General features: G+C 72.0%; 46 protein-coding genes and 1 pseudogene (2 of these 47 cut by a window edge). 12 read left to right on the top strand and 35 right to left on the bottom strand.

All coding sequences use genetic code 11. The features are described from left to right. Positions 1 to 309 (top strand): annotated as a pseudogene (locus AC3IYI_RS28415) (IS630 family transposase) (it extends 825 nt beyond the left edge of the window). A 46-nt stretch (positions 310 to 355) separates the two neighbouring features. Here AC3IYI_RS28415 and AC3IYI_RS28410 read toward each other — a convergent pair. Beyond that, complete coding sequence (locus AC3IYI_RS28410) at positions 356 to 925, bottom strand: histidine phosphatase family protein (RefSeq protein ID WP_489406380.1); 570 nt, start codon at positions 923 to 925, stop codon at positions 356 to 358. A 261-nt stretch (positions 926 to 1186) separates the two neighbouring features. Here AC3IYI_RS28410 and AC3IYI_RS28405 point away from each other — a divergent pair, with 261 nt between their 5' ends. Next, positions 1187 to 1888: a nitroreductase family protein gene (locus tag AC3IYI_RS28405; protein ID WP_489406379.1), complete on the top strand. Its 702-nt coding sequence runs from the start codon at positions 1187 to 1189 to the stop codon at positions 1886 to 1888. A gap of 87 nt (positions 1889 to 1975) precedes the next feature. Here AC3IYI_RS28405 and pruA read toward each other — a convergent pair whose 3' ends face one another. Next, positions 1976 to 3607: an L-glutamate gamma-semialdehyde dehydrogenase gene (gene pruA / locus AC3IYI_RS28400; RefSeq protein ID WP_489406378.1), complete on the bottom strand. Its 1632-nt coding sequence runs from the start codon at positions 3605 to 3607 to the stop codon at positions 1976 to 1978. Positions 3608 to 3640: 33 nt separating this feature from the next. Beyond that, positions 3641 to 4621 carry a proline dehydrogenase family protein gene (locus AC3IYI_RS28395; protein WP_489406377.1) on the bottom strand — a complete coding sequence of 327 codons (981 nt, stop codon included), beginning with the start codon at positions 4619 to 4621 and terminating at the stop codon, positions 3641 to 3643. Between the two features lie 201 nt (positions 4622 to 4822). Here AC3IYI_RS28395 and AC3IYI_RS28390 point away from each other — a divergent pair, with 201 nt between their 5' ends. Further along, positions 4823 to 6091, top strand: coding sequence for a PucR family transcriptional regulator (locus AC3IYI_RS28390; RefSeq protein ID WP_489406376.1), 1269 nt, complete (start codon positions 4823 to 4825; stop codon positions 6089 to 6091). Positions 6092 to 6309: 218 nt separating this feature from the next. On the opposite strand, the gene AC3IYI_RS28385 is transcribed toward AC3IYI_RS28390, so the two are convergent. Further along, on the bottom strand, positions 6310 to 6921 hold the full coding sequence (locus tag AC3IYI_RS28385) for a TetR/AcrR family transcriptional regulator (protein WP_489406375.1): 612 nt from the start codon (positions 6919 to 6921) through the stop codon (positions 6310 to 6312). A 103-nt stretch (positions 6922 to 7024) separates the two neighbouring features. Between AC3IYI_RS28385 and AC3IYI_RS28380 the strand changes: the two genes are divergently transcribed. Continuing rightward, the gene (locus AC3IYI_RS28380; RefSeq protein ID WP_489406374.1) at positions 7025 to 8584 is read left to right on the top strand and encodes an MFS transporter; all 1560 of its coding nucleotides are present in this window, start codon (positions 7025 to 7027) and stop codon (positions 8582 to 8584) included. 81 nt (positions 8585 to 8665) lie between these two features. Here AC3IYI_RS28380 and serA read toward each other — a convergent pair whose 3' ends face one another. The 6 genes from serA to AC3IYI_RS28350 form a co-directional block, all read right to left on the bottom strand. Then, the gene (serA, locus tag AC3IYI_RS28375) at positions 8666 to 10255 is read right to left on the bottom strand and encodes a phosphoglycerate dehydrogenase (RefSeq protein ID WP_489406373.1); all 1590 of its coding nucleotides are present in this window, start codon (positions 10253 to 10255) and stop codon (positions 8666 to 8668) included. A gap of 286 nt (positions 10256 to 10541) precedes the next feature. After that, on the bottom strand, positions 10542 to 11543 hold the full coding sequence (gene ilvC / locus AC3IYI_RS28370) for a ketol-acid reductoisomerase (protein ID WP_243337812.1): 1002 nt from the start codon (positions 11541 to 11543) through the stop codon (positions 10542 to 10544). 141 nt (positions 11544 to 11684) lie between these two features. After that, a complete protein-coding gene (ilvN, locus tag AC3IYI_RS28365; protein ID WP_053677671.1) occupies positions 11685 to 12209 on the bottom strand; it encodes an acetolactate synthase small subunit in 525 nt (174 codons plus the stop codon). 32 nt (positions 12210 to 12241) lie between these two features. Continuing rightward, a complete protein-coding gene (locus tag AC3IYI_RS28360) occupies positions 12242 to 14131 on the bottom strand; it encodes an acetolactate synthase large subunit (protein ID WP_489406372.1) in 1890 nt (629 codons plus the stop codon). A 215-nt stretch (positions 14132 to 14346) separates the two neighbouring features. Continuing rightward, on the bottom strand, positions 14347 to 17256 hold the full coding sequence (locus AC3IYI_RS28355) for a putative bifunctional diguanylate cyclase/phosphodiesterase (RefSeq protein WP_489406371.1): 2910 nt from the start codon (positions 17254 to 17256) through the stop codon (positions 14347 to 14349). 282 nt (positions 17257 to 17538) lie between these two features. Beyond that, positions 17539 to 18495, bottom strand: a complete 957-nt coding sequence (locus tag AC3IYI_RS28350) for a 2-hydroxyacid dehydrogenase (protein ID WP_489406370.1) — start codon at positions 18493 to 18495, stop codon at positions 17539 to 17541. Positions 18496 to 18574: 79 nt separating this feature from the next. On the opposite strand from AC3IYI_RS28350, the gene AC3IYI_RS28345 reads away from it, so the two are divergent. The 3 genes from AC3IYI_RS28345 to AC3IYI_RS28335 all read left to right on the top strand — a co-directional run bounded on the left by AC3IYI_RS28345 (position 18575) and on the right by AC3IYI_RS28335 (position 21225). Further along, positions 18575 to 19576, top strand: a complete 1002-nt coding sequence (locus AC3IYI_RS28345) for an aldo/keto reductase (protein WP_489406369.1) — start codon at positions 18575 to 18577, stop codon at positions 19574 to 19576. 221 nt (positions 19577 to 19797) lie between these two features. Further along, positions 19798 to 21009, top strand: coding sequence for a PQQ-dependent sugar dehydrogenase (locus AC3IYI_RS28340; protein ID WP_489411707.1), 1212 nt, complete (start codon positions 19798 to 19800; stop codon positions 21007 to 21009). Positions 21010 to 21051: 42 nt separating this feature from the next. Further along, on the top strand, positions 21052 to 21225 hold the full coding sequence (locus AC3IYI_RS28335) for a DUF6191 domain-containing protein (RefSeq protein WP_243337857.1): 174 nt from the start codon (positions 21052 to 21054) through the stop codon (positions 21223 to 21225). A 31-nt stretch (positions 21226 to 21256) separates the two neighbouring features. Here the strand turns inward: AC3IYI_RS28335 and AC3IYI_RS28330 are convergent, their stop codons facing one another. The 7 genes from AC3IYI_RS28330 to AC3IYI_RS28300 all read right to left on the bottom strand — a co-directional run bounded on the left by AC3IYI_RS28330 (position 21257) and on the right by AC3IYI_RS28300 (position 30474). Further along, positions 21257 to 22555: a sulfite oxidase gene (locus tag AC3IYI_RS28330; protein WP_489406368.1), complete on the bottom strand. Its 1299-nt coding sequence runs from the start codon at positions 22553 to 22555 to the stop codon at positions 21257 to 21259. Positions 22556 to 22738: 183 nt separating this feature from the next. Further along, positions 22739 to 25789: a helix-turn-helix transcriptional regulator gene (locus AC3IYI_RS28325; protein ID WP_489411706.1), complete on the bottom strand. Its 3051-nt coding sequence runs from the start codon at positions 25787 to 25789 to the stop codon at positions 22739 to 22741. A gap of 81 nt (positions 25790 to 25870) precedes the next feature. Next, positions 25871 to 26038 carry a hypothetical protein gene (locus AC3IYI_RS28320; protein ID WP_489406367.1) on the bottom strand — a complete coding sequence of 56 codons (168 nt, stop codon included), beginning with the start codon at positions 26036 to 26038 and terminating at the stop codon, positions 25871 to 25873. Between the two features lie 212 nt (positions 26039 to 26250). Further along, positions 26251 to 26841, bottom strand: a complete 591-nt coding sequence (locus tag AC3IYI_RS28315; RefSeq protein WP_489406366.1) for a hypothetical protein — start codon at positions 26839 to 26841, stop codon at positions 26251 to 26253. Between the two features lie 124 nt (positions 26842 to 26965). Further along, a complete protein-coding gene (locus tag AC3IYI_RS28310; protein WP_489406365.1) occupies positions 26966 to 27520 on the bottom strand; it encodes a GNAT family N-acetyltransferase in 555 nt (184 codons plus the stop codon). Between the two features lie 39 nt (positions 27521 to 27559). Next, positions 27560 to 29809, bottom strand: coding sequence for an MMPL family transporter (locus tag AC3IYI_RS28305; RefSeq protein WP_489406364.1), 2250 nt, complete (start codon positions 29807 to 29809; stop codon positions 27560 to 27562). 230 nt (positions 29810 to 30039) lie between these two features. Beyond that, entirely contained in the window at positions 30040 to 30474 is a 435-nt protein-coding gene (locus AC3IYI_RS28300; protein ID WP_489411705.1) for a cupin domain-containing protein, read from the bottom strand. A 113-nt stretch (positions 30475 to 30587) separates the two neighbouring features. Here AC3IYI_RS28300 and AC3IYI_RS28295 point away from each other — a divergent pair, with 113 nt between their 5' ends. Continuing rightward, positions 30588 to 31397: a GNAT family N-acetyltransferase gene (locus AC3IYI_RS28295; RefSeq protein ID WP_489411704.1), complete on the top strand. Its 810-nt coding sequence runs from the start codon at positions 30588 to 30590 to the stop codon at positions 31395 to 31397. A 574-nt stretch (positions 31398 to 31971) separates the two neighbouring features. On the opposite strand, the gene AC3IYI_RS28290 is transcribed toward AC3IYI_RS28295, so the two are convergent. Beyond that, complete coding sequence (locus AC3IYI_RS28290) at positions 31972 to 32400, bottom strand: hypothetical protein (protein ID WP_489406363.1); 429 nt, start codon at positions 32398 to 32400, stop codon at positions 31972 to 31974. 980 nt (positions 32401 to 33380) lie between these two features. Between AC3IYI_RS28290 and AC3IYI_RS28285 the strand changes: the two genes are divergently transcribed. Then, entirely contained in the window at positions 33381 to 33899 is a 519-nt protein-coding gene (locus AC3IYI_RS28285) for a DinB family protein (RefSeq protein WP_489406362.1), read from the top strand. Positions 33900 to 33951: 52 nt separating this feature from the next. On the opposite strand, the gene AC3IYI_RS28280 is transcribed toward AC3IYI_RS28285, so the two are convergent. After that, positions 33952 to 34758 carry an alpha/beta fold hydrolase gene (locus AC3IYI_RS28280; protein ID WP_489406361.1) on the bottom strand — a complete coding sequence of 269 codons (807 nt, stop codon included), beginning with the start codon at positions 34756 to 34758 and terminating at the stop codon, positions 33952 to 33954. Between the two features lie 159 nt (positions 34759 to 34917). On the opposite strand from AC3IYI_RS28280, the gene AC3IYI_RS28275 reads away from it, so the two are divergent. Further along, positions 34918 to 36870 carry a protein kinase domain-containing protein gene (locus AC3IYI_RS28275; protein WP_489406360.1) on the top strand — a complete coding sequence of 651 codons (1953 nt, stop codon included), beginning with the start codon at positions 34918 to 34920 and terminating at the stop codon, positions 36868 to 36870. An 81-nt stretch (positions 36871 to 36951) separates the two neighbouring features. On the opposite strand, the gene gatB is transcribed toward AC3IYI_RS28275, so the two are convergent. The 11 genes from gatB to AC3IYI_RS28220 all read right to left on the bottom strand — a co-directional run bounded on the left by gatB (position 36952) and on the right by AC3IYI_RS28220 (position 49716). Further along, complete coding sequence (gene gatB, locus AC3IYI_RS28270) at positions 36952 to 38403, bottom strand: Asp-tRNA(Asn)/Glu-tRNA(Gln) amidotransferase subunit GatB (protein ID WP_489411703.1); 1452 nt, start codon at positions 38401 to 38403, stop codon at positions 36952 to 36954. Between the two features lie 72 nt (positions 38404 to 38475). Continuing rightward, on the bottom strand, positions 38476 to 38727 hold the full coding sequence (locus AC3IYI_RS28265; RefSeq protein ID WP_243336352.1) for a hypothetical protein: 252 nt from the start codon (positions 38725 to 38727) through the stop codon (positions 38476 to 38478). Then, positions 38724 to 40223, bottom strand: coding sequence for an Asp-tRNA(Asn)/Glu-tRNA(Gln) amidotransferase subunit GatA (gene gatA / locus AC3IYI_RS28260; RefSeq protein WP_489406359.1), 1500 nt, complete (start codon positions 40221 to 40223; stop codon positions 38724 to 38726). The genes AC3IYI_RS28265 and gatA overlap by 4 nt, the downstream gene beginning before the upstream one ends. Positions 40224 to 40228: 5 nt before the next feature. Then, entirely contained in the window at positions 40229 to 40525 is a 297-nt protein-coding gene (gene gatC, locus AC3IYI_RS28255; protein ID WP_007266718.1) for an Asp-tRNA(Asn)/Glu-tRNA(Gln) amidotransferase subunit GatC, read from the bottom strand. Between the two features lie 390 nt (positions 40526 to 40915). Beyond that, positions 40916 to 41386: a nucleoside 2-deoxyribosyltransferase domain-containing protein gene (locus AC3IYI_RS28250; RefSeq protein WP_489406358.1), complete on the bottom strand. Its 471-nt coding sequence runs from the start codon at positions 41384 to 41386 to the stop codon at positions 40916 to 40918. After that, complete coding sequence (locus tag AC3IYI_RS28245) at positions 41383 to 43584, bottom strand: putative bifunctional diguanylate cyclase/phosphodiesterase (protein ID WP_489406357.1); 2202 nt, start codon at positions 43582 to 43584, stop codon at positions 41383 to 41385. Before AC3IYI_RS28245 ends, AC3IYI_RS28250 begins: the two co-directional genes overlap by 4 nt. Positions 43585 to 43971: 387 nt before the next feature. Further along, the gene (gene ligA, locus AC3IYI_RS28240) at positions 43972 to 46182 is read right to left on the bottom strand and encodes an NAD-dependent DNA ligase LigA (RefSeq protein WP_489406356.1); all 2211 of its coding nucleotides are present in this window, start codon (positions 46180 to 46182) and stop codon (positions 43972 to 43974) included. Positions 46183 to 46213: 31 nt separating this feature from the next. After that, positions 46214 to 47209 (bottom strand): methionine synthase, encoded by a 996-nt coding sequence (locus tag AC3IYI_RS28235; protein WP_489406355.1) that lies wholly within the window; start codon positions 47207 to 47209, stop codon positions 46214 to 46216. After that, positions 47206 to 47895: an SDR family oxidoreductase gene (locus tag AC3IYI_RS28230; protein WP_489406354.1), complete on the bottom strand. Its 690-nt coding sequence runs from the start codon at positions 47893 to 47895 to the stop codon at positions 47206 to 47208. The genes AC3IYI_RS28235 and AC3IYI_RS28230 overlap by 4 nt, the downstream gene beginning before the upstream one ends. Positions 47896 to 47973: 78 nt before the next feature. Beyond that, positions 47974 to 48675, bottom strand: a complete 702-nt coding sequence (locus tag AC3IYI_RS28225; RefSeq protein ID WP_489406353.1) for a DUF1330 domain-containing protein — start codon at positions 48673 to 48675, stop codon at positions 47974 to 47976. 60 nt (positions 48676 to 48735) lie between these two features. After that, positions 48736 to 49716, bottom strand: coding sequence for a GlxA family transcriptional regulator (locus tag AC3IYI_RS28220; protein WP_489406352.1), 981 nt, complete (start codon positions 49714 to 49716; stop codon positions 48736 to 48738). A gap of 132 nt (positions 49717 to 49848) precedes the next feature. Between AC3IYI_RS28220 and AC3IYI_RS28215 the strand changes: the two genes are divergently transcribed. Next, a complete protein-coding gene (locus AC3IYI_RS28215) occupies positions 49849 to 50772 on the top strand; it encodes an NADP-dependent oxidoreductase (protein ID WP_489406351.1) in 924 nt (307 codons plus the stop codon). Positions 50773 to 50793: 21 nt separating this feature from the next. Here AC3IYI_RS28215 and mnmA read toward each other — a convergent pair whose 3' ends face one another. After that, positions 50794 to 51933: a tRNA 2-thiouridine(34) synthase MnmA gene (mnmA, locus tag AC3IYI_RS28210; protein ID WP_489406350.1), complete on the bottom strand. Its 1140-nt coding sequence runs from the start codon at positions 51931 to 51933 to the stop codon at positions 50794 to 50796. Between the two features lie 70 nt (positions 51934 to 52003). Here mnmA and AC3IYI_RS28205 point away from each other — a divergent pair, with 70 nt between their 5' ends. After that, positions 52004 to 52714, top strand: a complete 711-nt coding sequence (locus AC3IYI_RS28205) for an N-acetylmuramoyl-L-alanine amidase (RefSeq protein WP_489406349.1) — start codon at positions 52004 to 52006, stop codon at positions 52712 to 52714. Between the two features lie 29 nt (positions 52715 to 52743). Here the strand turns inward: AC3IYI_RS28205 and AC3IYI_RS28200 are convergent, their stop codons facing one another. The 4 genes from AC3IYI_RS28200 to AC3IYI_RS28185 all read right to left on the bottom strand — a co-directional run. Further along, on the bottom strand, positions 52744 to 53907 hold the full coding sequence (locus AC3IYI_RS28200; protein ID WP_489406348.1) for a cysteine desulfurase family protein: 1164 nt from the start codon (positions 53905 to 53907) through the stop codon (positions 52744 to 52746). A 706-nt stretch (positions 53908 to 54613) separates the two neighbouring features. Further along, positions 54614 to 55474: a thioesterase family protein gene (locus tag AC3IYI_RS28195; RefSeq protein ID WP_489406347.1), complete on the bottom strand. Its 861-nt coding sequence runs from the start codon at positions 55472 to 55474 to the stop codon at positions 54614 to 54616. A gap of 96 nt (positions 55475 to 55570) precedes the next feature. Then, complete coding sequence (locus AC3IYI_RS28190; RefSeq protein ID WP_489411702.1) at positions 55571 to 56179, bottom strand: trimeric intracellular cation channel family protein; 609 nt, start codon at positions 56177 to 56179, stop codon at positions 55571 to 55573. A 429-nt stretch (positions 56180 to 56608) separates the two neighbouring features. Then, positions 56609 to 57671, bottom strand: the 3' portion of a protein-coding gene (locus AC3IYI_RS28185; protein ID WP_489411701.1) for an ABC transporter ATP-binding protein. It continues 32 nt past the right edge of the window; the window shows 1063 of its 1095 coding nt (coding positions 33–1095); the start codon falls outside the window, past its right edge — the gene reads right to left on this strand; it ends in the stop codon at positions 56609 to 56611.

The following is a 57671-nucleotide window of genomic DNA, read 5'->3' as shown; positions in this document are numbered from 1 at the left end:
CCGCCCGAGGTCCGTATCGCGATCGTCTGTGACACCTTCTCCCCGCACCTGACCACGAAGAGGTGCCAGCGGGTCGGCACCTGGGCCGCGGCGAACAACGTCGAGATCGCCTACACCCCTACAAACAGCTCCTGACTCAACCGCATAGAAGCCCAGTTCACCGCCCTGCGCTACTTCACCCTCGATGGCACCGACCACGCCTGCCACAAGGAGCAGGGCAGCATGATCCGCCGCTACATCATCTGGCGAAATCGCCACGCCGACGACCGGCGCCTACGCTCCGTCGTCGACAGCGCCAACGTCGCCTAATGGCACGGCAGTAGCTACACCTTGGACGGGATATGGACAGCCGCCATTACGGCACGTTCCACCCGAGCACGACGGGCAGCTTGTGCTCGTAACCCAGCGTGTTGATCGTCCCCGGATGCGGGTGCCCGAACTGCCGCGCGGCCGACGCGTCGAGCCCGAGCCAGCGCGCGGTGAGTATGCGTGACAGGTGGCCGTGCGCAACGACGGCCACGTCGCCCTTGTCCAGCAGCGGCCGGACCCGGCCGAGGAAAGCGTCGACCCGCACCGTCACGTGCCCGAGGTCTTCGCCGGCGTCGACGCCGTCGCGCCACAGCTCCCAGCCGGGCTTGAGTTCCTGGATTTGCTCGGCGGTCAGCCCCTCGTAGCGGCCGTAGTCCCACTCGATCAGGTCGGTGTCGGGCTCCGCGCCGCTCAGCCCGGCCAGTTCGGCGGTCCGCACGGCGCGAGTCAGCAGGCTGCTGTAGACGGCGGCGAACTCCCGTTCGGCCAGCCGAGGTGCGAGCGCACGCGCCGCGTCCTCCCCGGCCTCGGTCAGCGGCAGGTCGGTGCGGCCAGCATGCTGGCCGGTCCGGCTCCATGCGGTCTCGCCGTGCCTGATCAACACCAATTCGCCCATGGCTGAGGACCATATCTCACCTCGAACACAGGGCGAACGTTGCCTGATACGGCACTAGAGACCGTCGCCGTCGCGCCGGTCGAAGTACAGCGGCCCGGCGGTGGGATCCAGCACCACCCCCACCGCCGGGCGGCGCCCCCACGTACGCGCGGGCTCCCCCACCGCCCGTATCCGCTATGCGGACGTAAAATATCGCCCACCGGCCGGATGGGGCCGACGCGGCTCTGGCGGTCTGGACCATTGGCTCGGCAGACTCGCCCCATGTCTCCCGATACCCAGCAGTGGACCCCGATCCACGGCCAGCCGTACCGCTGCGCCCCCTACCGCCCCGAGCGGATGCCGAGCGGGGAATCCCTCGCACGCGCCGCCGAGTTGCGCGAGCGGATGGACGAGCGCAGGACCGTACGCCACTTCTCCCCCGACCCGGTGCCCCAGCAGGTGGTCCGGGACGCCATCGCGTGCGCCGCGACCGCGCCCTCCGGTGCGCACCAGCAGCCGTGGACCTTCGTCCTCGTCAAGGACCCGGCCGTACGGGAGCAGATCCGCGCGGCCGCCGAGCAGGAGGAGCAGCTCTCCTACGACGGCCGCCTCGGCGACGAGTGGCTCGCGGCGCTGCGCCCCATCGGCACGGACGCCGTGAAGACCCACCTCACGGACGCCCCGGCCCTGATCGTGGTCTTCCAGCAGCGCTACTGGCTCGGCGAGGACGGCACGAAGCACAAGCACTACTACGTCGACGAGTCGGTCGGCATCGCGGTCGGCATGCTCCTGTCCGCCCTCCACCTCTCCGGCCTGGCCGCCCTGATCCACACGCCGAGCCCGATGCGCTTCCTCTCCCACGTCCTGAACCGCCCGGAGAACGAAAAGGCCTTCGCCGTCATCCCGGTCGGCTACCCGGCGGACGACTGCGAGGTCCCGGACCTGATCCGCAAGTCCCTGGACCAGGTCATCGTCGAAGTCTAGGCGGACCGCGGACCGCCGGACATGGAAACCGCCCCCGCTCCGGACTTGGGGGTACCGGAGCGGGGGCGGGGTTCACTGGGGCCGGGGTCAGCCCATGTGGGGGTAGCCGTAGTCGGTCGGGGCCACCAGGGTCTCCTTGATGGAGCGGGTCGAGGTCCAGCGCATCAGGTTCGAAGCCGCGCCGGCCTTGTCGTTGGTGCCCGAGGCGCGGCCGCCGCCGAAGGGCTGCTGGCCGACGACGGCGCCGGTCGACTTGTCGTTGATGTAGAAGTTGCCCGCCGCGAAGCGGAGCTTCTCCATCGCGTCGGCCGCCGCGTAGCGGTCCTGCGCGATGACGGCGCCGGTCAGGGCGTACGCCGAGACGGACTCCATCTGCGCGAGCATCGCGTCGAACTCGGCGTCCTCGTAGACGTGGATCGCCAGGATCGGGCCGAAGTACTCGGTCGTGAAGACCTCGTTCGACGGGTCGGTGCACGCGATGACGGTCGGGCGGACGAAGTAGCCCTCCGCGTCGTCGTACGTGCCGCCGGCGACGATCTCGCAGGTCGGGTCGGCCTTCGCGCGCTCGATCGCGGCCTTGTTCTTCGCGAAGGAACGCTCGTCGATGACGGCGCCGATGAAGTTCGTCAGGTCGCGGACGTCACCCATGGTGATGCCGTCGACCTCGGCCGCGAAGGCCTCCTTGAAGCCGTCGTTCCAGATCGAGGCCGGGACGTAGGCGCGCGAGGACGCCGAGCACTTCTGGCCCTGGTACTCGAAGGAGCCGCGGGTCAGGGCGGTCTTCAGGATCGCGCGGTCCGCGGACGGGTGCGCCACGACGAAGTCCTTGCCGCCGGTCTCGCCGACCAGGCGCGGGTAGGACTTGTACGTCTCGATGTTGGTGCCGACCGTCTTCCACAGGTACTGGAAGGTCTTGGTCGAACCGGTGAAGTGGATGCCCGCGAGCTCCGGGTGGGTCAGCGCCACGTCGGAGACGGCGACGCCGTCGCCCGTCACGAGGTTGATGACGCCCTTCGGAAGGCCGGCCTCCTCCAGGAGCTCCATCAGGAGGACCGCGGAGTGCGTCTGCGTCGGGGACGGCTTCCACACGACCACGTTGCCCATCAGGGCCGGGGCGGTCGGCAGGTTGCCCGCGATGGCCGTGAAGTTGAAGGGGGTGATCGCGTAGACGAAGCCCTCGAGCGGGCGGTGGTCGCTGCGGTTCCACACGCCGGCGGAGTTCGCGACCGGCTGCTCGGCCAGGATCTGGCGGGCGAAGTGGACGTTGAAGCGCCAGAAGTCGACGAGCTCGCAGGGGCAGTCGATCTCGGCCTGCTGCGCGGTCTTCGACTGGCCCAGCATGGTGGAAGCGGCCAGCTTCTCGCGCCACGGGCCGGACAGCAGCTCGGCGGCGCGCAGGATGATCGCGGCGCGGTCGTCGAAGGACATCGCACGCCACGCCGGGGCGACGTCGAGGGCGGCGTCGACGGCCTCCTGGGCGTCGGCCTGCGTGGCGTTCGCGTACGTACCGATGACCGACTTGTGGTCGTGCGGCTGCACGACGTCGAAGCGCTCGCCGCCGCCCATCCGCTTGACGCCGTTGATCGTCATCGGGAGGTCGACCGGGTTCTCGGACAGCTGCTTCAGCTGCGTTTCGAGACGCGCACGCTCCGGGGTGCCGGGGGCGTACGAGTGGACCGGCTCGTTGACCGGCACGGGGACCTGGGTTACAGCGTCCATGATGCGGGGTGCTCCTTGAGCTAGTGGGAGGGCCTAGTTCTTGGTGATCATCGAGCGGAGGAAGAAGAGCAGGTTGGCCGGCTTCTCCGCGAGGCGGCGCATGAAGTAGCCGTACCAGTCGGTCCCGTACGCCGTGTAGACGCGCATGCGGTGGCCCTCGGCGGCCAGCCGCAGGTGCTCCTCGCTGCGGATGCCGTACAGCATCTGGAACTCGTACTCGTCCAGCTTGCGGCCGGCCTTGCGGGCGAGCTCCTGGCCGATGGCGATCAGGCGCGGGTCGTGGGACCCGATCATCGGGTAGCCCTCGCCCTCCATCAGGATCTTCAGGATGCGGACGTACGCCTTGTCGATCTCGGCCTTGTCCAGGTACGCGACCTCGGCGGGCTCCTTGTAGGCGCCCTTCACGATGCGCACGCGGCTGCCGGCCGCGGCCAGGCGGTGGGCGTCGGCCTCGGTGCGGAACAGGTACGCCTGGATCACGCAGCCGGTCTGCGGGTGCGTGCGGCGCAGCTCCTCGTGGATGGCGAACATCGAGTCGAGGGTGGTGTGGTCCTCGGCGTCCAGGGTCACGGTGGTGCCGATGGCGGCGGCTGCCTCGACGACCGGGCGGACGTTGGCGAGGGCCAGCTCGTGGCCGCCCGGGAATGTAAGGGCGGGCCCGGAGGGCCCTCCACCAAGGGTGGTGGTGGGCGACGGGAGGGACTGGCCGAACATGGACAGCTTCACCGACATCTCGACGGTCTCGCCGAGGCCCAGGTGCGCGAGCTGCTCGATGAGCTCGAGGTACGCGTCGCGCGCGGCGTGCGACTGCTCCACGGTGGTGATGTCCTCGCCGACGACGTCGAGGGTCACCTCCAGGCCCTTGCCCGTCAGGTCTTCGACGATCGGGATGACCTGGTCGACCGTCTCACCGGGGATGAACCGGTTCACCACGGGCTTGGTCACCGGGGCGGCAGAGACGATTCGGCGCATCTTGTCGCTGCGCGAGGCGGCGAGGATCGCGGGACCCAGCACGGGGCACCTCCAACGGGGGCGGGCAGAAGCAGACATTCAGCCCGCGCCGGGACGACGGAGGCCATAAGGAAAACGCAAGTAAAACCACCGTGAAACCTAGGGATCTCCCCGATCCTCTGCCATCGACAGCTGTCACGCATCCGTGGCCCGGATCTCATACATCTGTCTGAAGAGCGGCTGCGGGGGTGGGAGAATGTGCGGGTGAAAGGCGATTACCAGGACCTGGTGGACGAGATTTCGGCGCTGCTCGGCGCTCCGGCGACGCTGGAGAACCGGGACTTCCGCCTCATCGCCTTCGGCGCGCACGACAGCGATGACGATCTGGCCATGGACCCGGTACGGACCCGCTCGATCCTGACCCGCCAGTCGACGGCGGCCGTCCGGTCCTGGTTCGAGGGCTTCGGCATCGCGCGCGCCACCGTACCGGTCAGGATCCCGGCGGCCCCGGACGCCGGCGTCTTCCGGGGGCGGATCTGCCTGCCGGTGCGCTACCGCGGCATCGTCCAGGGCTACGTGTGGCTCCTCGACCGGGAGCCCGGCCCCGGCCCGGAGTCCCTGGCCGCCGCCATGGAGGTGGCCCAGCGGATCGGGCTGCTGCTCGCGGAGGAGGCCCGGGCGGGGGCCGACCTGTCCCGGGAGTTCCTCGCCGTACTCACCGCCGGGCGCGGCTGGCACCAGGACATGGCGGTGGCCGCGCTACGGGTGGCACTCGGTCCGGGCGCCGAAGGACCGCACGCCGCGGTCTGCGTGAGCCCGTGGTCCGGCGAAGCCCCGGCTTCGGTACCGGGAGCGGCGGCCGTCTGCGTGGTGCCCTGGCGGGGGGCCGGCGAACAGGAGCCCCGCCCGGGCGGCGGGCCCGCGGGGCAGTCCCTCGCGGTCCTGATCCGGCTGCGCGGCGCGGACCCGCTGGCTCCGGCCCTCACGGCGATCTCCCGCCTGATGCCCGGCGCGGGCGGCGGGACGGGCGGCGCGGCAGGCGGCCCCGGTTCCGCCACCGGCCCCGGCCCCGCCTCGGCGAAGGCCGGCGGCAAGGCCGTCACCCCCGGGGCGGCCACCGGAGTGACCGCCGGGGTGTCCGACCCCGTGCGGGCGCTCACCGAACTGCCCGCCGCCTGGCAGCAGGCCACCGCCGCCGCCCGGGCCGCAGCCGCCGGGCCGCGGCTCGGCCCGGTCGCGCAGTGGTCCGCGATCGGGCCCTACCGCATGCTGGCGTCCGTCGCCGAGGAGGCCCTGGACGACCCGGTGGCCCGCGCCCTGCGCGGCCCGGCCAATCCCGAACTGGCCCGGACCGCCGAGGTGTTCCTGGACTGCGCCGGCCAGGCGGGCCGCGCGGCGGCGGCCCTGGGGATCCACCGCCAGACCCTGTACTACCGGCTGTCCCGGGTGGAGCAGCTGACCGGCCTAGACCTGGACGAGGGCGAGGACCGCCTGCTCCTCCACATGGCCCTCAAGGCCGCCCGCCTGGCTTAGGACGGGCCGCGTACAGGCTCAACGTCGCGGAATTGCCCGGCGCACAGTCCCAGTCCCAGGCATGGGCGGCGTGCCGCCACACGCTCAGCAACTCCCGCCCCGGCGCGCTGCCCTCTGGCGCCCCGGACGCCGCCGGGCGGGGGGCCGCACGCAGCCGGCCGGCATCGACGTAGGGAAGGAACTCCCACGAGAGGAACCGCTCGTCGAGCACCCCGCGATTACCCGGCGGAATCCGGACCGGGTCCTTCCACCGACACCTTCGCCATCGCCATCGCCGCCACCGCTCGCCGCATTCCCTCCGTCAGTTCCGCCGGGGTCGCGGCCGACGCGGGGTCGAAGAGCCACTGGAGCATGAAGCCGTTCAGCAGGGCCTGGTAGAAGGCGCCGGAGGTCCGCAGGTCCTCCTCCGTCAGGTCCTCCTCGGGCACGCCGGTGAACATCGAGACCAGCCCCTTGCGCCCCTCGCCCTGCGAGGCGGCGAGCATCGACCGCAGTTCCGGCATCCGGCCCCCGGCCAGGGCGATCTCCATGCTGGCCGACCAGATCGGGCCGGATGCCTCGTGGCCGGCGTGCACTCCCTCCCATACCGAGCGGAAGCGTTCCAGCGAGCCGCCCTCGCCCTCCACCCCGGCCGTGAACCGGTCACCCCACTCCTGGACGACCGCGACGTAAGCCTCCGTCATCAGGGCGTCCTTCGAGCCGTAGTGGTAGCCGATCGAGGCCAGGTTCGCACCCGAGGCCTTGACGATGTCGCGGGCGGTCGTGCCCACGAACCCCTTCTCGACCAGGCACTTCTTGGCGCCTTCCAGCAAGTCTTCGCGATGTCCCATGCCTTCACGGTAACCAAGACACCCGTCCAAGACAAACGTCCTACACAATCGTTCTATACGGCCGTACTAGACAACCGTTTATGACGCTTGTACATTACTGCTCATGACGAACCCCGCAGCACGTCTCGCCGGTCGCCGGGAATGGACCGCCTTCACCGTCCTCCTGCTCCCCCTGCTCCTGGTCTCGATGGACGTCTCCGTCCTCTACTTCGCCATCCCGGCCATCACCCGGGAGCTGGACCCCAGCGCCACCCAGCAGCTCTGGATCTTCGACAGCTACGCCTTCGCCCTCTCGGGCCTGCTCATCACGATGGGTTCACTCGGCGACCGGATCGGCCGCCGCAAGCTGCTGCTCGCCGGCGCGGCCGCCTTCGGACTCGCCTCCGTCGCCGCCGCCTACGCCTCCAGCGCCGAGATGCTCATCGCGGCCCGGGTGCTGCTCGGCATCGGCGGCGCGACCCTGATGCCGTCCACGCTCGCCCTCGTGCGCAACCTCTTCCAGGACGAGCGGCAGCGCGGCAAGGCCATCGCGATCTGGTCCGGCGCCATGACCGGCGGCGTCGCCCTCGGCTCGGTGCTGAGCGGGGTGATGCTGAACCACTTCTGGTGGGGCTCCGTCTTCCTGATCAACGTGCCCGCGATGCTGCTCCTGCTGGTCCTGGTCCCCGTGCTGGTCCCCGAGTTCAAGGACCCGGCGCCCGGCCGCTTCGACCTGCTGAGCGTGCCGCTGTCGATGGCCGCCGTGCTGCCGGTGGTCTACGGACTCAAGGAGATCGCCGCCGAGGGCTTCAGCCCGCTCTACGCCGGCTGCCTCGCCGCCGGCCTGGCCTTCGGGTGGCTCTTCGTCCGCCGCCAGCGCACCCGTGACGACGCCATGGTCTCCCGGGACCTCTTCCGGGGGCGCGGCTTCGGCGCCGGCATCGGCCTGAACACCATCGCCGCCTTCGCCATGATGGGCTCCGCCTACTTCACCACCCAGTACCTGCAGTCGGTGCTCGGCATGGGCACCCTGGAAGCCGCCCTCTGGAGCCTCGCCCCCTCGGTCCTCATCGGCGCCGCCGCCCCCGTCAGCGCGGCCCTGGCCCAGAAGACCGACCGGGCCTACGTCATCTCGGGCGGCTTCGTCCTCGCAGCCGCCGGGTTCGCCCTGATCAGCCTGGTGGACACCGACTCGCTGTGGCTGCTGCTGACCGGAGCCGGGGTCCTCGCCAGCGGCATCGTCACCGTGATGTCCCTGGTCTCCGACATGGCGCTCGGCTCCGCCCCCGCCGAGAAGGCCGGCTCGGCCGCCTCCCTGCTGGAGACCGGCCAGGAGTTCGGCGGGGCGCTCGGGATGGCCGTCCTGGGCAGCCTGGGCACGGCCGTCTACCGCTCCGACCTGGCCGGCTCCGAGCCCGCCGTAAACGCAGTGATGCCGCCGGGCACACGGGAGACCCTCGGCGGGGCCGTGGCCACCGCCCGGGGGCTCGGCGGGGCGGCCGGCGACCAGGTCCTGGCCGCGGCCCGGGAGGCCTTCGTCCACGGAATGCAGTACGCGGCCTGGGGCGGTACGGTCCTGCTCCTCGCGGCGGCGCTGCTCGCCGCGGCCCTGCTCCGGGGCCGCGGAGCCCAGGCCCCGGCTCCCGCCGAGCCGGCCGCGGCCGGCGAAGCGCTCGCCCACTGAGCGGCGTAGAGGAAGAGGAACAGACACACGAAAGGGCCCGGGATCTCCCCCGGGCCCTTCGCTCTGTCTGCTGCCGGAACGTCAGCGGAGGCTGACCGTACGGGCCGAGACGGCACCGATCTCGGTGGCGATGTCCGCGAGGACGTTCACCGGAGCCTCGGCGTCGACCGTGAGGACCGCGAGGGCCTCGCCGCCCTCTTCGGCGCGGGCGACCTGCATGCCCGCGATGTTGAGGCCGGCCTCACCGAGGATGCGGCCGACGGTGCCGACCACGCCCGGGCGGTCGGCGTAGCGCAGGACGATCATGTGGTCGGCGAGCGCCAGGTCCACGTCGTAGTCACCGATGCCGACGATCTTCAGCAGGTGCTTCGGGCCCACGAGCGTGCCGGAGACCGACACCTCCTGGCCGTCCGACAGGGTGCCGCGGACGGTCACCACGTTGCGGTGGTCCGGGGACTCCGAGGAGGTGGTCAGGCGGACCTCGACCCCGCGCTCCTGCGCGAAGAGCGGGGCGTTGACGTAGGAGACCGTCTCGTCGACGACGTCCTCGAAGACACCCTTGAGCGCGGAGAGTTCGAGCACCTTGACGTCGTGCTGGGTGATCTCGCCGCAGACCTCGACGTCGAGGCGGACCGCGACCTCGCCCGCCAGCGCGGTGAAGATGCGGCCGAGCTTCTCGGCGAGCGGCAGGCCGGGACGGACGTCCTCGGCGATGACGCCGCCCTGGACGTTGACCGCGTCGGGCACCAGCTCGCCGGCGAGCGCGAGGCGCACCGACTTGGCGACCGAGACACCGGCCTTCTCCTGGGCCTCGTCCGTGGACGCGCCGAGGTGCGGGGTGCAGACGACCTGGTCGAGCTCGAACAGCGGGGAGTCCGTGCAGGGCTCCTTCGCGTACACGTCGAGGCCGGCGCCGGCGACGCGGCCCTCCTTGATGGCCGAGTACAGCGCGGCCTCGTCCACGATCCCGCCGCGGGCGGCATTGACGATGCGGACGGACGGCTTGACCTTGTGCAGGGCCTCGTCCCCGATGAGACCGAGGGTCTCGGGGGTCTTGGGCAGGTGCACGGTGATGAAGTCGGCGACCTCGAGCAGCTCGTCGAGCGTCAGCATCTTGACGCCCATCTGGGCGGCGCGCGCGGGCTGCACGTAGGGGTCGTACGCGACGATCTTCATGCCGAAGGCCGACATGCGCTGGGCGACCAGGACGCCGATGCGGCCGAGGCCGACGACACCGAGGGTCTTCTCGCTGAGCTCGACACCCGTGTACTTGTTCCGCTTCCACTCGCCGTTCTTCAGGGCGGTGTTGGCCTGCGGAATGTTGCGGGCCGTCGCGACGAGCAGGCCACAGGCCAGCTCGGCGGCGGTGACGATGTTGGAGGTCGGAGCGTTCACGACCATCACGCCGGCCTTGGTGGCGGACGAGACGTCGACGTTGTCGAGACCGACGCCCGCACGGGCGACGACCTTCAGCTTCTTGGCTGCGGCGATGGCCTCGGCGTCGACCTTGGTCGCGGAGCGGACCAGGATCGCGTCGACGTCCACGATCGCGGGGAGCAGCTCCGCACGGTCGGCGCCGTTGCAGTGGCGGATCTCGAAGTCCGGGCCGAGCGCCTCGACAGTGGCGGGCGACAGCTCTTCGGCAATGAGTACGACAGGTTTCGAGCTCACGTGGGTCCTCACAAGTCCAGTGCGGACGGCCGTCCCGACGGCCGCAGGCGGTGGAGGGGGGTAGCCGCGTGGAAGACGCACGACACTGTGGGCCTGACGCGTTGTGTTGTGCAGTGTAGTGGCGGATCCGGGAGCGAATTCCGCCTGTACGGAAGGATCACCCGCACGAGGTTGGCCAGGGTGGACAAGCGGTCCCCCAGGAGGCCCGTCGGGGCCCTTCGCGCGGGTGTCTGCCCGGTGTGCCGCGGGGCCGGGACGCACCGTCCCGGCCCCGCGACGAGCCGGATCAGCTCTCGTCGTTGTCGACCCAGCTCATCAGCTTGCGGAGCTTCTTGCCGGTGGTCTCCAGCAGGTGCGCCTCGTCGGCGCTCTTGTACTCGTTGTACTTCGGCAGACCGGCCTTGTACTCGGCCATCCAGGTGTTGGCGAACTCGCCGCTCTGGATCTCCGCGAGGACCTTCTTCATCTCGGCCTTGGTGGCGTCCGTGATGATGCGGGGACCGGTGATGTAGTCGCCCCACTCGGCGGTCTCGGAGACCGACCAGCGCATCTTCTCCAGGCCGCCCTCGTACATGAGGTCGACGATGAGCTTCAGCTCGTGCAGGCACTCGAAGTACGCGATCTCCGGCTGGTAGCCGGCCTCGGTCAGCGTCTCGAAACCGGCCTTCACCAGCGCGGAGGCACCACCACAGAGAACGGCCTGCTCACCGAACAGGTCGGTCTCGGTCTCCTCGGTGAACGTGGTCTTGATGACGCCGGCGCGCGTGCCGCCGATGCCGGCCGCGTACGACAGCGCGAGCTGGAAGGCGGAGCCGGTGAAGTCCTGCTCGACGGCGGCGATGCAGGGCACGCCGCGGCCTTCCTCGTACTGACGGCGGACCAGGTGACCCGGACCCTTCGGCGCGACCAGGGCGACGTCCACGTTGGTCGGGGGCTTGATGAAGCCGTACCGGACGTTGAAGCCGTGGCCGAAGAAGAGCGCGTCGCCCTCTTCCAGGTGCGACTCGATCGAGGCGGCGTAGATCTCGGCCTGGAGCGGGTCCGGGGTCAGGATCATGATGACGTTCGCCCAGGCCGCGGCCTCGGCGACGGGCAGGACCTTCAGGCCCTGCTCCTCGGCCTTGGCCTTGGACTTCGAGCCCTCGTGCAGGCCGACGACGACGTCGACGCCGGAGTCACGGAGCGACAGCGCGTGGGCGTGGCCCTGGCTGCCGTAACCGATGACCGCGACCTTGCGGCCCTGGATGATGGACAGGTCGGCGTCGTTCTCGTAGAACAGCTCGGCCACTGGGATATCTCCTTGGTGCGCTGGTGTTGCTCCCACCGTACGGCGGGGAACGGAATACGTGGTTCTCGGTCTCGCCATGCGAGCGAGCGAGAAACGAACGGGCGGGGCACGACCGGGCCGGAGTCACCGGCCCGGCCGGGCTCAGGCGCTGCGGTCGAGCGCGCGCAGGCTGCGGTCCGTGATGGACCGGCCGCCGCGCCCTATGGCGATCGTCCCGGACTGGACGAGCTCCTTGATGCCGAAGGGCTCCAGCATCTTGAGCATCGCGCCCAGCTTGTCGGTGCCGCCGGTGGCCTCGATGGTGACGGCCTCCGGGGAGACGTCGACGGTCTTGGCGCGGAACAGCTGGACGATCTCGACGATCTGCGAGCGCGTTTCGTTGTCGGCGCGGACCTTCACCAGAACGAGTTCGCGCTCGATGGCGTTGTGCTGCTCCAGCTCGACGATCTTGAGCACGTTGACCAGCTTGTTGAGCTGCTTGGTCACCTGCTCCAGCGGGAGGTCCTCGACGTTCACGACGATGGTGATGCGCGAGATGTCGGGGTGCTCGGTGACACCGACCGCGAGGGAGTCGATGTTGAACCCGCGGCGGGAGAACAGCGCGGCGATCCGGGCGAGGATGCCGGGCGTGTTCTCGACCAGGACGGAGAGCGTGTGCTTGGACATGTGAGTCGTTCTCTCTCTCAGGCTCTCTCGGCTCAGTCGTCTTCGTTGTCGCCGAAGTCGGGGCGGACGCCCCGTGCGGCCATGACCTCGTCGTTCGAGGTGCCGGCGGCGACCATCGGCCACACCATGGCGTCCTCGTGGACGATGAAGTCGACGACGACCGGGCGGTCGTTGATCGCGTTGGCCTCGGCGATGACCCTGTCCAGGTCGGCCGGGTCCTCGCAGCGCAGCGCCACGCAGCCCATGGCCTCGGACAGTTTGACGAAGTCCGGGACGCGGGTGCCCATGCGGGGGGCGGCCGACTCGCCGAGCTGGGAGCCGACGGCCGTGTCGGTGCCCGTCTCGCCCGCGTGCAGAACGGTGTTCGAGTACCGCTGGTTGTAGAACAGGGTCTGCCACTGGCGGACCATGCCCAGCGCACCGTTGTTGATGATCGCGACCTTGATCGGGATGTTGTTCAGGGCGCAGGTGGCCAGTTCCTGATTGGTCATCTGGAAGCAGCCGTCGCCGTCGATCGCCCAGACCGTGCGCGCCGGCATGCCGACCTTGGCGCCCATCGCGGCGGGGACCGCGTAGCCCATGGTTCCGGCGCCGCCGGAGTTCAGCCAGGTGCGGGGCTCCTCGTAGTTCACGAAGTGCGAGGCCCACATCTGGTGCTGGCCGACGCCGGCCGTGTAGATGGTGCCCTTCGGTGCCAGCTGGCCGATCCGCTCGATGACCTGCTGGGGGGAGAGCGTGCCGTCCTCGGGCAGGTCGTAGCCCAGCGGGTAGGTGTCGCGCCAGCGGTTGAGGTCCTTCCACCAGGCGGTGTAGTCGCCGGCGTTGCCGTCGTTGGCCTCGGCCTGGACGGCCTGGATCAGGTCGGCGATGACCTCGCGGGCGTCACCGACGATCGGGACGTCCACGGCGCGGTTCTTGCCGATCTCGGCCGGGTCGATGTCCGCGTGGATGACCTTGGCGAAGGGGGCGAAGCTGTCCAGCTTGCCGGTGACGCGGTCGTCGAAGCGGGTGCCGAGCGCGATCAGCAGGTCCGACTTCTGGAGCGCGGTCACGGCGGTGACGGCACCGTGCATGCCGGGCATGCCGACGTTCTGCGGGTGGCTGTCCGGGATGGAGCCCAGGGCCATCAGGGTGGTGACGACCGGGACGCCGGTGAGCTCGGCGAGGACCTTCAGCTCGGCGGTCGCCCCCGCCTTCATGACGCCGCCGCCCACGTAGAGGACCGGCCGCTTGGCGGCGGCGATCATCTTGGCGGCCTCGCGGATCTGCTTGGCGTGCGGCTTGGTGACCGGACGGTAGCCCGGCAGGTCCTGGGTCGGCGGCCACGAGAAGGTGGTCTTCGCCTGCAGGGCGTCCTTGGCGATGTCGACCAGCACCGGACCGGGGCGGCCGGTCGAGGCGATGTGGAAGGCCTCGGCGATGGTCCTCGCGATGTCCTCGGCCTTGGTGACCAGGAAGTTGTGCTTGGTGATCGGCATGGTGATGCCGACGATGTCCGCCTCCTGGAAGGCGTCGGTACCGATCGCCTTGGAGGAGACCTGGCCGGTGATCGCGACCAGCGGCACGGAGTCCATGTGCGCGTCGGCGATCGGGGTGACCAGGTTGGTGGCGCCCGGGCCGGAGGTGGCCATACAGACGCCGACCTTGCCCGTGGCCTGCGCGTAGCCGGTGGCGGCGTGGCCGGCCCCCTGCTCGTGGCGGACCAGGATGTGGCGGACCTTCTTGCTGTCCATCATCGGGTCGTAGGCCGGGAGGATGCAGCCGCCCGGAATGCCGAAGACGGTGTCGCACCCCACCTCTTCGAGAGAGCGGATGAGGGACTGCGCACCCGTGACGTGCTCAACTGCGGCGGTCTGGTGTCCGCCGGTACGGGCCCGCGGCTGCGGATGGTGGGCCCCGGTGGCCTGATCGGTCATCGGCATTCTCTTCTCGAAGCTGAGGGTTTTACGAGGAGGGTTTTACGAGATTCGACGTTGCCAGTGCAACAAAAAACCCCTCGTGCCGGGAGGCAAGCGAGGGGAGCGCGTCGGGTGCGTTGAGCGGGGACATGCTGGTCCCAGCTTCAGCCGACGCGCTTTCCAAGTACGAGAATTCGGGTGCGCATGGCATTGACCCTCCCTCCGGCGGGAGGGTGATGTCAAGCGGGTGGGACGGGCGTCTCATTATGTGAGCCTCTGTGGATAGCCATCGAGCCCCCCGGCGAACCACCGGCCAACGCGGGTTGGGCCGCGCCGCCCGGTACTGGGAACGTACCGCGCACGAGCGCTCGCCGCAGCCTGTACTCGTCCAGAGGGCCGGAGAAGGCCATTCCCTGCCCATGACTGCAGCCCATCGCGCGCAGTGCCATGACCTGCTCCGGGAGGTCCACGCCCTCCGCCACCGACTGCATGCCGAGGTCGTTTGCGATCCGCAACAGACCTGCGGTGATCTTGTGGAGGCGGGGGGATTCCACGACCCCCTCGACGAGGCCCCGGTCGAGTTTGAGCATGTCCACGGGGAGCCGGCGCAGCGCGCTGATGGCCGCGTAACCGCTGCCGAAGCCGTCCAGGGCGATCAGGACCCCGAGCCGGCGCAGCGCCGCCAGGCGGCGCTCCAGGTCGTCGAAGGGCACCCTGGGGTCGGAGACGGCGAGCTCCAGGACGAGCGCGCCCGACGGCAGCCCGTTGCGGGTCAGCAGGGCTTCCACGGAGCCCAGCGGCATCGACCGGTCCAGCAGCCGCTGCGCGGTCATCCGTACGGCCACGGGGACGTCGTGCCCGGCCCGGTGCCGCTCGGCGGCCTGCCCGACGGCCTCCTCCAGCAGCCAGCGCCCCAGCTCGGCGGTGCGCGAGGCGTCCGGTACGGCTGTCCGGGCGGTGGACCCGCCGTCGCCGGCCCCTCCCTCGCTATACGTGGCGACCCGCAGGAACTCGGCGGGGGTGAACAGGATCCCCTGGGCGGAACGCCACCGGGCCTGCGCCACCACGGCCGAGATCTCCCCCGAGGCCAGGCAGACCACGGGCTGGTGCAGCAGGGCGAACTCTCCGTCGTGCAGCGCGGTGCGCAGCCGCCCCGCGAGCTCGGCCTTGCGGACGACGTCGGCCTGCATCTGGGGCGCGTACATCTCGACCCGGTCCTTGCCGCCGGCCTTGGCCCGGTACATCGCGAGATCCGCGTTGCGCATGAGGTCCGAAGGGGTGATGCCGGGGTCCGCGAAGGCCACGCCGATGCTGGCGGCGACCCGGACCTCGCTCCCGGCGATCCGGTAGGGCTGGGCCAGGGTGGTGCGCAGCCGGTCGGCGATCTCGTGGACCTGGTACTCGCGGGCGCTGCGGTCGCGGTTGCCGTCGCCCAGGATCAGCGCGGCGAACTCGTCGCCGCCGAGGCGGGCCGCGGTGTCCCCGGCCCGGACGGAGTCCTGGAGCCGGCGGGCGGCTTCGATGAGCAGCTCGTCACCGGCCTGGTGGCCGATGGTGTCGTTGACCGCCTTGAAGCCGTCGAGGTCGATGAAGAGCACGGCGGTGCTGTGGTCCCCGGCCCGCCGGCCGGTGAGGGCCTGGCGGACCCGCCGGGTGAACAGGGCCCGGTTGGGGAGGTCGGTGAGCGGGTCGTGCTCGGCGCTGTGCTGGAGCTGCGCCTGGAGCCGGACCCGCTCGGTGACGTCCCGGCTGTTCAGGATGAGGCCGCCCTGGTGGCGGTTGACGGTGGACTCCACATTGAGCCACTCGCCGGCGCCCGATCTGAACCGGCACTCGATGCGGGTGGTCGGCTCCTCGGCGGGCGGCGCGGCCAGGAAGCGGCGCACCTCGTGGACGACGCGGCCCAGGTCCTCCGGGTGGATCAGGGTGGCCAGCTCGGTGCCGACCAGCTCTTCCGCCTCGCGGCCGTAGACCCCGGCGGCGGCGGGGCTGACGTAGCGCAGGGTTCCGGTGGGCGCGGCGATCATGATGACGTCGCTGGAGCCCTGGACCAGGGAGCGGAAGTGGTTCTCCTTCTGGGCCAGTTCCTGGGTCAGCGCGATGTTGTCGAGCAGCATGATGCCCTGGCGGATGACCAGGGCGAGCACGACCGTACAGCCCGTGAAGACGACGACCCGGTCGACCTTCCTGCCGTCCACCACGTTGTAGAGGATGCCCAGCGTGCAGACGGCCGCCGCGAGGTACGGGGTGAGGGCGGGCAGGGAGCCGGTGATGGGGCGGCTGTGCGGCCGCTCGGCGCGCGCGTGGGCGAGCGGGTCGGGGCCGGGGTGCAGGCGGCGGGCTCCCCAGGGCGCGTACGCGAGGAGGAGCGAGCCGGCGAACCAGCCGGCGTCGAGGAGCTGGCCGGACTGGTACTCGGCGCTGAGCAGCGGCGAGGTGAACAGCGCGTCGCTCAGCACGGTCAGGGCGAGTGCCGCGATGGCGGTGTTCACGGCGGAGCGGTTGGTCTCGGAGCGGCGGAAGTGCAGCACCAGCACCATCGAGACGAGCGCGATGTCCAGGAGCGGGTAGGCCAGCGAGAGGGCCGCGCGCGGGACGCTGCCGGGGGCGCCGGACTGGGCGGTGCGCGCGGCGTGCGCCAGGGCCAGGCTCCAGGAGAGGGTGAGCAGGGAGCCGCCGATGAGCCAGGAGTCGAGGCCGAGGCAGACCCAGCCGGCCCTGGTGACCGGGCGCTTCGCGAGGACGAGCAGGCCCACGATGGCGGGCGGCGCGAAGCAGAGGAAGGCGAAGTCGGCCAGGGAGGGCTTCGGCACGGCCTCGCCGAGGACCACCTCGTACCAGCCCCAGACGGCGTTGCCGCAGCAGCCCATGAGCGAGGAGAACGCGAACAGCAGCCAGGCCGGGCGCTCCCGGCTGTCAATGGCCCGGGCGTACGTGAAACAGGAGACGGCGGCCAGCAGGCCGGCGGCGCTGAGCCCGAAGTCGCCCATGATCTCGGCGAGTTCCTCGGAACCCCAGCCGAGGGCCGCACCCACGGCGTACCCGCTGCTGACCACCGCGAGGAGGAGCTGCATCGCCAGCGCCTTGGCACCGCTGCCGCCGTCGGCGAGGGGCCTGCGGGTCAGGAGCGCCGCCCCCGGGGTGCTCACCGGTCCCCCTCGCTGGCTGGTTCCGGCGCGGTCCAGTCCCGGCACCGTCGCCTCCGGCGGCTTCGCCGCATCGGATCCTTCGTCCATTGGCCGTGCATCGCCCGTCGCCCCCCAAGGTGTCCGATCACTCCCCGGCGCCAGACATTCGTGGCGCAGCCCCTTGGTCCGGACGATACACCACTTTCGTCACTCAGGGACATAGTTTCCCTACGCTCCGTCACCAACACGGGAGTTGTGTCCACCGAGCGCGTTCGGGCGAACGCGGAGCGTGCGCACCGCACGTCATTCCGTGATCAACACCGTGTTCTCCACGGGCTCTCCGGCGGCGAACCGGCGGAGCTGGCGGGCCACCAGGCGCTTGGCCCGCGGCTCGAACGCGGAGCTGCTGCCGCCCACATGGGGCGTGATCAGGACACCCGGAGCATGCCAGAGCGGATGGCCTGAAGGCAGTGGTTCCGGATCGGTGACGTCCAGCGCGGCGCGCAGCCGGCCCGACTCCACCTCCGCCAGAAGGGACTTGGTGTCGACGACGGGTCCGCGGGCCACGTTCACGAGCAGCGCGCCGTCCTTCATGCGGCCGAGGAACGCGGCGCCCGCGAGCCCCCTCGTCTCCTCGGTGAGCGGTGTGGAAAGAATCACCACGTCGGCCCCGGGCAGGAGTTGGGGCAGCTCGGCGAGGGCGTGCACCGGCCCGCGCGCCGTGGTGCGCGCCGTCCGCGCGACCCGGACGATCCGCTCGCACTCGAAGGGCGCGAGCCGGTCCTCGATGGCGGCGCCGACCGCTCCGTAGCCGATGATCAGTACGGACTTGTCCGCGAGGGCCTCGTAGAACCCGAAGCGCCACTCCTCGCGGTCCTGGCCGCGCACCATGCCGGGGATCCCGCGCAGGGAGGCCAGGATCAGGGTGAGCGTGAGCTCGGCGGTGCTCGCGTCGTGGACGCCCTTGGCGTTGCACAGACGGACACCGGGGGCCAGGTCGCCGAGGCCGCCCAGGACGTGATCGACCCCGGCGGTCAGGGTCTGGACGATCCGCAGGCGGGGCATGGCGGCCAGCGGGCGCAGGGTGACGGCGGGGGACTTCATGTACGGGGTGACGTAGAAGACGCAGGCGGCCGGATCGGCGGGGAAGGTCTCCTCGCGGTCCCAGTGGCGGTAGCGGAAGGAATCGGGCAGGCCCTCGATCTCCTCGGCGGGGAAGGGGAGCCATACGTCGAGGGTCTCGCGAATCTCTGCAGTCATGATCAGGAGGCTATGCCAGGGGATCCGGATCGAGCCGTTAGTTTGTGTGCCGGACCGGGAGGACCAGGGGGGACGCACGGTGGAGCGCAGGTCGATCGGGGCGGGGGCGCTGGCGGTGGGTGCCGTCGGCCTCGGCTGCATGCCGATGAACGGGGCGTACGCGCCTTCGCGCAGGCGGCGCGAGGACTCGCTGCTCACCCTGCACACGGCCCTCGACCTGGGGGCGAACCTGCTCGACACCGCCGATCTGTACGGCCCGTACACCAATGAGCTGCTGCTCGGCCGGGTGCTGCGCGAGCGCCGGGCCGACGCCTTCGTGTCCGCGAAGGCGGGGCTGCGGGCCGACGGCGTGCACGTGGTGGCCGACGGGCGCCCCGGGTACCTGCGGCGGGCCTGCGACGCCTCGCTGCGGCGGCTGCGCACCGACGTCATAGACCTGTACCAGCTGCACAAGGTGGATCCGGACGTGCCGGTCGAGGAGTCCTGGGGCGCGATGGCGGAGCTGGTGGGCGCGGGGAAGGTGCGGGCGCTGGGCTTCTGCGCGCTGGGGGCGGGCACCGGGCCGGGCGCGGGGCGGCGCGGGGACCCGGCGTACGAGACGACCGTGCGGCACCTGGAGCGGGCACAGCAGGTGTTCCCGGTGAGCGCGGTGCAGGCGGAGCTGTCGGTGTGGTCGCCGCAGGCGGCGTGGCGGCTGCTGCCGTGGTGCGCGGCGCGGGGGGTGGGGTTCCTGGCGGCGATGCCGCTGGGGAGCGGGTTCCTGACCGGGACGCTGGTCCCGGGCGAGGGGTTCGAGCCCGAGGACGTACGGGCCAGGCATCCGCGGTTCACGGCGTACGCGATGGCGGAGAACCAGGTGCTGGTGGCGGGGCTGCGGCGGGTCGCCCGGCGGCACGGGGCGGAGGTCACGGCGGCGCAGGTGGCGCTGGCGTGGGTGCTGGCGCAGGGGCCGCAGGTGGTTCCGGTACCCGGGACCGGGCAGGCGCACCGGGCGGCGGAGAACGCGCGGGCGGCGGAGGTGCGGCTGAGCGCCGAGGACTTGGTGGAGCTCGCGGAGCTGCCGGTGCCGATGGGCGCCTGAACCACTCGATCGAGTGTACGAGTGGCGGAACTTGGGGCATGGTCGGCGCTGTTGAGTCGTGTGAGGGCACGATCGGAGGACCGGAGGGGAGTACGGCGATGCGATACGGACACGAGCGGGGACAAGGGCCGGGGCCGGAGCGGGGGCAGGCGCAGGGGCTGGGCCAGGGGCCGGCGCAGGCGCCGGACCAGGACCGGGTGCAGGGTCGGGCGAGGCTGCCGATGCGGTCGTACGGCGGCCCGCGCGGCCGGGCCCGTGGGGTACTGGCGGCGTTCGCCCTCGCGGGATGCGGGGCGCTGCTGGCGGCGGGGTGCTCCCCGCCGGACGGAGCCGGAGCCCGGCCGAGCGAGGCGCCACCGGGCACGACGGCAGGCTCCGCGCCGCCGGGGGCCTCGGGCGGGCCCTCCGCGTCGGCCTCAGGGCCGCCGGCGCCGCCTGCAAAGGGCCAGGTGACGGTGACCGGCGTGGCCGCCCAGGGCCTGGAGTCCCCGTGGGGGGTGGCTCCGCTGCCCGACGGGAACCTGCTGGTCGCCTCGCGGGACAAGGGCACGATCAGCCGGGTCGACGTGGGCACGGGGGCCGTGACCCCCGTCGGCAAGGTGCCCGGGGTTGCCCCGGGCGGCGAAGGCGGGCTGATGGGCCTGGCCCTGTCCCCTTCCTTCGCCTCGGACCTCATGGTGTACGCCTACTTCACCACCGAGTCCGACAACCGCATCGCGCGGCTGCGCTATGACGAGAAGAGACCGGCCGGCGATCAACTGGGCGCACCGGACACGGTGTTCAGAGGGATCCCCAAGGGGCTCATCCACAACGGCGGGCGGATCGCCTTCGGCCCGGACAAGATGCTCTACGCCGGGACGGGCGAGACCGGGGACACCGGGCTGGCCCAGGACAAGAAGTCCCTCGGCGGGAAGATCCTGCGGATGACCCCGGACGGGGAGCCGGTGCACGGCAACCCGGAGGCCGACTCGGTCGTCTACTCCTACGGGCACCGCAATGTGCAGGGGCTCGCCTGGGACAAGGACAAGCGGCTCTGGGCGGCCGAGTTCGGGCAGAACACCTGGGACGAGCTGAATCTGATCGAGCCCGGCGCGAACTACGGCTGGCCGGAGGCCGAGGGCAAGGCCGGCAAGCCAGGGATGCGCGATCCGGTGGCGGTGTGGAAGACCGACGAGGCCTCGCCGAGCGGGATCGCCTGGGCGCAGGGCTCCGTCTGGATGGCCGGGCTGAGGGGGCAGCGGCTCTGGCGGATTCCGCTGGCCGGGGCGGCCCTGGTGGCGGAGCCCGAGCCGTTCCTGGCGGGCGAGTACGGCCGGCTGCGCACCGTGGTGCCCCTCGGTGGGGACAGATTGCTGCTGGTCACGAGCGAGACGGACGGGCGCGGGTCGCCGGAAGCCGGCGACGACAGGATCCTGACACTGACGGTGCGATGACCGGCGGGCCCCGACGGGGGGACGAAAGGTGTGGTGCACGCGATGTTCAACATGATCGAGGAGCTGTTCAGTCCGGGCCGTAAGCACACGGACGAGGAGAAGAAGCGGCTGGAGCTTTCCCGGATCGACGTCAATGACGGCGACCCGGGGAAGGGCCCGATAGACCTGGACTCCGGCAAGGTGCTCATACGCGCGAAGGAGGACCCGGCGGTGTAGGGCGGCCGGGATCCGGGGTGCCGCGGAAGGCTCAGACCACTGTGACCGGGTGGCGGACGACCGCGTCGAAGAGGTAGCCCTGGGTGTTGTGGGTGGCCGTCTCGGGCTGCGTCCGCCCGGTCGCGTCCGTGGCCCGTGCCAGCAGGGCCGTCTCCCCCGGGGTCCGCGGGGTCCACGGCACCGACCAGCGCACCCAGCCGCCGCGGCGCGGTACGTCGTGGAGGCGGGCCCGCCGCCAGCGGGCGCCCCCGTCGGTGCTGACCTCCACCTGGTGCACGGGGGCCGCTCCGGACCAGGAGCGTCCGGTCAGCAGCTTCGTGCGGTGCACGGGCACGGTCGCGCCCAGCTCCAGCTCGAAGGCGCTCTTGAGGGTCTGCCGGGTCAGCTCGCTGCCCTGCGGCGGCTGTTCGGGCCCGAACAGCCGGTAGAGGTCGGTGTTCCACGGCGAATACAGCGGCTGCCCGCTCACCTCGATGTCCCCGACCCACTTGATGGAGGAGATCCCGACCCAGTCCGGAACGACCACCCGGACCGGCCCGCCGTGGTCGGCCGGCAGCAGCTCGCCGTTCATCTCGTACGCGAGGATCACGTCGTCCAGCGCCTTCGACACCGGCAGCGGACGCCGCACCCGGCCCAGGTTCACGCCGTTGGCGAACACCTCGTCGTCCAGGCCCCGGGGCAGTACGTCCACGGCTCCGGGGGTCACCCCGGCCTGCCGCAGCACGTCCGAGAGCCGGGCCCCGCGCCAGTGGGCCACACCGATCGCGCCGAGGGTCCACGCCGTCCCGGCCACCGTCTGGCCCTGCTGGGTGGTGTAGAAGCTCCGGCCGTTGCCCGCGCACTCGATGAACAGCGTCCGCTCGACGGCGGGCAGCGCGCGCAGCCGGTCGTACGAGAACTCCACCGGCCCGCCGGACAGCGCGTCGCCCCACACCTTCAGCCGCCAGCCGTCCTTGTCCAGGCGTGGCGTGGCGGTGTGGTTGCGCACGTAGAACCGGTCGATGGGAGTCAGCAGGCCCGTGCCGCGCAGGGCGGCGAACTTCGTCTCCGCGTTGGTCCCCCGGATCGTGAACAGCTCTGGCGGCAGCGGCTTCACGACCCCGGGCAGGGAGGCGGTCCCGGTGGAGCCGGTGGCCGCCGCGGCTTCGGCGGTTCCGGCGGCCTCGGCCGTCCCGGCGGCGCCCAGGCCGAGGGTGCCGGCCGCGGCGCCCGCCGCGAAGAGCCTGAGCAGGTCGCGGCGGTCCACTCCGGCCGAGCGGGCGTGGCCGCGCGCCCACTGGCGCAGGCGCGCACGGTCGTACTGGCTCTCGTCGGACAGGTCGAGGGGCATGGCGGGACACTCCCTTGATCGCGATTTCCGACGGACCCTAGGAGTCGGGCCCCGCGCGGGGAACCTTCTCGTCGCGATGGCCACGAACCTGCAACACTGCCGCAATGTCCGGCCCGGGCGGCGCGGGTCGGGGAAGATCCATAAGAGACGGCCCAGGGGGACGTCCCCTTCACCGCTTCCCGTTCACCGCTTCCCGGTCGGCTGCTGGGCGACGGGGCCGAAGAGCCGTAGCCGGTGGGCCAGGGCGGCCGCCTCGCCGCGGCCGGCGACGCCGAGCTTCGCCAGGATGTTCGAGACGTGCACGCTGGCCGTCTTCGGGGAGATGAAGAGCTCCTCGGCGATCTGGCGGTTGGTGTGGCCCGCCGCGACCAGGCGCAGCACGTCCCGTTCGCGGCTGGTCAGGCCCAGCGCCTCGACCGGGTCGGTCTGCGGAGCGAGCAGGGCCTTGGCGGCGGCGTCCACGGGGATGAGCGGGAGCCTGGCGCGCTGCGCGAGCAGGGCCAGGTCCTCGCGGAGCCTTCGGGCGCCGAGCTGCTCGGCGGTGGCGTAGGCCTCGCGGAGCAGCTCGCCCGCGGCCTCCCGGTCGCCGCCGCAGGTGAGCTGGGCCTCCACGAGCCGGTGGCGGGCCCTGGCCAGCAGGTACGGACGCTCCAGGGGGCTGACCGCCTCCTCGACGGCCGTCCAGTCGGCGACGGTGTCCTTGTCCTCGGCGCGCAGCAGCTCGGCCCTCAGGTACTCGGCGTGGGCGACCCACACCGGGACCGGGGTCGCCAGGGTCCGGGCCGCGGTGCGCAGGGCCGTCAGCGCCTCGTCCCGGCCGGCTTCCGCGGCCGGGAGGCCCCGGGCGTCGGCCTCGGCCGTGGCGGCTGCCAGCAGCAGCGGCCAGGCGTAGCGATGGTGGCCGAGCGGGAAACCGTAGGCGATGGCCTCGGCGACCTGCGTGCGGACGTCGGCAATCCGCCCCTCCCCCGCGGCCAGGCCGATCCCGAGTCGGAAGATCGGGATCCGGTGCTGGGGCTGGCCGTCGTGGGCCCCGAAGTTGGCGCGGGCGGCAGCGAGCCGGCCGGCGGCCTCGGTGAATTCGCCGCGGGCCAGGGCCAGGTAGGAGAGGCGCGCGGCGGCCGCGGCGCGCGGGGCGGCGCTGCTGACCAGGGTCAGGGTGTGCCGGGCCTCCTTCGCGGCCTCGTCCCAGCGGCCGAGGCTGTAGAGGCTCTCCGCCATGTTCCCGCGGACCCAGGCCTCGGAGTCCATCAGCTGGGACTTCTTGACCAGTGCGGCACCTTGTTCCGCCAGTTCCACGGCTTCGCGGGACCGGCCCATGGCTTCCAGCTGGGAGGTGAGGTTGACATGGGCGCGTCCTATCAGTGCGCCGAGGCCGAGTTCGGCGGCCCGGTCCTTGACCGCGTACATCTCGCCGAGTCCGCGCTCGGGTTCACCGGCGTCGGTGAGCAGGGTGCCGACGGTGATCCGGGCGTTGAGCTCCGTCTCCTCCGCGCCGACCATCCGCGCGTACTCCACGGCGCGTTCGGCGGCGGCGAGGTTGTCGGGGCCCGGGTCGTGGAGCATGCCCCAGCTCGCCGCCCGGACCAGGACCTCGGCGTGCACCTGGGACGGGGGCAGCCCCCGGACGAGCTCCTGCGCCGTGGCGAGCTCCTCCCAGCCGTCGCCGCGGGCGAGGCTGGCGACGAGCCGGGAGCGCTCGGTCCAGAACCAGGCGGCGCGCAGCGGGTCGTGGCCGTCGTCCAGGGAGCGCAGGGCGATCTTGGTGATCTTCAGGGCGCGTTCGCGCTCGCCGCCGAAGCGGGCCGCGACGGTGGCCTCGGCCAGCAGGTCCAGGCGCTGCAGCGGGGTGGTCGCGGGGTCGCAGCCGCAGGGCGGGTACACCTCGGTGTAGTCCGCCGGACGCAGTTCGCCGCGCACGTCCTGCGGTACGCCCTCCCACAGGTCCATGGCCCGTTCCAGCAGCCGCAGCTGCTCGGAGTAGGCGTGCCGGCGCCGGGCGGCCACCGAGGCGGCGAGGACGGCGGGCAGCGCCTTGACGGCGTCGTTGGCGTAGTACCAGTAGTTGGCGAGCCGGATGACCCGCTCCGCGGCGCGGGCCAGCGACTCGTCGGCCTCCAGCGCCTCGGCGTAGCGGCGGTTGACCCGGGCGCGTTCGCCGGGCAGCAGGTCGTCTGAGACGGCCTCGCGGACCAGGGAGTGGCGGAAGCGGTAGCCGTCGCCGTCGGAGGTGGCGATGAGGATGTTGGCGCCGACCGCCGCGCGCAGGGCCTCGATCAGCTCGTCCTCGGTGAGTCCGGTGACGGCGCGCAGCAGGGCGTACTCCACCGTGGAGCCGCCCTCGGCGACGATGCGCACGACGCGCTGCGAGGCGTCGGGGAGGACTTCGACGCGGACCAGGAGCAGGTCGCGCAGGGATTCGGTGAGGCCGGTGTGGCAGCCGCTGGCGCGGGACGCGACGAGTTCCTCGACGAAGAAGGCGTTGCCGTCGGAGCGGTCGAAGACCGACTCGACGAACTCCTCGTCGGGCTGCGAGGCGAGGATCCCGGCGAGCTGGCGGCGTACTTCGGCCCGGTTGAAGCGGGACAGCTCGATGCGCTGGACGGTGCGCAGCCGGTCGAGTTCCGCGAGGAGCGGGCGCAGCGGGTGGCGGCGGTGGACGTCGTCGGCGCGGTAGGTGGCGACCACGACGAGCCGGCCGCTGCCGAGCGCGCGGAAGAGGTAGGAGAGCAGGTGCCGGGTGGAGGTGTCCGCCCAGTGCAGGTCTTCCAGGACGAGGACGACGGTGCGGTCGGCGGCGAGGCGTTCCAGCATCCGGGCCGTCAGTTCGAAGAGCCGGGCGGTGCTCTCCTCGTCGTGCGGGCCGCGCGGGGTCTCGCCCAGTTCGGGGAGGATGCGCGCGAGTTCGTCCTCCTGGCCGACGGCGGCTGCGGCCAGTTCGTCGGGGAGCAGGCGGTGCAGGGTGCGCAGCGCGGTCGAAAACGGGGCGAAGGGAAGTCCCTCCGCCCCGATCTCCACACAGCCTCCGACGGCTACGACCGCGCCGCGGCGGTCGGCCTCGCAGAGGAACTCCTCGGTGAGGCGGGTCTTGCCGACCCCGGCCTCGCCGCCTATGAGCAGTGCCTGCGGCTCCTGGCCGGCGGCGCGCGTCAGTGCGTCGGTGAGTACGGCCAGTTCGTCGGCTCGGCCGACGAACACCGGGCTGACAGATCTGGTCTCCACGCCGCCGAGCATCGCACAGGGGCCCTGCTCATCGGCACTGGATATCGGTGCGCTTCTCATCACGTGCCGGTTCGCACGGTCTCGCGACGCGGGTTACGCGGCGCGGGTGAACCGGCCGCGCTGCCCTCTCACCGACCCCTCCGGTTCCTGGCTCCGGGAGAAGAAGTGGCGCGCCTTCTTCGCTTCCTGGCCCAGACGGTAGGCGTCGGCCTCGCGGATGAGGTCGTCGCGGCGGGCGGTGGCGATCTCGTACTCGAACATCTCGTGCTCCCTGGTTCGCGTTTCTCGGACACCTCGTTCGGTGTGATCCAAGATTCGCGCCCCAGGGGGTGCCGGCACATCGGGAGCATGCCGCATCTGCGGGAGCCAGGGGGCCTTAGGCCGGGACCCGAGGTCCCTGAGGTGGCCTAAGGCGGTACCTAGGCGGACCGCCGGACAGGCCCTAGGCGGACCGCCGGGCGGCAGCGAACGGCCTAGGCGGCGGGGGCCGTCGGGAGGGCGAGGACGTACATGAACGCGAAGGCGAGCACGCCGATGGCCGCGATGACGACGGCGGCCCAGGACACGGAGCGGACCCAGGTCGGGAGGGTGCGGCCGGGGGCGCCGAAGGCCGGGCGGGCCAGCACGAAGACGGCGATGAGCAGCGCGATCGCCGACAGGACGCCGTTGACCAGGGCGGTCATGTGCCAGGCGTTGCCGTACAGCGCCTCGATCTTGTCCTCGGTGGTGGTGGCGGTGGCGGAGCTGATCTGGCCCTTGAGGGTCTCGCGCTCGCCTATGACGCGGGAGGTCCAGCTGCCGCTGAGGGCGATCAGGCCGAGACCGGCGGCGACGATCGCGGAGGCTCCGGAGGCGACACCACTGCTCTGCTGCTCGTCGGCCGCGGCGTCGAACTCGTCGAGCTCGTCGTCGAGGTCGGTGGCGAGCTCCTCGCCCGTGACCTCCTCGGTGGCGGCGGTGTCCGCGGCGGCCGGGGCGGTCGTCTCGTCGGTGGCGGCCTTCTTCAGGTCGGCCGGGGAGTCCGCCTCGGGAGCGGTCGGGGCGGGGGTCTTGGTGGTGTCCATGCGGGGCACCGTAGGCGGCTTTTCTGAGAGGTTTCTGAGAATCCGGCCGGGCAGCGTGCAGCGCCCCGCCCCGGCCCCTCGGGATGCTCGGGGCGGGGCGGGAACGGGCGGGTGCGTGGGGTGGTCAGGCGGGGCGGGCCGCGGACCACTCGTGGGCGAGGAGCGCCCAGATCTCGGTGTCCTGACGGACTCCCCGGTGGAGGTGGTTCTGGCGCATGACGCCTTCACGGGTCATGCCGAGGCGCTCGGCCACGGCGAGGCTCTTCTTGTTGCCGGAGGCCGCGTGCCACTCGACGCGGTGCATGCCGCGCTCACCGAAGGCGTAGTCGATCAGGACGCGGCAGGCCTTCGTCACCAGACCGCGGCCGGCCGCGGCGGGCTCCAGCCAGCAGCCGATCTCGCAGTTGCCCGTCCCCGCGTCGAACGCCGGGAAGAGCACGCCGCCCACGAGGGTGCCGCCCCGCCGGATCCCGAAGAACCGCGCGCCGTCCTCCCCCGCCGTGAGCGCGTACTTGGCCAGCAGGGCCCGGGCGGATTCCAGGTCGGACGACCGGTCCGGGAAGCCGACGAACTGGCCGATGAACTCGCGTCCGCGTTCGATGTGGGCGAAGAACTCCTCGGCGTGCCGGGCTTCCAGCGGGAACAGCTGGGCGTCGTCGGCGAGGTCTATCGAGAACATGCGCGTTCTTCCTTGGCTATCGAGCGGCGGGTGGCCGGATCACCGGGAGCTGGTCGCGGGCTCGGCCGCGTCCTCGCTCGTGACGGGGTCCGCGCCGGGCCGCTGCAGGGGAAGTTTCGCATGCGGACGGCGCTCCGGGGGCTCGATGCTGATCTTCGGGAGCCGGCGGTCCAGCCAGGCCGGCAGCCACCAGTTGGCTCCGCCGAGCAGGTGCATCAGGGCCGGGACGAGGAGGGTCCGCAGGACGAAGGCGTCGAGGGCGACGGCCGCGGCGAGCGCGATGCCGAACATGGCGATGAGCCGGTCGCCGCTGAGTACGAAGGCCAGGAAGACGGAGATCATGATGACGGCCGCCGAGTTGATCACCCGGCTGGTCTCGGCGAGGCCGACGCGCACCGCCCGCTTGTTGTCCCCCGTCTCCAGCCACTCCTCGTACATCCGGCTGACGAGGAAGACCTGGTAGTCCATGGACAGCCCGAAGAGCACCGAGACCATGATCACCGGGAGGAAGGGCTCGATCGGCCCCGCGCTGCCCAGCCCCAGCGCCTCGCTGCCCCAGCCCCACTGGAAGATCGCGACGACGACTCCGAAGGAGGAGGCGACGGCGGCGACGTTCATGGCGGCCGCCTTGACCGGGATGCCGATGGAGCGGAAGGCCAGCAGCAGGAGCACGCAGCCGAGCGCGATGACCACCCCGACGAAGAGCGGCAGTTTGCCGACGATGACCTCCGCGAAGTCGTCGTACCCGGCGGTCACGCCGCCGACGTGCACCTGCATCGAGTTGCCGTGTCCGGCGCGCGGGATGACGTCCTCGCGCAGCCTGTCGACCAGCTCGCTCGTGGCCCTGGACTGCGGGGAGGAGTCCGGTACGACGGTGACGACGGCGGTGTCGCCACTGCGGTTGAAGACCGCCGGTCCGGCCGCGGCCACGCCCCTGGCCGTACGGAGCGACTCGGCCAGCGCGTCCACGGCGACCCGGTCGCCGGCCCCGCCGAGGCGGGCGACCACGGTCAGCGGGCCGTTCATCCCCGGGCCGAAGCCCTCCGCGAGCAGGTCGTAGGCCTTGCGGGTGGTGGACGCGGCCGGGTTGTTGCCCTGGTCGGAGGTGCCGAGGTGGAGGGAGAGCGTGGGCAGTGCCAGCACCACCATGACCGCCGTGGCGACCAGGCCGAGCAGCTTCGGATGGCGCTCGACGAAGGCCGACCAGCGGGCGGCGAAGCCGGTGACCGCGTCGGGCTGCGGACCTTCGGCGGCCAGCTTGCGGCGCTCGCGGCGGGACAGCGCGTGCATGCCGATGTAGGAGAGGAGCGCGGGCAGCAGGGTCACCGAGGCGGCGACGGTCAGGACCACGGTGAGGGAGGCGGCGATGGCGACGCCGTTCAGGAAGTTCAGCCGGAGCACCAGCATGCCGAGCAGCGCGATGCAGACGGTCGCCCCGGCGAAGACCACGGCCCGGCCGGTGGTGGCGACGGCACTCTCGGCGGCTTCCGCGACCGGGAGCCCGCGTTTGAGGCCCTTGCGGTGGCGGGTGACGATGAACAGCGCGTAGTCGATGCCCACCCCGAGGCCCACGAGGGTGCCGAGCATCGGGGCGAAGTCGGCGACCGGCATCGCGTGACCGAGCAGGGCGATGCCGAAATAGGCGGTGCCCACGCTGACCAGGGCGGTCGCGAGGGGCAGCAGGCTGGCGGCCAGCGACCCGAAGGCCAGGAACAGCACCAACGCGGCGATGGCCACGCCGATGACCTCGGCGAGGTGCGCGGAGGGGGCCTCCGTGAGGCCGATGGCGCGCCCGCCGAGCTCGACCTGGAGGCCGTCGGCCTGGGTCGTGGGGTTCCGCGCGGCGTCGACGACGGCCTTCGCCTCACCCTTGGGCACCGAGTCGGCCTGCCGGTCGAAGGTGACCACGGCGTAGGCGGTACGCCCGTCGGGGCTGATCCGGGCCCCGCTGTCGGGCCCGGGACCGTAGGGACCGGCAACCGATCCGACGCCGGGCAGCCCGGCTATGGAGTCGAGGGCCCGCGTCATGCGCTCCTGCACGGCCGGCGTCCGCACGCTCTGCCCGTCCGGGGCCCGCCACACGATGGTGTCGGTGTCGCCGCCCTGCCCGTGGAAGCCGTCCCGCAGCAGGGCGTGCGCCTTGGCGGACTCGGTGCCGGGGACCTCGTAGTCGTTGGAGAACGCCGTCCCGGCGCCGACCGCGGCAGCCGCGGTCCCGCCGAAGGCGAGGAGCCAGAGCAGGACGGCGACGAGGCGGTGCCGCATGCACCAGCGTGCGAGGGCTGACAACGGACGGGCTCCCTGGTGGTTCGGATCTTTACCGGGGAGGGGCCCGTCGGAAAGAACGTGTGAACACTGAAAACTGAACGCTGGGCGTCAGGAATTTTAGTGGCGGCGGTTGACCTACGCCGGTCTACACCGGCGACACCGGTCTACACCTCCACGATCGCAGCGTCGCGTGATCGTTGGCGGCCATCGTGGGCAGCGTCACAGGTGTGCGGGCAGGTCCGGGACCATGGTCACCGGGGGTTCGGAGCGGAGGTCCGTCCGGACTGGTCGTGGGGGTGGTCGTCGGGGTGACCGTCGGGCTCTTCGTCGGGCTCTCCGTCGGTGCGGTAGCCCGGCAGCGAGGGCCAGCGCACGGTGAGCACCACCGAGTCCTCCTCCGCGTACCAGGAGTGGTCGACTCCGCGTCCCCACACGACGTAGTCCCCTTGTTCGGCCAGTACGACGCTCCGGCCGGGGAACTCCAGCCGGAACCGTCCGCTGATCAGCACCTGCAACGCCGTACGGGACTCTCCGCGCACCCAGCTCGCCCGCTCCTCACCCTTGGGGTGGACGCCCCACTTGATCTCCACGTCCTCGCTGTGGCGGGGATCGCCGGGCTCCTTGAAGTGGCCCAGCAGCCAGCCCCGGTCGACGGCGGCGTCGGGGGTTGCCTTGCCGGTGTAGATGGCGGGGTGGGTGGGGTGGGTTGAGGGGTGGATGGGGTGCGTGGGGTCGCTCACGGGGTGAGGTTAATGCAGTTGTCGGACCCGTCGGCGGCTGGTGAGCTGGCCGGATGACGATGGATCCAGATGACCTGCTGAAGGTGCGCGCCGAGTTCGACTCCGTGATGCGACGGGATGCGCGGCCCGACACCAGTGACGCGCGCGTGGAACGGGCGGGCGCGGTCGTACGGCAGATCGTGCCCGGACCCGGAGGGAACATGGTGCTCTGGTCGGACCTCGACGAGCACACGGCGGATGCGGCGATCGCGGAGCAGGTGGCGTTCTTCACGGAGCTGGCCGATCGGGGCGAGGCCCCGTCCGCGGAGTTCGAGTGGAAGCTGTACGGCCACGACCGCCCCGCCGACCTCGGGGACCGGCTGCGCGCGGCCGGCTTCGTGGCGGAGCCCGCGGAAACACTGCTGGTGGCGCGGGTGGAGGACCTCGTCACCCTGTCGGTGGAACCGCCGGAGGGCATCACGCTGCGGGTGGTGACCGACGAGGTGGGAGTGGACCTGATGATGGAGGCCCACCGCCGGGCCTTCGGCGCGGACCGCCCGCGCATCAAGGACCTGATGCTGAACCTGCTGAGGGACGAGCCGGACACGATCGAAGCCGTCGTCGCGATGGCGGGCGACACCCCGGTCAGCGCGGCTCGGATGGAGATGCGCCCGGGCAGCCCCTTCGCCGGCCTGTGGGGCGGCGGCACCGTCCCGGAATGGCGAGGCCACGGCATCTACCGCCTCCTGGTGGCCCACCGCGCCCGCGTAGCGGCGGACCGGGGCATCCGCTATCTCCAGGTCGACGCATCGGAGGACAGCCGCCCGATCCTGGAACGGCTGGGCTTCGATGTATTGGGCGTGACTGTGCCTTGGGTTTGGGAGGGGTAGGGGGAGGCGGTACAGGGGCGGTCGGGTGGGGCCGGGGGGCGGCCTGAGCTGCGGGTCGATCCTTGGCGTTGACGGTTCCGGGGGGAGGAGAGGGGAGGAGCGGCCTCGTCTGAGATGCGCAGCCTTCCTCCGGCCGGCGGTCATCCGCACACGGCCCCGGCAGGACCGGAAGCTCAGCCGGAACGGACGCGCGGGGCGATCAGAGCATCCAGGGCCGGGCGCCTGAACACCCTTCCCGAGACCGTCGACCGCCACCCCGAGCGAGAGGGTGATGGGAAGGGCCTCAGGGTCGGTGGGCGCGACAGATCGCTACACACTCCCCCTCGGCTTAGCGACTGCGGTCCGTCTTGGGCTGATCTGGCGGCATCCAATGGGGGATCTGCTGTCGGGGCGGTCAGACCGGGTGTGGCGGGGGCCGGAAGCCTTTCGCCGGTGGGTTGGGGCGGGTTGGCGCCTTGGTGGACTCTGAGGACGATTTCTTCGTCCTCACGGCCTGACAAGCGGATCGACCGGCTCCCAGCTCGGCAGAGAGGGGTGGAACGGACGCTGCGGCACGGTGGGAGCTGGCAAAGCGTCAGGAATTGGTCTTGAGGAAGCCGATGGTTACCGCGCCCCACCAGCAGAGCTGGGAGATGACGGCGGTGACTCCGCCCCAGAGCAGGAGGCGCGGAGTGGCGGCGGGCGCGGCCGCGAGGCGGTGGCCGAGGAGGCCGGCCTGGAGACCGTTGAGGGTCAGAAGGGCGACGAGCCCGAGCTTGGCGAGGGTGAGGGACGAGTTGAGATCGGGTTCCAGCATCATCCCGCTCACGACGAGACCACCGAGTCCGGCCCAGATCGGTATGTGAAGCCGGGACGTCGCACCGACCACCTCGGCGAGGTTGCAACGCCGCATGACCCACAGCAGACCGTAGTAGTCAGCGGACAGAACCGCGCCGAAGCCGACGACGAGCGAGGCGAGGTGAGCGAAGAGTGCCGCCGTGTGCAGTGCAGGGTCGGTCTTCACGTGAACCGAAACCCACAGCCCTACGGTCAGAACGATCATCGCCCCAAGCCCTGCGGCCACGACCGTCCACCAGGAGTCGTACAGGCGAACAGGACGAGCAGACAGATCAGCGGCAGGGGACGACATGAGGATGAGCTCCGAGGGCAGGGCGGCCGCGAACGCGACCTGGGCGAGGTAAGGCTTACCTAAACATTCCGTAAGGTCAAAACCCGTCCACGGCCCAAGACGAACACCCAACCTCTTACATACCCCTTTGATCGCATACATCCAGCCACACATATCAAGCCACGGCCGGGAGGGAGGAGAAATGGCCGTTGGCGGCCGATGACCAGCCCAAGACGGACCGCAGTCGCTAAGCCGAGTGGGAGTGTGTAGCGATCTGTCGCGCCCACCGACCCCGAGGCCCTTCCCATCACCCTCTCGCTCGGGGTGGCGGTCGACGGTCTCGGGAAGGGTGTTCAGGCGCCCGGCCCTGGATGCTCTGATCGCCCCGCGCGTCCGTTCCGGCTGAGGTCACGGTCCTGCCGGGGCCGTGTGCGGATGACCGCCGGCCGGAGGGGGCTGCGCATCTCAGACGAGGCCGCTCCTCCCTCTGTCTCCCTCCCGGCCGTTCCCCGGGGGGATCCCGGAAGTCTTGTGGCGTTTCGGGGTGGGTCGGTCGGTCAAGGGTGGCCGAAGGCCATCGCGAAGCGACGCGACCGCAGGGAGCGCCCTTGAGGGACCGGCCCGCACCGAAAGGACACTGGACTGCCGGGACGCCCCCCGAAACCCCACGCAGCAACCGACCGGCCCGCAGCACAGGCCACCCCCGCCCCCCGCCCCCAGGGACGGGGCCGAGGGCCTCCAGGTGGGCCATATGGGCTATATGTGTGCTATGGGTATGGCTTGGCAGCATATGTTCAGTTTGGGGACAAAGAAGGGAGCCCGGATAGCGGAGAACGCCTTCCACCGGCCGGGACCAACGGGGCAAGATCTCAGCCATGGCAGCAACAGAATCCGCCCACCGCGTCGCCCCGCCCCTCGCCGGGGGCGAGCGCGAGACGCTCCGCGCGTACCTCGACTTCCACCGGGCCACCCTCGCCTGGAAGTGCGAGGGCCTCACCGACGAGGAGCTGCGCCGCCAGTCGTCCCCACCCTCGACGCTGTCCCTGCTCGGGCTGGTCCGGCACATGGCAGAGGTGGAGAGGCACTGGTTCCGGCGCACCTTCGGCGGGGCGGAGGTCCCCCACCTGTGGTCGGACACCCACGACTTCCAGGCCGCCTACGACGCGTCCGGCTCGACCCGCGCCGAGGCCTTCGCGGCCTGGCGCGCGGAGGTCGAACACGCCCGCACGGTGGAGGCGGCCGCCGAGTCCCTCGACGTGACGGTGCGCGTCGAGAAGTGGGAGGAGGACGCCTCGCTGCGCCTGCTCATGCTGCACATGATCCACGAGTACGCCCGCCACAACGGCCACGCGGACTTCCTCCGCGAGGCCGTCGACGGCGCCACGGGCGCCTGAGACCGGCCCGACCCCCCGCCCCCGATCCCCCGATCCCCCAAACCCCTACCCCCTACCCCCGATCCGTCGGCAGCCCCGTCAGGAATCCGGTGACCAGCTCCGCCCACTCCTGCGGGAGCTCGGCGAACGGCAGGTGCCCGGTGGCCAGTTCCGCCCACCGGGCCCCCGGCAGCGCGTCCGCCAGCTCCCGCTGGACCTCCAGCGGTACGAGGCGGTCGGCGGTGGTCGCGATGACCAGCGCGGGTACGTCGATCCGCGCGAGGTCGGCGCGTAGATCGGCCCCCTTCACCAGCGCGGCATGGTCCCCGCCGCCGGGCGGGAAGGAAGCCGCGGTGGCCCGTACGACCTCCTCCACCTGCTCGGCGGTCAGCCCCTCCAGCGCCTGCGGGCTGAGGGCGAGCGGGACGATGAGCCGGGCGAGCAGCTCGCCCTCCCCGCGGCGGGCCAGTTCGGCCCAGAGGTCGGTGATGAGGCCGAGCCGGTGACCCGCGCGGGCGAAGCTGGCCGTGAGCACCAGTGCGGTGACCCGCTGCGGGTACCGGGCGGCGATGCGCACGGCGACGTTCCCGCCGAGGGAGTAGCCGAGGACGGCGAACCGCTCCAGGCCCTCGGCGTCAGCGGCGGCCACCAACTGCTCGGCCAGCTCGTCCAGTTCGAGTGGTTGCGTGGCCCGCGGGGTGGCGCCCGTTCCCGGGTAGTCGACGCCGACGACGCTGTGGCCGGCGGCCAGGGCGTCGAGGACCGGCCCGAAGTTCGACTCCACCGACCCACCTCCGCCGTGGGCGAGGAGGAGGCCGGGCCCACCGCTCTCCTTGCGGACGGTGCGGGCGTAGGCGCTGACCTGAATGGTGGCATGCACGAGAGGTTCCCCTGACTTCAGTAACGATCACTACAGAAAGAACCGTACCTGATTAAATTAGCGATCGCTACAGAAATTCCCGCCTCGGTCACAACTTGACCACCACCCTCCCGCGCCGGGAAGCTGATCCCCACTCAAACAACCGGCGCTGGGGGGAAATTGACCAGCCAGAATCTGCACATCGGGCCGGACGCGGCAGCGGACCGCTATCGCTTGCTCCGGTCCATCGGGCGCGGCGGGGAGGCCGTGCTCTATCTCGCGGAGATCGAGCTCGCGGGAGGATCCGAGCCCGTCGTCGTGAAGGTGCTCGACTCCAAGACCACGATCACCCCGGACGTCTTCGACCGGATCAGCCAGAAGTGGAACGAGCAGGCGGAGCTGCTGCGTTTCGTCCACCGGCCCGGCGTCGTGGGCGTACGGGAGCATTTCGAGGGGCCGCCGATCCACCGGCCCGGGGAGTCCTCGACGCTGACCGGGCGGGCGCTGGTCCTGGTCATGAACCACGTCGACGGTCTCGACCTGCGGGACTGGCGGGCCGAGCGGACCCTCGCCACGGCCGCCGAGCGGCGCGAAGTGATGCGCACGCTGGAGCAGTTGGCCGACGTACTGGACTGGCTGCACTCGGGGAAGGCCACCCCCTCCGGGCGTCAGGTGATCCACGGTGACCTGTCCCCCGGCAATGTCATGGTCGACGCCCACGGGCAGGCCACCCTGGTGGACTTCGGCCTCAGCAAACTGACCGCGGACCACCAGACCGCGGAGGTGTGGTTCACCCAGGGCTACGCGGCGCCTGAGGTCTTCGAGGGGAAGCGGACCCCGGGCGCGGACCGGTACGCCTTCGGGGCCATCGCGTACTTCCTGCTGAGCGGGGAGTCCCCGCCCTCGACGCCCGAACTGCTGGCGGGGGCCCTCGTACGGCTGCCGCAGTTCGCCGTACTGGACGCGGAGCAGCGGGCGCGGATCGCCTCCATCTACGCCGCCGACCCGCTGAAGCGGCCGTTGAACCTGGCGGGCTGGATGAAGGACATCCGCCGCGCGGTGGTGTCCACCACCACGTCCACCTCCCAGCGGGTGGTCCAGGACGCGGTGCCGGCACCACCGGCGACTCCCCCGGTCGCGGCCCCGCCGAAGCCGGTGGCCCCGCCCCAGCAGCCGCCGGCGGCGCCGGTGGCGGCTCCCGTGGCGGCGGCCCCGACCGGTCCTCCGGCGCAGCCCGTGTACGCGCCGCAGCCCGCCCAGCCCGCATACTCCGCACCGCCCACCGAGCCCGCGTACACCCCGCCGCCCACCGAGCCGGTGTACACCCCACCGCCCGCGCAGCCCGCGTACACCCCGCCGCCGGTCCAGGCGAGCGTGCCGCAGGGGTACGGCCCGGCGCCCGTGACCGTGTCCCCCATGGAACCGGCACCGGCGCCCGCGCCGCCCCCGCGCAAGAAGCGGCGGACCGGGCTGGTGGTCGGGGCGGTGCTCGCGGTGCTGGTGGTGGCCGCCGGCGCGGTGGCCGGCGTCAAGCTGCTCGGCGACAAGAAGGACGCGGACGGCTCGAACACGGCAGGCGGTGGCGACAAGGCGGCCTCGTCCTCCTCGGCCCCCGGGACCCCGAGCCCCAACCCGACGCCGACGCCGAGCTCGTCCCCGTCCCCGTCCGCGTCCTCGTCCGACGGCCCGACGGCCCAGCCCACCGCGACGGGTTCCCAGCCCCCCTCGGGGGTCGCGCCGGGGGTCAATGCCGCCGATCTGACGGTCATGAGCCCGGTGACGGACCTGGGCGGGTTCGAGGTCCGGCCGGCCAAGATCGACACCAAGGAGTACGGGGCGGCGTTCGTCGCCGAACGCCGCTGCTACAGCGACACGTACACCGAGTTCGACCTCAACCGCGCCTGGAAGAAGCTCGACTTCATCGTGGGCATCGACGACGGTTCGACCAACGAGAAGGGGCGGATCAGCTTCTCCCTCGACGGCCAGCCCGCCGCCTTCTCCGAGCTCGTGCAACTGGGCAAGCCGATCACCCACTCCCTTGACGTGAGCGGCGCCCTGCGGCTGCGGATCAAGGTGGACAAGGGCTGCGACAACGGCACCGTCGTCATCGCCGCCCCCGTACTGGGGCGCTGAGACCACGAAGGCCCCGTACCGGTGGGATCCGGTACGGGGCCTTCGTACGTGCGCGAGCGACTGCGTCGCCTACTGCATCGCCTACTCCGAGACGCCCAGGCGCTCCAGGATGAGCTCCTTGACGCGCGCCGCGTCGGCCTGGCCGCGGGTGGTCTTCATGACCGCTCCGACCAGTGCGCCGACGGCGGCGATCTTGCCGCCGCGGATCTTGTCGGCGATGCCCGCGTTGCCCGCGATGGCCTCGTCGACGGCTGCGCCGAGCGCGCCCTCGTCCGAGACGACCTTCAGGCCGCGCTTCTCGACGACCTCGTCCGGGGTGCCCTCGCCGGCGAGTACGCCTTCGAGGACCTGGCGGGCCAGCTTGTCGTTGAGCTCACCGGCCGCCACCAGGGCCGCGACGCGCGCGACCTGGACGGGGGTGATGGGCAGCTCGTCGACGACGACGCCCTGCTCGTTGGCGTTGCGCGCCAGCTCGCCCATCCACCACTTGCGGGCGGCGCTGGAGTCGGCGCCGGCCTCGATGGTGGCGACGATGGAGTCCACCGCGCCCGCGTTGAGGATCGACTGCATGTCGTGCTCGGTGACGCCCCACTCCTGGAGGAGGCGGTTGCGGCGCACGCGCGGCATCTCCGGCAGGCCGGAGCGCAGCTCCTCGACCCAGGTGCGGGCCGGGGCGATCGGGACCAGGTCGGGCTCCGGGAAGTACCGGTAGTCCTCGGCGTTGTCCTTGATGCGGCCGGCCGTGGTGGAGCCGTCCTCCTCGTGGAAGTGCCGGGTCTCCTGCACGATCGAGCCGCCGGAGGAGAGCACCGCCGCGTGGCGCTGGATCTCGAAGCGGGCGGCGCGCTCGACGGAGCGCAGCGAGTTGACGTTCTTCGTCTCGCTGCGGGTGCCCATGGGCACCTCGGGGCTGGTGCGCAGCGACAGGTTGACGTCGCAGCGCATCTGGCCCTTGTCCATGCGGGCCTCGGAGACGCCGAGCGCCTTGATGACCTCGCGCAGTTCGGCGACGTACGCCTTGGCCACCTCGGGGGCGCGCTCGCCGGCGCCCTCGATCGGCTTGGTGACGATCTCGATGAGGGGGATGCCGGCGCGGTTGTAGTCCAGCAGCGAGTGGGACGCGCCGTGGATGCGACCGGTGGCGCCGCCGACGTGCAGCGACTTGCCGGTGTCCTCCTCCATGTGGGCGCGCTCGATCTCCACGCGGAAGATCTCGCCGTCCTCCAGCTGCACGTCGAGGAAGCCGTTGAAGGCGATCGGCTCGTCGTACTGGGAGGTCTGGAAGTTCTTCGGCATGTCCGGGTAGAAGTAGTTCTTCCGGGCGAAGCGGCACCACTCGGCGATCTCGCAGTTCAGCGCGAGACCGATCTTGATGGCGGACTCGATGCCGATCTCGTTGACGACCGGCAGCGCGCCGGGCAGGCCGAGGCAGACCGGGCAGGTCTGCGCGTTGGGCTCGGCGCCCAGCTCGGTCGAGCAGCCGCAGAACATCTTGGTCTTCGTTCCGAGCTCGACATGGACCTCCAGGCCCATGACGGGGTCGTACGACGCGAGGGCGTCCTCGTACGACAGCAGTTCAATGGCAGTCACAGTGGAAATTCCCTCTCAGCCCAGCAGGACGTCGTCGTCGCCGAGACGCTTCAGTTCGCGGTACAGGATCGCGAGGCCGGTGACGATGGCGGCGGCGGACACGACGGCGTCGATCAGCTTCAGCGTGTCGTGCTCGGTGCGGGCCTTCTTGGCCTGCTTGACCACGCTGAAGGCACCGAACGCGGTGGTGCCGATCGACAGGTACGTACCGGACTTGGACTTCTTGAAGCCCTTGGCCTTGGACAGCGCACTCGTACTCGAACTCACAGCGACGGAGCCTCCTCAAGCAGCGGGTGACCCCAGCGCTCGACGAAGGCGGCCTCGACTGCGGCACCCACCTTGTACAGGCGGTCGTCCTTCATCGCCGGGGCGATGATCTGGAGCCCGACCGGGAGACCGTCCTCCGGGGCCAGGCCGCAGGGCAGCGACATGGCGGAGTTGCCGGCCAGGTTGGTCGGGATGGTGCACAGGTCCGCGAGGTACATCGCCAGCGGGTCGTCGGTGCGCTCACCGATCGCGAAGGCGGTGGTGGGCGTGGTCGGGGAGACGATCACGTCGACCTGCTCGAAGGCCTTCTCGAAGTCCCGCGTGATGAGCGTGCGGACCTTCTGGGCGGAGCCGTAGTACGCGTCGTAGTAGCCGGAGCTGAGCGCGTACGTACCGAGGATGATGCGGCGCTTGACCTCGTCGCCGAACCCGGCTTCGCGGGTCAGGGCGGTGACGTCCTCGGCGGACTTGGTGCCGTCGTCGCCGACGCGCAGGCCGTAGCGCATGGCGTCGAAGCGGGCCAGGTTCGAGGAGCACTCGGACGGCGCGATGAGGTAGTACGCGGCCATCGCGAGGTCGAAGGACGGGCAGTCCAGCTCCACGATCTCTGCGCCGAGCTCCTTGAGGAGGGCGACGGACTCGTTGAAGCGCTGGACGACGCCGGCCTGGTAACCCTCACCGGCGAACTGCTTGACGACACCGACGCGCATGCCGGCGACGGAGCCGTTGCGGGCCGCCTCGACGACCGGCGGGACCGGGGCGTCGATGGAGGTCGAGTCCATCGGGTCGTGCCCGGCGATGACTTCGTGGAGCAGGGCCGCGTCCAGGACCGTACGGGCGCAGGGGCCGCCCTGGTCGAGGGAGGAGGAGAAGGCCACCATGCCGTAGCGGGAGACGCCGCCGTACGTGGGCTTCACGCCGACGGTGCCGGTCAGGGCGGCGGGCTGGCGGATGGAACCGCCGGTGTCCGTGCCGATGGCCAGCGGCGCCTGGAAGGCGGCCAGCGCGGCCGCGGAGCCGCCGCCGGAGCCGCCGGGGACCCGGGCGAGGTCCCAGGGGTTGCCGGTGGGCCCGTAGGCGCTGTTCTCGGTGGAGGACCCCATGGCGAACTCGTCCATGTTGGTCTTGCCGAGGATGACGACGTCGGCTTCCTTCAGCTTGCGCGTCAGGGTGGCGTCGTACGGCGGGATCCAGCCTTCGAGGATCTTCGAACCGACGGTGGTGGGGATCCCGACGGTGGTGAAGATGTCCTTGAGGGCGAGCGGTACGCCGGCCAGCGGGCCGAGCTTCTCGCCGCGCTCGCGCTTGGCGTCGACGGCCGCCGCCTGGGCGAGGGCGCCTTCGCGGTCGACGTGCAGGAAGGCGTGGACCTTCTCGTCGGTCGCCCCGATGCGGGCCAGGTGGGCCTCGGTGACCTCGACGGCCGTGAGCTCGCCGGAAGCGATCTTCTCGGCGGTCTGGGCGGCCGTGAGCTTGATGATGTTGATGTCAGCCATGGTGATTAGTCCTCCCCCAGGATCTGCGGCACCTTGAAACGCTGCTGCTCCTGGGCGGGAGCGCCGGAAAGCGCCTGCTCGGGGGTGAGCGACGGACGGACCTCGTCCGCGCGCATGACGTTCGTCAGCGGCAGCGGGTGGGAGGTCGGCGGGACGTCTTGGTCGGCGACCTCGGAAACGCGGGCGACCGCGCCGATGATGTCGTCGAGCTGTCCAGCGAAGTGGTCGAGCTCTTCGCTCTTCAGCTCCAGACGTGCCAGCCGAGCGAGGTGGGCGACCTCCTCGCGCGTGATGCCAGGCATGCAGCGATCCTCTGGGGGTTCGAGTGTGTAGGTTTCGGCCCCAATCCTATGGGGCCCCGCCCCCGCCCGGCGCCCCGGTTTCCCCCCGGGGCGGTACGAAGGCCCCGCGCGGGCGGTTTTCCGCCGTGCGGCGGGGCTGCGCGCTGTCCGTCCCGGCTGCGGGTGTGCCGCTGCGCGGGGCGAAGTCCCCGCAGCACCCCTTGCCGCTGCGCGGGGCGAAGTCCCCTACCCGCCCTTCGCCCGTTCCCTGGGGCTCCGCCCCGGACCCCGCGCCTCAAACGCCGGCGAGGCTGGATTTTCCAGCCCGTCCGGCGTTTGAGGACCGGGTCCGGGCAGAGCCCGGGGAACGGGGGAAGGGCGGGTAGGGGACCAGCCCCCGCAGGGCAGGCGTCAGGCCAAGGCGGTCAGTTCGGTGCGGGCCGCGGCCAGTGTTTCGGGCAGCGTGGAGTGGACCGTGAGGTCCGGGCGGGACAGGCCTAGCTGCGTGACGACGTCCGCGCGCCGCGGATAGCCGGGGTCGGCGCCGATGGCCAGGCGGCGCCCCGGGGTGGCCGCGGCCGCGCCGAGTTCGTAGAGGGTGATCGGCTGGACCGTGAGGGCCGCATCGCACGCCGGGAACCAGAACAGAGTGAGGTCCGCCCGCAGCAGGTGCGCGTACTCCCACGCGATCTGGACGTCCGTCTGCGAAGGGTCGGACACGTCGAAGTCCGCCCGCCGCGGGTTGAGCACGACGAAGTCGGCCAGCTCCCGCGCGGCCTCCGGCTGCCAGGACGGGCAGTGCGTGATGCCGCCCGCCAGGAAGACCGACGGCGGGTCCCCCGGCGCGGGGCGGTACCGCGCCGGTGCCTCCACGTACCTCACGGCGTCTGGGACGCCGCCGCGGCGGCGGTCTCCGCCGCCAGCTCCGCCGTGATGTCCGCGGGCCGCCGCCAGCCGCGCTCGCCGCGGGCCAGCAGCCAGGCCGTCGCCTCCTGCGGAGGCATCGCGGCGGCGACCAGCCAGCCCTGGACGGCGTCGCAGCCCAGGTCGCGCAGCCGCTCCCACGTCTCGTCGTCCTCGACGCCTTCCGCGACGACCAGCAGGCCCAGCGAGTGCGCGAGGTCGACCGTGCAGCGGACGATCTCCGCGTCCTGGGCGTCCACCGCGAGCCGCGCCACGAACGACCGGTCGATCTTCAGCTCGCTGACCGGCAGCCGCCGCAGGTGGACGAGGGAGGAGTAGCCCGTGCCGAAGTCGTCCAGGGACATCTTCACGCCGTGGCCGGTCAGCCCGGCCATGGTGTCGGCGGCCCGCTGCGGGTCCTCCAGCAGGACGTGTTCCGTTATCTCCAGCTGGAGTCCGCTCGCCGGGACCCCGTGCCGGGCGAGGCGCGCGGCCACGGCGCCGGCGAAGCCGGGGGTGTGGACGTCGCGCGGCGACACGTTGACGGCGACCGGGACCTTGAGGCCCTGGGCCCGCCACCGGGCGACCTGCGCGAGCGCGGTCTCCAGTACGTACTCGGTCAGGTGGGGCATCAGCCCGGAGGTCTCCGCGATCGCGATGAACTCGTCCGGAGGGACCCGCCCGCGTTCCGGGTGCACCCAGCGCACCAGTGCTTCCAGCCCGGCGACCTTGCCGTCGAACCGGACCTTCGGCTGGTAGTGCAGTTCCACCTCGCCCGCGTCCAGCGCCCGGCGCAGGTCGCCCAGCAGGCCGAGCCGGTCGGGGGTGTTGCTGTCGCGCTTGGACTCGTAGACCTCGACTCCGGTCCGGTCCCGCTTCGCCTGGTACATGGCGACGTCGGCGCGGCGCAGGAGTCCCTCCGCGTCCAGTGCGTGGTCGGGGAAGACGGCGAGGCCGGCGCTGGCCTCCAGGACCAGGGTCAGGCCGTCCAGGTCGAGGGGGGAGCTGAGTTCGGCGACGAGGTTGCGGGCCACGCGCTGGGCGCTGGTGGTGGAGTCGGCGATGGGCAGGAGGACGGCGAACTCGTCGCCGCCCAGGCGGGCCGCCTCGGCGTCCGGGGGCAGCGCCTGGCGCAGCCGGTCCGCTATCTGCAGGAGCAGCCGGTCGCCCGCGAGGTGGCCGAGGGTGTCGTTGACCGCGCGGAAGCGGTCCAGGTCGATCAGCACGAGCGCCGCGCGGGTGCCCGAGCGTTCGGCCTGGTCGAGTGCGCTCCAGGCCCGCTCCAGCAGCCACTGCCGGTTGGGCAGTCCGGTGAGCGGGTCGCGCAGCTGCTCCTCGGCGCGGGCGCGGGCGATCCACAGCGTGGAGTCCAGGGCGATCAGCGGTACGGCGAACAGCGGCAGCAGCACCGGCTGCGATTCGGCGACGACGCAGATCAGCGGGGCGATGCCGAGGAGGGCGACGGCGACCAGGGCCTGGCGCAGCAGTGCCGTACGGGCGACCGTGGGCAGTCCCCCACCGGCGGGGGCGAGGGAGAGCCACAGCAGGAGGCGGGTGACGAGCAGGTAGGCGAGGGCGACCAGGATGACCTCGGGGACCGCGTCGAGCTCCCAGCCGGTGGGCAGCCACGGGGCCTCGACGGAGGGCGACTCGCCGAACGCGGCGAGGACGAGGGCGCCCGCGCCGATGCCGAGGATGTCGGTGGCTCCGTGCAGGAGGCCCTGGCGCCAGCGGTGCCGGCGGGCGGCGCCGACGAGGGAGACCACGGCGAGGGAGACCAGGCCGGCGGGGACCCATCCGTAGAGGATGAGGACGCCGAGGGTGAGGGCCGCGCCCGATCCGGTGCCGCCCCACCACCGGTCGCGGCCGAGGGCGACGAGGTGGCCGACGATGATGCCGGTGAGCAGGGCGAGCGCCCAGCCGACCGGGCCGCCGGGGAACAGGGCGTGACGGCTGGTCAGCGCTGTGATGACGCCGATGGAGAGCACGACGGCGGCGAGACCCACGATGAGCGGGGGCAGCACGGCGCTGCGGCCCGCCCGGCCCGTGCCCGCTCCGGTGTCGAGCGGTCGCGATTGCGGTGTCCTGGACCCCAGGACACCGAGCCGGCCCGTCCGCAGGGACGGGAACTCCCCGCCGAAATCTGGTGACGGGTCGGCGCTTTCGGTGGGTTTCATGCCCGTCCCTCTCACAGCCGGCGATGCCGATGCCACGCGATGGCCCCGATGTCATGCCATCACGGCTGGAAACGCGTCAAGCAGCCGTGCACGACAGGCGCACCCCTCAACAGTAGGACGCGGGAGGCGCCCAGGGGCAGCGGTCGGCGGCGGTTGCCCGAATACGACCCAGCCATCCTCATCAGTACGGTATCCGCCGAACGGGTGAGTTTGGACCAGGCCCCCCGGCCGCCCGTCCGATGATCCGACAGGTCACGGGCCCGCCACCAGCCTTGTACCGGCCTCGCGGGGACCAGGTACCAGCCGCGCCCCACCGGATGTCACCGCCGTCCGCGCCCGGCGCGCGCCCGCTCGTACGGCCGCACGCCGCGCATCCGTTCGCCTTCGCTACTCCGCTGCGGCGTCGCCGTCCACCGGGAGCGCGGCCTCGCGGGCCGCGTCCGGGCCCTCCTCCAGCAGGACGGCGAATCCGGCGTCGTCGAGGATCGAGAGCTTCAACTGCACGGCCTTGTCGTACTTCGAGCCGGGGTTGTCGCCGACCACGACGAAGGAGGTCTTCTTCGAGACGGAACCGGTCACCTTGGCGCCGCGGCTCTGCAGGGCCTCCTTCGCGCCGTCCCGCGTGTGGCTCTGCAAAGTGCCGGTGACGACGACGGTCAGCCCCTCCAGCGGGCGCGGCCCCTCGTCCTCGCCGGAACCTTCCTCCTCCATCCGGACGCCGGCCGCCCGCCACTTGCGCAGGATCTCCTGGTGCCAGTCGACGGCGAACCATTCCTTGAGGGAGGCCGCGATGATCGCGCCGACCCCGTCGGTGGCGGCCAGTTCCTCCTCCGTCGCCTGCTCGATCCGCTCGATGGAGCGGAACTCCCGGGCCAGCGCCTCCGCCGCGACCGGTCCGACGTGCCGGATCGACAGGCCGTTGATGATGCGGGCCAGGGGGCGGTCCTTGGCGGCCGCGATGTTCTCCAGCATCGACAGGGCGTTCTTCTTCGGCTCGCCCTTCTGGTTCGCGAAGACCGTGACGATCTTCTCCTCGCCCGTCTTCGGGTCCCGCTTGGGCAGCCCGCTGTCCGGGTCGAGCACGTACGCCTTGATGGGCAGGAGCTGCTCGATGGTGAGGCCGAAGAGGTCGCCCTCGTCCCGCAGCGGCGGCTCGGCCGGCTCCAGCGGGTGGGTCAGCGCGGCCGCGGCCACCGCACCGAAGTTCTCGATGTCCAGGCACTGGCGGCCGCCGAGGTAGAAGAGCCGCTCGCGCAACTGCGCGGGACACGTCTGCCCGTTGGGGCAGCGCAGGTCGATGTCGCCCTCCTTCATCGGCCGCAGCGGCGTCCCGCACTCCGGGCATTCGGCGGGCATGACGAACTCCCGCTCGCTGCCGTCGCGCAGGTCGACGACCGGCCCGAGGATCTCGGGGATGACGTCGCCGGCCTTGCGCAGGACGACGGTGTCCCCGATGAGCACGCCCTTGGCCTTGACGACCTCCTGGTTGTGCAGGGTCGCGAACTCGACCTCGGAGCCCGCCACCGTCACCGGCTCCACCTGGGCGTACGGGGTCACGCGCCCGGTGCGGCCCACGCCGACCTTGATGTCGATCAGCTTGGAGTTGACCTCTTCGGGGGCGTACTTCCAGGCGATGGCCCAGCGCGGGGCGCGCGCGGTGGAGCCGAGCCGGCCCTGGAGGGCGATCTCGTCGAGCTTGACGACGACGCCGTCGATCTCGTGCTCCACCGAGTGGCGGTTCTCGCCGAAGTACGCGATGAACTCCCGGACCTCGGCGAGCGTGGAGACCACCTTGTTGTGCTGGGCGGTGGGCAGGCCCCACTCGTGCAGCAGGTCGTACGCCTGCGACTGGTTCGCGATCTCGAAGCCCTCGCGGGCGCCGATGCCGTGGACGACCATGTGCAGCGGGCGGCTCGCGGTGACCTTGGGGTCCTTCTGGCGCAGCGAACCGGCCGCCGCGTTGCGCGGGTTGGCGAAGGGCTTGCCCTCGGCCTCGACGAGCCGGGCGTTGAGCTCCTCGAACTTCTCCATCGGGAAGTAGACCTCGCCGCGGATCTCGACCAGGGCCGGGATCCGGTCGCCCTTCAGCCGGTCGGGGATGTCGGCGATGGTGCGGACGTTGGGCGTGATGTCCTCGCCCGTGCGGCCGTCGCCGCGGGTGGCGGCGCGGGTCAGGCGGCCGTTCTCGTAGGTGAGGTTGACGGCGAGGCCGTCCACCTTCAGCTCGCAGAGGTAGTGGTAGTCGGAGGTGTTGGCGTCCCGGGCCACGCGCTCGGCCCAGGCCGCCAGTTCCTCGTCGTCGAAGGCGTTGTCGAGGGAGAGCATCCGCTCGCGGTGGACCACGGAGGCGAAGTCCGTCTCGTACGCCCCGGCCACCTTCTGGGTGGGCGAATCGGGCGTGCGCAGCTCCGGGTACTGCTCCTCCAGTGCTTCCAGCGAGCGCAGCAGCTTGTCGAACTCGGCGTCGCTGACGACCGGCTGGTCGTTCACGTAGTACCGGAAGCGGTGCTCCTCGACCTGCTCGGCGATCAGCGCGTGCTGCTCGCGCAGTTCCGCCGGTACGGCCGATTCGCTGCCCTGCTTCTGTTCGGCTGCCATGCCGTGTCCTCCCGTGACCCGTCTCGATCCATCACTCAGGGTTGTCGGCGAGCGACCTCGCCGCCCTGACGCAGTGCGCCTGAACCGCCCGTGCGTAGGCGGGCGAAGCGCCCGCCAGACCGCACGTCGGGGTGACCACGACGGACTCCGCCAGAGTCCCCGGGGTCAGCCCCAGCCTGCGCCAAAGCTTCCTGACACCCATGACGCTACCGCCCGGGTCTGACAACGGGCCGTCGGTCCCGGGCACCACTCCGGCGAAGAGTTTCATGCCCGCTTCGACGGCTTCCCCGATGGCGTCATCCTCGCGCTCGGTGAGCAAGGAGAAATCGAACGACACGCCCGAGACCCCGGCACGTCGCAGCAGCCCGAAGGGCACCTCGGGTGCGCAGGAGTGGACGATCACCTCACCGTCGTGGACGGCGAACAGCTCGCGCAGCGTGCCCTCGACGACCTGCCGGTCGACGGCGCGGTAGGTGCGGTAGCCGCTGGCGGAGCGCACCCGGCCGAGCAGGACCGCGGTGAGCGAGGGCTCGTCGTACTGGAGGACGATCTCGGCGCCGGGGATCCGCTTGCGTACGTCGGCCAGGTGCTCGCGCACGCCCTCCGCGAGCGACCCGGCCAGGTCCCGGCAGGCGCCCGGGTCCTGGAGGACGGACTCGCCGCCGTGCAGCTCCAGGGACGAGGCCAGCGTCCACGGCCCGACGGCCTGGACCTTGAGCCGGCCCCGGTACCCCTGGGTGAACTCCTCCAGGGCGTCCAGGTCTTCGCCGAGCCAGGAGCGGGCCCGCTTGCTGTCGCGGCCGGGGCGGTCGCTGATCCGCCAGCCGCTGGGCTCGACGTGCGCGTACATGTCCACGAGCAGCCCGAGGGAGCGGCCGATCATGTCCGAGCCGGGGCCGCGGGCGGGCAGCTCGGCGAGGTACGGGAACTCCTCGAAGGAGCCGGTGACGGTCTTGGCGGCCTCGCGGGCGTCGCCGCCGGGCAGCGAGCCGACTCCGGTGGCTCCGCCGGTGCGGCTCGCGCTCATCGGCCGGGCCTGACGGTGAGGTCGCTGACCACGGCGTCGCGGGGCAGGTCGACGGCCATCACGATGGTGGTCGCGACGGACTCGGCGTCGATCCAGTCGGCGGCGTCGTAGGACTCGCCCTCCTGGGAGCGGACCTTCATCTGCATGGGGGTGGCGGTGCGGCCGGGGTAGACGGAGGTGACGCGGATGCCGTTCTCCTTCTCCTCCGCCCGGAGCGAGTCGGCCAGCGCCTTCAGCCCGTGCTTGGAGGCGGCGTACGCGCTCCAGTCGGCGTGGGCGGTGAGGCCGGCGCCGGAGTTCACGAAGACGATCGTGGCGTGGGAGGCGCGCAGGGTGGGCAGCAGGAGCCGGGTGACCTCGGCGGGAGCGATGAGGTTGACGTTGAGCTGCTGGTGCCAGGTCTTGGGGCGCAGCTCCCCGACCGGGCCGAGGTCCACGATGCCGGCGATGTGCAGGAGCGAGTCGATCCGCTCCGGGATCGCCTGCTTGGAGAAGGCCCACGACAGCCGGTCGGGGTCGGCGAGGTCCCCGACGAGCGCACTGGATCCGGGGTACCGGTCGGTGAGCTGCCGGGCGCGGGCGGCGTCGCGGGCGAGGAGGACGAGGTCGTCGCCGCGGGCGTGCAGCCGCGCCGCGACGGCGGCACCGATGCCGGAGCCGGCGCCGGTGATGAGGTGAGTAGCCATGCCGCCATGCTCGCACCCCGCCCCACCCCCACCCTCACCGATCACGGCCGAGGAGGAGGGTGGCACGCTCCGCCATCGTCAGAGGCCCGCGGCTTCGCGCAGGCTCGCCGCGGTCTTCGAGGCGTCGTAGTCCGTGGGGACGCCGTCGACCAGGATGATGTCGCCCGCGATGTGGTCGGCGCGCAGCGGGATCAGGGCCTGGTAGGGGGCGGACGCGTACCAGGCTCGGGCCGCTTCCAGGTCGGGGAAGGCGATCATGACGATCGTGCCGGGCCAGGTGCCCTCCATGACCTCCACCTGGCGGCCGTGGACGAGGAAGCGGCCCTCGAAGGGGTCCATGGTGGACTGGATCTCCTCGATGTAGCGGAGGATGTCCTCGTTCATGGTCTCGGGGCGTATGTGGGCGATGGCGTAGGCGGTCATCTCGGGCCTCTTCTTCCCTGCGGGATCGGCTTGTTGGTCCGATCCTGCCCGCCGGTGGCCCCGGAGGCGATTACTTCCGGGGTCATCGGCGGCGCGTTCGAGGGAGACGGGCCTGCCGTCGGCGGCGAGGACGACGCGGTCGCCGGTGACGAGGGTGATCCGGGTGGCCGGGGCGGGCCGGGTGGTCGGGGCGGCCCGGGTGGTCGTGGCGGCCCGGGCGGCGGATCTCGCGCCGGCCCCGGTGTCCAACGAGCCGGTCGCGGGCGCCGCGGCGGCCGGGGTGGTCAGCCCCGCCGCGAGCGCGAGGACGGCGGCTGCGGCGACCGAGGCCGCCGCCCCCGCCCTGGCGTTGCGCACGTGGTTCCCCTGAGAAGAAGAGTGCAGGGCCACGCAGTATGCCGATGTCCTGACGGAGCATCAATGGTGCGCAAGAGCAGGGGAGTTGGGCTGGAAGGTGCGACGGTAGGCGATCGGTGAGATGCCCAGTGCGGAACGCATGTGCTGGCGCAGCGAGTTCGCGGAGCCGAAGCCGGAGCGGTGGGCCACCAGGTCGACGGGGAGGTCGCTGGACTCCAGCAAATGACGTGCAAGCTCCAGGCGTTGGCCGGTGAGCCACTGCACCGGGGTCATGCCGACCTCGTCGCGGAAGCGGCGGGTGAAGGTGCGCAGGCTCATCCGGGCATGGGCGGCCAGCTCGGCCAGGGCGATCGGCTCGGTGAGGCGTTCCAGGGCCCAGGCCCGGGTGGCGGTGGTGGTGGCGACGGTGGGTTCGGGGACGGGCCGCACGATGTACTGGGCCTGCCCGCCGTCGCGCCACGGCGGGACCACGCACAGCCGCGCGGTGAGGTTGGCGACGGCGCTGCCGTGGTCGGCGCGGACGAGGTAGAGCAGGAGGTCGATGCCTGCGGCCACTCCGGCCGAGGTGAGGATGTCGCCGTCGTCCACGAAGAGCACGTCCTCGTCGAGCTCGACCCGCGGGAAGGCGCGCCGGAACTCCGCCGCGTGGACCCAGTGGGTGGTGGCGGGCCTCCCGTCGAGCAGCCCCGCGGCGGCGAGCACCTCGGAACCGGTGCAGATCGACACGATGCGCGTGCCCGGACGGATCCGGGCGAGGGCGTCGGCGAGGGCCTGCGGCAACGGCTCGCCGCGCAGGAGCCCGGGCACGGAGTGGGTGGGCGGGATGATCACGGTGTCGGCCGCCGCGAGGGCCTCGGGTCCGGCGCTGACGCCGATGGTGAATCCCGCGTCGGTCGCCACGGGCAGGCCGTCCGGGGTGCAGACGGTGACCTCGTACAGGAAGCTCCCGCCCTCGCCGCGGGCGTTGCCGAAGACCCGCGAGGGCATGCCGAGCTCGAAGGGGGCGACGCCTTCGAGGGCGAGTACGGCTACACGGTGCATGGCCAGATTCTGTCACATGGTGGCCATACGGCCACCACCATGCGGGCCCGCGCGCGGCCAAGCTGGTGCCATCGGCCGGGGGAACCGGCAGGTGAACGTGACAACAGACCGAGCACGATCAGGGAGACATTCATGCGCACCATCGTCGTCAGCCAGTGGGGCGGACCCGAGGTACTGACCGAGACCGAGATCGAGCGCCCGGAGCCGGGCATGGGCGAGATCCTGGTACGGGTCCACGCTGCCGGGGTGAACCCGGTGGACTGGAAGACCCGGGCCAGCGGCGCCCTCATCCCCTGGGGCCCGGTTCCGGCCGTCGGCTGGGACGTGTCCGGCACGGTCGAGGCCGTCGGCCCCGGGGTGACGCTGTTCCAGCCGGGCGACGAGGTCTTCGGCATGCCGCGCTTCCCGCACCAGGCCGGCGCCTACGCCGAGTACGTGACGGCCACTGCCCGGCACTTCGCCCGCAAGCCCGAGACGCTCGACCACGTCCAGGCGGCGGCCCTGCCGCTGGCGGCGCTCACCGCCTGGCAGGCGCTGAACGACACAGCCGGCGTGCGGCCTGGGCAGCGGGTGCTCGTGCACGCGGCGGCGGGCGGCGTGGGGCACTTCGCCGTCCAGATCGCCAAGGCGCTCGGGGCGTACGTGATCGGCACCGCCAGCGCCGCCAAGCACGAGGTGCTCCGCTCGCTCGGGGCCGACGAGCTGGTCGACTACCGGACCACCGCCTTCGAGGACGCGGCCCGGGACGTGGACGTCGTGATCGACGCCATCGGCGGCGACTACGGGGTGCGTTCCCTGAAGGTGCTGCGCCCGGGCGGGCACCTGATCACCCTGAACGGTCCGGACGACGTGCCGGCCGACGCCGAGGGCTTCCGCACCGGCTGGACCCTCGTAGAGCCGGACCCGGCGGGCTTGAAGGCCATCGCCGCGCTCGTGGCCGAGGGGAAGCTCCGCCCGGTCATCGACACCGTGCTGCCCCTGGCCCAGGCCGCGAAGGCCCACGAGATCGGCGAGCAGGGCCGGACCACCGGCAAGATCGTCCTGACGGTGGTCTGATCGGGCGGCCTGCCCGGGCGGCTAGACGGACGCGGGCGCCGCGGCCCGGGTGGTGGTGGCGATCGTGGCGGAGCCGACCACGCGGGTGCCGTCGTAGAGGACGATCGCCTGGCCGGGGGCCACGCCGCGGACGGGCTCGGTGAAGCGGACGCGCAGTTCGCCGTCCACCAGCTCGGCGAAGACCTCGGTCTCGCCGCCGTGGGCGCGCAGCTGCGCGGTGTACGTGCCCGGGGCCGCCGCGGTGGAGCCGCACCAGCGGGGGCGGATCGCGGTGAGGGCGGTGACGTCGAGGGCCTCGACGGGGCCGACGGTGACGGTGTTGTTCACCGGGGAGATGTCGAGGACGTAGCGCGGCTTGCCGTCGGGGGCCGGGTGGCCGATCCGCAGGCCCTTGCGCTGGCCGATGGTGAACCCGAAGGCGCCCTCGTGGGTGCCGACCTTCTCGCCGGTGGCCTCGTCGACGATGTCGCCCTCGGCCTTGCCGAGGCGGCCGGCCAGGAAGCCCTGGGTGTCGCCGTCGGCGATGAAGCAGATGTCGTGGCTGTCGGGCTTCTTCGCGACGGCCAGACCCCGCTCCTCGGCCTCGGCGCGGATCTCTTCCTTGGTGGTGAGGGTGTCGCCGAGCGGGAAGAGGGCGTGCGCGAGCTGCTTCTCGTCGAGCACGCCGAGGACGTAGGACTGGTCCTTGGCCATGTCGGAGGCGCGGTGCAGCTCGCGCGTGCCGTCCTCGTTCAGGACGACGGTGGCGTAGTGGCCGGTGCAGACGGCGTCGAAGCCGAGGGCGAGGGCCTTGTCGAGCAGCGCGGCGAACTTGATCTTCTCGTTGCAGCGCAGGCAGGGGTTCGGGGTGCGCCCGGCCTCGTACTCGGCGATGAAGTCCTCGACGACGTCCTCTCGGAAGCGCTCGGCGAGGTCCCAGACGTAGAACGGGATGCCGATGACGTCGGCGGCGCGGCGTGCGTCGCGGGAGTCCTCGATCGTGCAGCAGCCGCGGGCCCCGGTCCGGAAGGACTGCGGGTTCGCGGAGAGGGCGAGGTGGACGCCGGTCACGTCGTGCCCGGCTTCGACGGCGCGGGCGGCGGCGACGGCGGAGTCCACACCGCCGGACATGGCGGCCAGGACGCGGAGGGGGCGGGGGACGCTCGGCAGGTTCTCAGTCATAGCACCGTCCAGGGTACGGGGGAACCGCGCGGGGTCACAGCGCGTTCTCGGTGACAGGGGGTGGATCACCATGGGAAGCAAGAGCGGCAAGGGCGGTACGGGGGCCAAGGCCGGGGCGGGGGCCAAGGCGGGCGCGGGCGGCAAGCGGCCCGGGCGGACCCGCAGGGCGGTGCTGTTCGGCGGGCTCGGGGTGCTGACGGCCGCGGCGGTCGCCGGGCGCGAGGAGATCGGGCGGGCCTGGTGGCTGGTGCCGGGGGTGTCCAAGCCGCGGAAGGACGGCGAGCTGGACCACGCGGGGGCTTCCTGGACGGCGGCCTCTCCGGCGAACTGGCGGCTGGCGGACCGGCCCGCGGACTACCGGGTGGACCGGATCGTGGTGCATGTCACGCAGGGCGGCTTCAAGTCCTCGGTGGACGCCTTCAAGAATCCGTTCCACCGGGCGTCGGCGCACTACATAGTCGGCCAGGACGGCCACATCGAGCAGATGGTGCGCGAGCTCGACGTCGCCTTCCACTCGGGCAACCGCTCCATGAACGAGCGCAGCATCGGCATCGAGCACGTCGGGTTCGTGGACCGGCCGAAGGACTTCACGGACGCGATGTACGGGGCTTCGGCGCGGCTCGCCGCCGACGTCTGCAAGCGGTACGGGATACCCGCCGACCGCAATCACTTCGTCGGCCACTCCGAGGTGCCGGGAGCCGACCACACGGACCCCGGCCGCCACTGGGACTGGGACCGCTACCTCCGCATGGTCAACGAGGCCGGCGCGGCGGGCGCCTAGTGCTGTGACGGCCTGGGGCGACGGACGGCCTAGCTCAGCCCCGCCGTGCGGGCGCGGGCCACGGCCGGGCCGATGGCGGCGGCGACCGCGTCCACGTCGGCCTGCGTGGAGGTGTGGCCGAGGGAGAAGCGCAGGGTCCCCCGCGCCAGGCGCGGGTCGGTGCCGGTGGCCAGCAGCACGTGGCTGGGCTGCGCCACACCGGCCGTGCAGGCGGACCCGGTGGAGCACTCGATGCCCTGGGCGTCGAGCAGGAGCAGCAGGGAGTCCCCCTCGCAGCCGGGGAAGCTGAAGTGGGCGTTGGCGGGGAGCCGGCCGTCCGGGTCTCCGCCCAGGACCGCGTCGGGGACCTCGCGGAGCACGGCGGCGACGAGCCGGTCGCGCAGGGCGCCGATCTCGGTGGCGAACCGTTCGCGCCGCTCGGCGGCGAGGACGGCGGCCACCGCGAAGGCGGCGATGGCCGGGACGTCGAGGGTGCCGGAGCGGACGTGCCGCTCCTGTCCCCCGCCGTGCAGGACGGGTACGGGGCTCTGGCCGCGGCCGAGCAGCAGCGCGCCGATCCCGTACGGTCCGCCGACCTTGTGGCCGCTCACGGTCATGGCGGCGAGTCCGCTGTCGCCGAAGCGGACGTCGAGCTGGCCGAAGGCCTGGACGGCGTCGGAGTGCAGCGGGATGCCGGACTCGCGCGCGACGGCGGCCAGTTCGGCGATCGGCATCACGGTGCCGATCTCGTTGTTGGCCCACATCACGGTGGCCAGCGCGACGTCCTCGGGGTTGCGCTCGATCGCCTCGCGGAAGGCATCGGGGTGCACGCGCCCGAAGCGGTCCACGGGCAGGTACTCGACCTGCGCCCCTTCGTGCTCGGCGAGCCAGTGCACGGCGTCGAGGACCGCGTGGTGCTCCACGGGGCTGGCCAGGACGCGGGTCCGGGCGGGGTCGGCGTCGCGGCGGGCCCAATAGAGCCCCTTGACGGCGAGGTTGTCGGCCTCCGTGCCGCCGGCGGTGAAGACCACCTCGCTCGGACGGGCACCGAGCGCGTCGGCGAGGGCCTCGCGGGCCTCCTCGACGGTGCGGCGGGCGCGGCGGCCGGCGGCGTGCAGGGAGGACGCGTTGCCCGTGACGGCGAACTGCGCGGTCATCGCCGCAGCGGCCTCCGGCAGCATCGGGGTGGTGGCGGCGTGGTCGAGGTAGGCCATGATCCCCCGATTCTACGAGTCCCCCACACCCCTGATCCCCCGCCGGGGCCTTACGGCCCGCTGACGGAGCCTCCGACCTCGCGGCGGCATGCCGTTCGGACCGGGCCCGGCCCGCTTGGCCCGTGCCGGGGGCGCCATGCGCGGGGCCCGCGCCGGGAATCGCGCGTGGGGTCCGTCCCGTGCCGGGGGCGCCGTGCGCGGGGCCCGCCCCGTATGGCCCGTGCCGGGAACCGCGCGTGGGGCCCGGCCCGTGCCGGGGCGCCGTGCGCGGGGCTGGGCCCGCCGATGCGCCGCTGCGCGGGCGGAGTCCCCTACGCGCCCTTCCACCGTTCCCATGGCTCCGCCCTGACCCGTCAGCCCAGGCTGCGCCCGAGGCCCCTGGGGCTCCGCCCCAGACCCCGCGCCTCAAACGCCGGCGAGGCTGAATTTTTGCCGCGCAGCGGCAAATCCAGCCCGTCCGGCGTCTGAGGACCGGGTCCGGGCAGAGCCCGGCTGGGGGTCCCCCCGCACGGAGTCTGGGGGATGGGCGAAGGGCGGGTAGGGGACTCCCGCCCCGCAGGGCCGAACCACCCGCACCCGCCCACCGGGCCCGCGCCGGGACGGCGGTGGCGGCAGCCCCGACCGGCCACCGCCGGACGGAGTCCGGCGCAGCGGCGCGAAGCCCGCGCAGCGGTGCGAGCGGTGCGTCGAGGAGGAGTGCGGCGCGTCAAGAAGGAATGCGCGGAGCCCTCGCCAGCTGGCGGGACTGGGCCACCAGGCGGTCCGCCGAGTCCCAGACCTCCGCGTCCTCCTCCAGGAAGCCGCCCGCCAGGTTCCGCGTGGTGATCGACACCCGGAGCGGACCGGGCGCCGGGCGGTGGCGGATGTGGGTGGTGAGTTCCACCGTCGGGGTCCAGCCGAGCAGGCCGAGGTCGAAGGAGGTCGGCGGGAGCGCGTCCACGGCCAGGAGGAGGGAGAAGGGGTCCGCGTCGCGGCCGTCCGCGAGCTCGAACCAGGAGCGCATCTCCCCCTTGCCCGAAGGCTGCCCGACGGCCCAGCCGGCGGTCGCCGGGTCCAGGCGCAGCCGGAGCCGGTCCACGATCGCCGAGCTGCCGGGGATCGGGGCCGGGCCGGCCTCGGGGCCGAGGCAGTCCTCGTAGGCGGGGATGACGGGCGGGAGGGCCGTGGTGTGGACGGAGTCCGGGAGCGCCGCGAGGTCCCCGTAGGAGGCCAGGACGCGGATCCGCTCGATCTCGGCGCCGCTCTCGTCGAACTGGAACAGGGAGGCCTGCCCGGTGGAGAGCGTGCGGCCGACCCGTACGACCTCGGTGCGGATCACGGCGGGGCCGGGGACCGACGCGGTCAGGTAGTGCGCGGAGACCGTGAGGGGGTCCGGGTGCGGCAGAGCCGACGACAGGGCGCGGCCGACGAGGGCCAGGAGGTAGCCGCCGTTGACGGCGGTGATGATCGTCCACCCGGCGGAGAGGTCCGCGTCGTACACCCCGGGCTCGCCCGCACGGGCGGTGACGGTGGTGTCGCGGTCGAACTCGCTGTCGCCGATGGAGGCCTTGGCAGCTGCGTGTGACATGGAACGACCGTACACCCGCCACCTACTAAGCGGTAGCTTTGCTTTGGGCGAGGCCTTGGGCGTGGCCGCGGGCAAGGCCGTGGGCGTGGCCCCGGGCTACGGCTCCTCCGCCACCGACGAGCGGCGGTTCCACGCGAGGGGCGCCCGCCAGTGGTAGCGGATGGCCAGCAGCCGCAGCACGAAGGTGGTGACGATCGCCAGGCCCGTCGTGATGCCGTTCAGGTTGTCGAAGCTGATGAAGAGCGCCACCATCGAGGCGCCGATGACGGCCGGCACGGCGTACATCTCGCGGTCGCGCAGCAGCGAGGGCACCTCGTTGACGAGGACGTCGCGCAGCACGCCCCCGCCGACGGCGGTCGCCAGGCCGAGCGCGGCGGACGCGGTGAGGCCGAGGCCGTACTCGTACGCCTTGGTCGTGCCCGTCACGCAGAACAGCCCGAGGCCGGCCGCGTCGAAGACGTTGATGGCGCGGTTGATCCGCTGGACCTCGGGGTGCAGGAAGAAGACGAACGCGGCGGCGATCAGCGGCGTGACGAAGAACCCGAGATCGCTGAAGGCGGCGGCGGGGGTGGCGCCGATGACGATGTCGCGGAACAGGCCGCCGCCGAGGGCGGTGACGAGCGCGAGGACGACGATGCCGAAGACGTCGAAGTTCTTGCGTACCGCGAGCAGGGCGCCGGCCGTGGCGAAGACGAAGATGCCCATGAGGTCCAGGGTGTGCTGGACTCCGGGCGGGAAGAGATCGTGGATCACGGCTTCATTCTGCCGGTCGCCCTGCGGCGGGCTGGAGCGGGTGGGGCGCGGCCCCGGCTCCGGCTCCGGCTCCGGCTCCGGCTCCGGCTCCGAGGGGGCGGTGGGCCCCGCCAGGTCGGGACCGCACCCCGTGGGGCCGCGGCGACCACACCCCGTGGGGCCGCGGACCGTGGCCGGGTGCGGCGGCGCCGTCAGGGGCTCCGCCCCCGAACCCCCGCGCCTCAAACGCCGGCGGGGCTGATTTTGCCCCGCCGGCGTCCATCAAACCGCCGGTGGGCTGATCTTGCCCCGCCGGCGTCCATCAAACCGCCGGTGGGCTGATCTTGCCCCGCCGGCGTCCATCAAACCGCCGGGAGGCTGATTCTGCCCCGCCGGCGCCAATCAGACCGTCGGGTTGGTAACCGCCTCCGCCGCACCCGGGAGGGCCGGGTCGCCCGGGGCCTGGTCGGGGGCGTTCTCCGGGTGGTGGCAGGCCACCTGGTGCCCGGTCTTCAGCGCGACCAGCGGGGGGTCCTGCGTGGCGCAGATCTGCGTCGCCTTCCAGCACCGCGTGTGGAACCGGCAGCCGCTCGGCGGTGAGATCGGCGAGGGCACATCGCCCTTGAGCAGGATGCGGCCGCTCTTCGCGCCGCGTCGGCGCGGGTCCGGGACCGGGACCGCCGACATGAGGGCCGTCGTGTACGGGTGCATCGGCGCCGTGTACAGCGACTTGTTGTCGGCCAGCTCGACGATCTTGCCCAGGTACATCACCGCGATGCGGTCCGAGACGTGCCGGATGACCGACAGGTCGTGCGCGATGATCACGTAGGTGAGGCCGAGCTCCTGCTGGAGGTCGTCCAGCAGGTTGACCACCTGGGCCTGGATCGACACGTCCAGGGCGGACACGGGCTCGTCCGCGACGACCAGCTTCGGCTTGAGGGCGAGGGCCCGGGCGATGCCGATGCGCTGGCGCTGGCCGCCGGAGAACTCGTGCGGGTAGCGGTTGTAGTGCTCCGGGTTCAGACCCACGAGGGAGAGGAGGCGCTGGACCTCCGCCTTGAGGCCGCCCTCGGGCTTGACGCCCTGGAGCTTGAACGGGGCGCTGATGATGGTGCCGACCGTGTGCCGCGGGTTCAGCGAGCCGTACGGGTCCTGGAAGATCATCTGCACGTCGCGGCGCAGCGGGCGCATGCCGGCCACGCTCAGGTGCGTGATGTCCTTGCCCTCGAACTCGACCTTTCCGCCGGTCGGTTCGAGCAGCCGGGTGATCAGCCGGCCCATGGTCGACTTGCCGCAGCCGGACTCTCCGACGATGCCGAGGGTCTCACCGCGCCGGACGTCGAAGTCGATGCCGTCGACGGCCTTGACGGCCCCGGACTGGCGGCGCAGCAGCCCCTTGGTGATCGGGAAGTGCTTGACCAGTCCGGTGACCCTCAGCAGCGGCTCCGGGGAGTCCACGGCCTGG

It is taken from the genome of Streptomyces sp. GL_148, assembly GCF_057834205.1.
Note: the sequence above shows the minus strand (reverse complement) of the source record. Positions and strands in the feature narration are given on the sequence as shown.

Bases quoted from the DNA above. Each gene is read 5' to 3' on its own strand.
- AC3IYI_RS28385 (WP_489406375.1), bottom strand. From the start codon at position 6,921: ATGGGACATCGCGAAGACTTGCTGGAAGGCGCCAAGAAGTGCCTGGTC.
- pruA (WP_489406378.1), bottom strand. From the start codon at position 3,607: ATGGACGCTGTAACCCAGGTCCCCGTGCCGGTCAACGAGCCGGTCCAC.
- AC3IYI_RS28295 (WP_489411704.1), top strand. From the start codon at position 30,588: ATGGATCCAGATGACCTGCTGAAGGTGCGCGCCGAGTTCGACTCCGTG.
- AC3IYI_RS28195 (WP_489406347.1), bottom strand. From the start codon at position 55,474: ATGTCACACGCAGCTGCCAAGGCCTCCATCGGCGACAGCGAGTTCGAC.
- AC3IYI_RS28200 (WP_489406348.1), bottom strand. From the start codon at position 53,907: ATGGCCTACCTCGACCACGCCGCCACCACCCCGATGCTGCCGGAGGCC.
- AC3IYI_RS28190 (WP_489411702.1), bottom strand. From the start codon at position 56,179: ATGGGCATCTTCGTCTTCGCCACGGCCGGCGCCCTGCTCGCGGTACGC.
- gatC (WP_007266718.1), bottom strand. From the start codon at position 40,525: ATGCCTGGCATCACGCGCGAGGAGGTCGCCCACCTCGCTCGGCTGGCA.
- AC3IYI_RS28405 (WP_489406379.1), top strand. From the start codon at position 1,187: ATGTCTCCCGATACCCAGCAGTGGACCCCGATCCACGGCCAGCCGTAC.
- AC3IYI_RS28380 (WP_489406374.1), top strand. From the start codon at position 7,025: ATGACGAACCCCGCAGCACGTCTCGCCGGTCGCCGGGAATGGACCGCC.
- AC3IYI_RS28315 (WP_489406366.1), bottom strand. From the start codon at position 26,841: ATGGACACCACCAAGACCCCCGCCCCGACCGCTCCCGAGGCGGACTCC.
- AC3IYI_RS28205 (WP_489406349.1), top strand. From the start codon at position 52,004: ATGGGAAGCAAGAGCGGCAAGGGCGGTACGGGGGCCAAGGCCGGGGCG.
- gatB (WP_489411703.1), bottom strand. From the start codon at position 38,403: ATGGGCCTGGAGGTCCATGTCGAGCTCGGAACGAAGACCAAGATGTTC.
- AC3IYI_RS28350 (WP_489406370.1), bottom strand. From the start codon at position 18,495: ATGACTGCAGAGATTCGCGAGACCCTCGACGTATGGCTCCCCTTCCCC.
- AC3IYI_RS28325 (WP_489411706.1), bottom strand. From the start codon at position 25,789: ATGCTCGGCGGCGTGGAGACCAGATCTGTCAGCCCGGTGTTCGTCGGC.
- mnmA (WP_489406350.1), bottom strand. From the start codon at position 51,933: ATGACTGAGAACCTGCCGAGCGTCCCCCGCCCCCTCCGCGTCCTGGCC.
- AC3IYI_RS28220 (WP_489406352.1), bottom strand. From the start codon at position 49,716: ATGCACCGTGTAGCCGTACTCGCCCTCGAAGGCGTCGCCCCCTTCGAG.
- ligA (WP_489406356.1), bottom strand. From the start codon at position 46,182: ATGGCAGCCGAACAGAAGCAGGGCAGCGAATCGGCCGTACCGGCGGAA.
- gatA (WP_489406359.1), bottom strand. From the start codon at position 40,223: ATGGCTGACATCAACATCATCAAGCTCACGGCCGCCCAGACCGCCGAG.
- AC3IYI_RS28335 (WP_243337857.1), top strand. From the start codon at position 21,052: ATGTTCAACATGATCGAGGAGCTGTTCAGTCCGGGCCGTAAGCACACG.
- AC3IYI_RS28235 (WP_489406355.1), bottom strand. From the start codon at position 47,209: ATGAGCGCGAGCCGCACCGGCGGAGCCACCGGAGTCGGCTCGCTGCCC.
- AC3IYI_RS28245 (WP_489406357.1), bottom strand. From the start codon at position 43,584: ATGAAACCCACCGAAAGCGCCGACCCGTCACCAGATTTCGGCGGGGAG.
- AC3IYI_RS28340 (WP_489411707.1), top strand. From the start codon at position 19,798: ATGCGGTCGTACGGCGGCCCGCGCGGCCGGGCCCGTGGGGTACTGGCG.
- AC3IYI_RS28360 (WP_489406372.1), bottom strand. From the start codon at position 14,131: ATGCCGATGACCGATCAGGCCACCGGGGCCCACCATCCGCAGCCGCGG.
- AC3IYI_RS28310 (WP_489406365.1), bottom strand. From the start codon at position 27,520: ATGTTCTCGATAGACCTCGCCGACGACGCCCAGCTGTTCCCGCTGGAA.
- AC3IYI_RS28410 (WP_489406380.1), bottom strand. From the start codon at position 925: ATGGGCGAATTGGTGTTGATCAGGCACGGCGAGACCGCATGGAGCCGG.
- AC3IYI_RS28230 (WP_489406354.1), bottom strand. From the start codon at position 47,895: ATGGCTACTCACCTCATCACCGGCGCCGGCTCCGGCATCGGTGCCGCC.
- AC3IYI_RS28330 (WP_489406368.1), bottom strand. From the start codon at position 22,555: ATGCCCCTCGACCTGTCCGACGAGAGCCAGTACGACCGTGCGCGCCTG.
- AC3IYI_RS28285 (WP_489406362.1), top strand. From the start codon at position 33,381: ATGGCAGCAACAGAATCCGCCCACCGCGTCGCCCCGCCCCTCGCCGGG.
- AC3IYI_RS28320 (WP_489406367.1), bottom strand. From the start codon at position 26,038: ATGTTCGAGTACGAGATCGCCACCGCCCGCCGCGACGACCTCATCCGC.
- ilvN (WP_053677671.1), bottom strand. From the start codon at position 12,209: ATGTCCAAGCACACGCTCTCCGTCCTGGTCGAGAACACGCCCGGCATC.
- AC3IYI_RS28215 (WP_489406351.1), top strand. From the start codon at position 49,849: ATGCGCACCATCGTCGTCAGCCAGTGGGGCGGACCCGAGGTACTGACC.